Annotated in this window: 44 protein-coding genes and 1 pseudogene (2 of these 45 cut by a window edge); 17 read left to right on the top strand and 28 right to left on the bottom strand. The window is 59.0% G+C overall.

The genetic code is table 11. The features are described from left to right. Positions 1 to 1425: the 3' portion of a phosphoenolpyruvate carboxykinase (ATP) gene (gene pckA, locus ACLI4M_RS08120; RefSeq protein ID WP_133622546.1), read on the top strand. It extends 195 nt beyond the left edge of the window; 1425 of the gene's 1620 nt are visible here — the last part of the coding sequence; its start codon lies beyond the left edge, outside the window; its stop codon occupies positions 1423 to 1425. Between the two features lie 575 nt (positions 1426 to 2000). Continuing rightward, on the top strand, positions 2001 to 3176 hold the full coding sequence (gene kch / locus ACLI4M_RS08125) for a voltage-gated potassium channel protein (RefSeq protein WP_133622545.1): 1176 nt from the start codon (positions 2001 to 2003) through the stop codon (positions 3174 to 3176). Positions 3177 to 3213: 37 nt separating this feature from the next. On the opposite strand, the pseudogene envZ reads toward kch, so the two are convergent. Together envZ and ompR are read right to left on the bottom strand one after the other, a co-directional pair. Further along, positions 3214 to 4561 (bottom strand): annotated as a pseudogene (envZ, locus tag ACLI4M_RS08130) (two-component system sensor histidine kinase EnvZ). Continuing rightward, positions 4558 to 5277, bottom strand: coding sequence for an osmolarity response regulator transcription factor OmpR (gene ompR, locus ACLI4M_RS08135; RefSeq protein ID WP_001157751.1), 720 nt, complete (start codon positions 5275 to 5277; stop codon positions 4558 to 4560). Before ompR ends, envZ begins: the two are co-directional and overlap by 4 nt. Positions 5278 to 5567: 290 nt before the next feature. On the opposite strand from ompR, the gene greB reads away from it, so the two are divergent. The 5 genes from greB to ACLI4M_RS08160 all read left to right on the top strand — a co-directional run bounded on the left by greB (position 5568) and on the right by ACLI4M_RS08160 (position 13125). Beyond that, the gene (greB, locus tag ACLI4M_RS08140) at positions 5568 to 6047 is read left to right on the top strand and encodes a transcription elongation factor GreB (RefSeq protein ID WP_048917689.1); all 480 of its coding nucleotides are present in this window, start codon (positions 5568 to 5570) and stop codon (positions 6045 to 6047) included. 279 nt (positions 6048 to 6326) lie between these two features. After that, positions 6327 to 8660, top strand: coding sequence for a Tex family protein (locus ACLI4M_RS08145; RefSeq protein WP_133622544.1), 2334 nt, complete (start codon positions 6327 to 6329; stop codon positions 8658 to 8660). 152 nt (positions 8661 to 8812) lie between these two features. After that, on the top strand, positions 8813 to 9052 hold the full coding sequence (gene feoA, locus ACLI4M_RS08150; protein ID WP_048917691.1) for a ferrous iron transporter A: 240 nt from the start codon (positions 8813 to 8815) through the stop codon (positions 9050 to 9052). Continuing rightward, the gene (gene feoB, locus ACLI4M_RS08155) at positions 9052 to 11355 is read left to right on the top strand and encodes a Fe(2+) transporter permease subunit FeoB (RefSeq protein ID WP_133622543.1); all 2304 of its coding nucleotides are present in this window, start codon (positions 9052 to 9054) and stop codon (positions 11353 to 11355) included. The genes feoA and feoB overlap by 1 nt, the downstream gene beginning before the upstream one ends. An 81-nt stretch (positions 11356 to 11436) precedes the next feature. Next, positions 11437 to 13125, top strand: coding sequence for an alpha-amylase family glycosyl hydrolase (locus tag ACLI4M_RS08160; RefSeq protein ID WP_133622542.1), 1689 nt, complete (start codon positions 11437 to 11439; stop codon positions 13123 to 13125). Between the two features lie 33 nt (positions 13126 to 13158). On the opposite strand, the gene ACLI4M_RS08165 is transcribed toward ACLI4M_RS08160, so the two are convergent. Both ACLI4M_RS08165 and bioH read right to left on the bottom strand, forming a co-directional pair. Continuing rightward, positions 13159 to 13425 (bottom strand): DUF1471 domain-containing protein, encoded by a 267-nt coding sequence (locus ACLI4M_RS08165; protein WP_048917698.1) that lies wholly within the window; start codon positions 13423 to 13425, stop codon positions 13159 to 13161. Positions 13426 to 13558: 133 nt separating this feature from the next. Continuing rightward, positions 13559 to 14332: a pimeloyl-ACP methyl ester esterase BioH gene (gene bioH, locus ACLI4M_RS08170; protein ID WP_133622541.1), complete on the bottom strand. Its 774-nt coding sequence runs from the start codon at positions 14330 to 14332 to the stop codon at positions 13559 to 13561. Between the two features lie 34 nt (positions 14333 to 14366). Between bioH and gntX the strand changes: the two genes are divergently transcribed. The 3 genes from gntX (at position 14367) to fabF (ending at position 17133) form a co-directional block, all read left to right on the top strand. Then, the gene (gntX, locus tag ACLI4M_RS08175; protein WP_099753507.1) at positions 14367 to 15050 is read left to right on the top strand and encodes a DNA utilization protein GntX; all 684 of its coding nucleotides are present in this window, start codon (positions 14367 to 14369) and stop codon (positions 15048 to 15050) included. A 58-nt stretch (positions 15051 to 15108) separates the two neighbouring features. Further along, positions 15109 to 15684: a Fe-S biogenesis protein NfuA gene (gene nfuA, locus ACLI4M_RS08180; protein WP_133622540.1), complete on the top strand. Its 576-nt coding sequence runs from the start codon at positions 15109 to 15111 to the stop codon at positions 15682 to 15684. 165 nt (positions 15685 to 15849) lie between these two features. Continuing rightward, the gene (gene fabF / locus ACLI4M_RS08185) at positions 15850 to 17133 is read left to right on the top strand and encodes a beta-ketoacyl-ACP synthase II (RefSeq protein ID WP_133622539.1); all 1284 of its coding nucleotides are present in this window, start codon (positions 15850 to 15852) and stop codon (positions 17131 to 17133) included. A 65-nt stretch (positions 17134 to 17198) separates the two neighbouring features. Here the strand turns inward: fabF and malQ are convergent, their stop codons facing one another. After that, positions 17199 to 19268 carry a 4-alpha-glucanotransferase gene (gene malQ / locus ACLI4M_RS08190; RefSeq protein ID WP_133622538.1) on the bottom strand — a complete coding sequence of 690 codons (2070 nt, stop codon included), beginning with the start codon at positions 19266 to 19268 and terminating at the stop codon, positions 17199 to 17201. Between the two features lie 10 nt (positions 19269 to 19278). Further along, entirely contained in the window at positions 19279 to 21681 is a 2403-nt protein-coding gene (malP, locus tag ACLI4M_RS08195; RefSeq protein WP_133622537.1) for a maltodextrin phosphorylase, read from the bottom strand. Between the two features lie 514 nt (positions 21682 to 22195). Here malP and malT point away from each other — a divergent pair. Further along, positions 22196 to 24913 carry an HTH-type transcriptional regulator MalT gene (malT, locus tag ACLI4M_RS08200; RefSeq protein ID WP_133622536.1) on the top strand — a complete coding sequence of 906 codons (2718 nt, stop codon included), beginning with the start codon at positions 22196 to 22198 and terminating at the stop codon, positions 24911 to 24913. A 100-nt stretch (positions 24914 to 25013) separates the two neighbouring features. Here the strand turns inward: malT and ACLI4M_RS08205 are convergent, their stop codons facing one another. The 3 genes from ACLI4M_RS08205 to glpE all read right to left on the bottom strand — a co-directional run bounded on the left by ACLI4M_RS08205 (position 25014) and on the right by glpE (position 27022). Further along, positions 25014 to 25772, bottom strand: coding sequence for a DeoR/GlpR family transcriptional regulator (locus ACLI4M_RS08205; protein WP_133622535.1), 759 nt, complete (start codon positions 25770 to 25772; stop codon positions 25014 to 25016). Continuing rightward, positions 25769 to 26599, bottom strand: a complete 831-nt coding sequence (glpG, locus tag ACLI4M_RS08210) for a rhomboid family intramembrane serine protease GlpG (RefSeq protein ID WP_133622534.1) — start codon at positions 26597 to 26599, stop codon at positions 25769 to 25771. The genes ACLI4M_RS08205 and glpG overlap by 4 nt, the downstream gene beginning before the upstream one ends. A 99-nt stretch (positions 26600 to 26698) precedes the next feature. Then, positions 26699 to 27022: a thiosulfate sulfurtransferase GlpE gene (glpE, locus tag ACLI4M_RS08215; RefSeq protein WP_133622533.1), complete on the bottom strand. Its 324-nt coding sequence runs from the start codon at positions 27020 to 27022 to the stop codon at positions 26699 to 26701. 239 nt (positions 27023 to 27261) lie between these two features. On the opposite strand from glpE, the gene glpD reads away from it, so the two are divergent. Further along, a complete protein-coding gene (glpD, locus tag ACLI4M_RS08220; RefSeq protein WP_133622532.1) occupies positions 27262 to 28773 on the top strand; it encodes a glycerol-3-phosphate dehydrogenase in 1512 nt (503 codons plus the stop codon). Positions 28774 to 28860: 87 nt separating this feature from the next. On the opposite strand, the gene glgP is transcribed toward glpD, so the two are convergent. The 6 genes from glgP to asd all read right to left on the bottom strand — a co-directional run bounded on the left by glgP (position 28861) and on the right by asd (position 39833). Further along, entirely contained in the window at positions 28861 to 31308 is a 2448-nt protein-coding gene (glgP, locus tag ACLI4M_RS08225) for a glycogen phosphorylase (RefSeq protein WP_048917710.1), read from the bottom strand. A gap of 21 nt (positions 31309 to 31329) precedes the next feature. Next, on the bottom strand, positions 31330 to 32763 hold the full coding sequence (glgA, locus tag ACLI4M_RS08230) for a glycogen synthase GlgA (protein ID WP_133622531.1): 1434 nt from the start codon (positions 32761 to 32763) through the stop codon (positions 31330 to 31332). Between the two features lie 31 nt (positions 32764 to 32794). Continuing rightward, positions 32795 to 34081: a glucose-1-phosphate adenylyltransferase gene (gene glgC, locus ACLI4M_RS08235; protein WP_133622530.1), complete on the bottom strand. Its 1287-nt coding sequence runs from the start codon at positions 34079 to 34081 to the stop codon at positions 32795 to 32797. A gap of 13 nt (positions 34082 to 34094) precedes the next feature. After that, positions 34095 to 36080 (bottom strand): glycogen debranching protein GlgX, encoded by a 1986-nt coding sequence (gene glgX / locus ACLI4M_RS08240; RefSeq protein WP_133622529.1) that lies wholly within the window; start codon positions 36078 to 36080, stop codon positions 34095 to 34097. Beyond that, positions 36077 to 38263, bottom strand: a complete 2187-nt coding sequence (gene glgB, locus ACLI4M_RS08245) for a 1,4-alpha-glucan branching enzyme (protein ID WP_133622528.1) — start codon at positions 38261 to 38263, stop codon at positions 36077 to 36079. The genes glgX and glgB overlap by 4 nt, the downstream gene beginning before the upstream one ends. Positions 38264 to 38723: 460 nt before the next feature. Beyond that, entirely contained in the window at positions 38724 to 39833 is a 1110-nt protein-coding gene (gene asd / locus ACLI4M_RS08250; RefSeq protein WP_133624994.1) for an aspartate-semialdehyde dehydrogenase, read from the bottom strand. Positions 39834 to 40106: 273 nt separating this feature from the next. On the opposite strand from asd, the gene ACLI4M_RS08255 reads away from it, so the two are divergent. Further along, positions 40107 to 40700, top strand: coding sequence for a YhgN family NAAT transporter (locus tag ACLI4M_RS08255; protein ID WP_133622527.1), 594 nt, complete (start codon positions 40107 to 40109; stop codon positions 40698 to 40700). Between the two features lie 309 nt (positions 40701 to 41009). Here the strand turns inward: ACLI4M_RS08255 and gntU are convergent, their stop codons facing one another. The 4 genes from gntU to ACLI4M_RS08275 all read right to left on the bottom strand — a co-directional run bounded on the left by gntU (position 41010) and on the right by ACLI4M_RS08275 (position 44880). After that, complete coding sequence (gntU, locus tag ACLI4M_RS08260; protein ID WP_062818500.1) at positions 41010 to 42350, bottom strand: gluconate transporter; 1341 nt, start codon at positions 42348 to 42350, stop codon at positions 41010 to 41012. Between the two features lie 6 nt (positions 42351 to 42356). Then, a complete protein-coding gene (gntK, locus tag ACLI4M_RS08265; protein WP_062818501.1) occupies positions 42357 to 42896 on the bottom strand; it encodes a gluconokinase in 540 nt (179 codons plus the stop codon). 186 nt (positions 42897 to 43082) lie between these two features. Further along, positions 43083 to 44078, bottom strand: a complete 996-nt coding sequence (gntR, locus tag ACLI4M_RS08270; protein WP_048917721.1) for a gluconate operon transcriptional repressor GntR — start codon at positions 44076 to 44078, stop codon at positions 43083 to 43085. A 106-nt stretch (positions 44079 to 44184) separates the two neighbouring features. Then, positions 44185 to 44880: a pirin family protein gene (locus tag ACLI4M_RS08275; RefSeq protein ID WP_048917722.1), complete on the bottom strand. Its 696-nt coding sequence runs from the start codon at positions 44878 to 44880 to the stop codon at positions 44185 to 44187. Between the two features lie 367 nt (positions 44881 to 45247). On the opposite strand from ACLI4M_RS08275, the gene ACLI4M_RS08280 reads away from it, so the two are divergent. After that, the gene (locus ACLI4M_RS08280; protein WP_048917724.1) at positions 45248 to 45742 is read left to right on the top strand and encodes a GNAT family N-acetyltransferase; all 495 of its coding nucleotides are present in this window, start codon (positions 45248 to 45250) and stop codon (positions 45740 to 45742) included. 59 nt (positions 45743 to 45801) lie between these two features. Here ACLI4M_RS08280 and ACLI4M_RS08285 read toward each other — a convergent pair whose 3' ends face one another. Next, positions 45802 to 46983: an aspartyl protease family protein gene (locus ACLI4M_RS08285; protein WP_133622526.1), complete on the bottom strand. Its 1182-nt coding sequence runs from the start codon at positions 46981 to 46983 to the stop codon at positions 45802 to 45804. Positions 46984 to 47285: 302 nt separating this feature from the next. On the opposite strand from ACLI4M_RS08285, the gene ACLI4M_RS08290 reads away from it, so the two are divergent. Further along, positions 47286 to 48116, top strand: coding sequence for an SDR family oxidoreductase (locus tag ACLI4M_RS08290; protein ID WP_099754385.1), 831 nt, complete (start codon positions 47286 to 47288; stop codon positions 48114 to 48116). A gap of 10 nt (positions 48117 to 48126) precedes the next feature. Then, positions 48127 to 49269: a phytanoyl-CoA dioxygenase family protein gene (locus tag ACLI4M_RS08295; protein ID WP_048917727.1), complete on the top strand. Its 1143-nt coding sequence runs from the start codon at positions 48127 to 48129 to the stop codon at positions 49267 to 49269. 82 nt (positions 49270 to 49351) lie between these two features. On the opposite strand, the gene ggt is transcribed toward ACLI4M_RS08295, so the two are convergent. After that, positions 49352 to 51100: a gamma-glutamyltransferase gene (gene ggt / locus ACLI4M_RS08300; protein ID WP_048917728.1), complete on the bottom strand. Its 1749-nt coding sequence runs from the start codon at positions 51098 to 51100 to the stop codon at positions 49352 to 49354. A gap of 161 nt (positions 51101 to 51261) precedes the next feature. Here ggt and ACLI4M_RS08305 point away from each other — a divergent pair, with 161 nt between their 5' ends. Then, positions 51262 to 51558 carry a DUF2756 domain-containing protein gene (locus tag ACLI4M_RS08305; RefSeq protein WP_048917759.1) on the top strand — a complete coding sequence of 99 codons (297 nt, stop codon included), beginning with the start codon at positions 51262 to 51264 and terminating at the stop codon, positions 51556 to 51558. 102 nt (positions 51559 to 51660) lie between these two features. On the opposite strand, the gene ugpQ is transcribed toward ACLI4M_RS08305, so the two are convergent. The 7 genes from ugpQ to livG form a co-directional block, all read right to left on the bottom strand. Beyond that, positions 51661 to 52401 carry a glycerophosphodiester phosphodiesterase gene (ugpQ, locus tag ACLI4M_RS08310; protein WP_048917729.1) on the bottom strand — a complete coding sequence of 247 codons (741 nt, stop codon included), beginning with the start codon at positions 52399 to 52401 and terminating at the stop codon, positions 51661 to 51663. Continuing rightward, positions 52401 to 53471: a sn-glycerol-3-phosphate import ATP-binding protein UgpC gene (locus tag ACLI4M_RS08315; RefSeq protein ID WP_133622525.1), complete on the bottom strand. Its 1071-nt coding sequence runs from the start codon at positions 53469 to 53471 to the stop codon at positions 52401 to 52403. The genes ugpQ and ACLI4M_RS08315 overlap by 1 nt, the downstream gene beginning before the upstream one ends. A 2-nt stretch (positions 53472 to 53473) precedes the next feature. Continuing rightward, positions 53474 to 54319: a sn-glycerol-3-phosphate ABC transporter permease UgpE gene (gene ugpE / locus ACLI4M_RS08320; RefSeq protein ID WP_048917731.1), complete on the bottom strand. Its 846-nt coding sequence runs from the start codon at positions 54317 to 54319 to the stop codon at positions 53474 to 53476. After that, a complete protein-coding gene (ugpA, locus tag ACLI4M_RS08325; protein ID WP_133622524.1) occupies positions 54316 to 55203 on the bottom strand; it encodes a sn-glycerol-3-phosphate ABC transporter permease UgpA in 888 nt (295 codons plus the stop codon). The genes ugpE and ugpA overlap by 4 nt, the downstream gene beginning before the upstream one ends. Before the next feature lie 130 nt (positions 55204 to 55333). Further along, on the bottom strand, positions 55334 to 56650 hold the full coding sequence (gene ugpB, locus ACLI4M_RS08330; RefSeq protein ID WP_133622523.1) for a sn-glycerol-3-phosphate ABC transporter substrate-binding protein UgpB: 1317 nt from the start codon (positions 56648 to 56650) through the stop codon (positions 55334 to 55336). A 220-nt stretch (positions 56651 to 56870) separates the two neighbouring features. Further along, on the bottom strand, positions 56871 to 57584 hold the full coding sequence (gene livF, locus ACLI4M_RS08335) for a high-affinity branched-chain amino acid ABC transporter ATP-binding protein LivF (RefSeq protein WP_048917733.1): 714 nt from the start codon (positions 57582 to 57584) through the stop codon (positions 56871 to 56873). Between the two features lies 1 nt (position 57585). Further along, a protein-coding gene (livG, locus tag ACLI4M_RS08340; protein WP_048917734.1) for a high-affinity branched-chain amino acid ABC transporter ATP-binding protein LivG crosses the window boundary here: on the bottom strand, positions 57586 to 57671 show its 3' portion. 682 nt of this gene lie beyond the right edge of the window; 86 of the gene's 768 nt are visible here — the last part of the coding sequence; its start codon lies off the right edge, out of view; it ends in the stop codon at positions 57586 to 57588.

Here is a 57671-nt window from a genome sequence, read left to right on the forward strand (position 1 = left end):
CCAAAAGATAAATATATCGTGCGCGATGACGTCACGCGCGACACGCTGTGGTGGAATGACCAGGGTAAAGGCAAGAATGACAATCAGCCGCTGTCGCAGGAGAACTGGCAGTCGCTGAAAAACCTCGTCACCACCCAGCTCTCTGGTAAGCGCTTATTTGTGGTCGATACCTGGTGCGGCGCCAACCCGGACAGCCGCCTGAGCGTGCGCTTTATTACCGAAGTCGCCTGGCAGGCCCACTTCGTCAAAAACATGTTTATCCGCCCGGATGCGCAGGGTCTGGCTGACTTTAAGCCTGACTTTGTGGTGATGAACGGGGCGAAATGCACCAACCCGGACTGGCAGGCTCAGGGGCTGCATTCAGAGAACTTTGTGGCGTTTAACCTGACGGAGAAAATCCAGCTGATTGGCGGTACCTGGTACGGCGGCGAGATGAAAAAGGGGCTGTTCGCCATCATGAACTACCTGCTGCCGCTTAAGGGCATTGCCGCGATGCACTGTTCGGCCAACGTCGGTGAAAAAGGCGATGTGGCGGTGTTCTTTGGCCTGTCCGGCACTGGCAAAACCACCCTGTCGACCGACCCGCAGCGCCAGCTGATTGGTGATGACGAGCATGGCTGGGACGACGACGGCGTGTTTAACTTTGAAGGCGGCTGCTACGCCAAAACCATCAAACTGTCCGAGCAGGCTGAACCCGAGATCTATCACGCTATCCGCCGCGACGCGCTGCTGGAAAATGTGGTGGTGCGCGCCGATGGAACGGTGGATTACGACGACGGCAGCAAAACCGAAAACACCCGCGTTTCCTACCCGCTCTACCACATCGACAACATTGTTAAACCGGTATCAAAAGCAGGCCATGCGAAGAAAGTGATCTTCCTGACCGCCGATGCCTTTGGCGTGCTGCCGCCGGTGTCGCGCCTGACGCCAGAACAGACGCAGTATCACTTCCTGTCCGGCTTTACCGCCAAACTGGCGGGCACCGAGCGCGGCGTAACCGAGCCCACCCCAACCTTCTCCGCCTGCTTTGGCGCCGCGTTCCTGACGCTGCACCCTACCCGGTACGCTGAAGTGCTGGTGAAGCGCATGCAGGCCGCGGGAGCGGAAGCCTGGCTGGTGAATACCGGCTGGAACGGCAGCGGCAAGCGCATCTCGCTGAAGGATACCCGCGCCATCATCAACGCGATCCTCAGCGGTGAAATCGCCGATTCGGAGACGGCAACGTTGCCGATTTTCAACCTTGAGATACCGCTGGCGCTGCCGGGCGTCGACAGCCACCTGCTCGATCCGCGCAACACCTACGCCAGCACCGCCGACTGGGAAGTGAAAGCCCGCGACCTGGCGCAGCGCTTTATCACCAACTTCGATAAGTTCACCGACACGCATGCCGGTGAGGCGCTGGTGAAGGCCGGACCTGCTCTCTGAAAATAATCACGGGGCGACCGAAAAAGAGGTCTGCCCCTACAACTGCAAGAATGCCGTAGGGGTCGACCCCTGAGGTATTCCCAGAAATGACATCCCTCGCTAAACGTCCGCTAACCGGTCTGAGCTCAGTCTGAGCACGCCGGAACGGCAAAAGACGCTCCCTGCGGGCCTCGGCACGCGGCATCCCTGCCGCGTGACGTCCGGCTTACCTCAGGCCAAGCTCATCCCCCACTCGCATCGTGCTCGCTGTGGGTTTCAAACCGCGACGCTGCGGCTTTGGGTGCAAGGAGGGAGGGCTGATTGCAGCAGGCCCACGGCCAGGGATGGCCGTGAGCCAGGCTACAGGGATGTATTCATGCCGGTGCGGAAAGCAGCCCTCCCTCCTGAAACCTGTCACCTCTCATACCGCGATAAAATCCAGATCAATTTTTGTGGGGATCCCTCATGGGTCGACCCTTTTTTCCGGTCGACCCATTTTGGCTTAAACCCAGCAGCCTTCTATCGCACATTACTCATTGTCCGACCTGACAAACTGCTAAAATAGGATCCCGACTTGGCTCTGGAAACACAGTGACGTGAAACGCCTGCTGCACCACACGCTTTATCTGTTTAACCCCGTTCACCTGCTGGCCTGCCTGGTGACGATAAATGGCTATCTTTTTCTGCACCCTTCCCTGCACCACGCATGGCACTCCGTGCCCGGTGTGATTGACGGTTTTACCACCTGGAAAAATGCCCTGCTGGTGTTTGGCCTGCTGGAGATCCCGCGCTTTATGCTCGGCCTGAGCCTGATGATTATCGGCTGTGGTTTACTGCTGCGCGCGCGCATCGCCTGGGCTTTCTCACTGCTGCTGCTGCTGGCGATGATGCTGTTTGAACTTAACAACCCGCATACGCGGCACCTGCTGCTGTACGCCACGCTCGGCAACACCCTGCTGCTGCTGTGGTTCTGGCGGCGCTTTCATCATGCCAGCCTGGCCGCAGGCAGCCTGTTTGCCCTGCTCAGCATCACCTCGCTGCTGCTGTATGGCGTACTAGGCTCGCTGTACCTCGGCGAAGAGTTCCGGCCACACATCAGCGATCTCACCATGGCGTTCTACTATTCAATCGTCAGTATGTCGACGGCAGGCTTTGGCGATATCGTGCCGCTCACCCCCCATGCGCGCCTGTTTACCGTCTCCATTATTCTGCTGGGCATCACGGTGTTTGCCACGTCGGTCAGCGTAATTATCGGCCCGGTGCTGGGCGGCAATATGAAAAGAATTATCAAAGGGAGGTTTACCCGCGTGATGCGTAAAAATCATTTTATTATCGCCGGTGCTACGCCGCTGGCGCACAGCGTCTATCTCGGCCTGAAGCAGCGCGGGGAAGCGTTAACGGTGATTGTACCGGAAGGGCTGGCGCACCAGTATCCGCCGGATACTGACCTGGTCATCGGCGATCCTTCCAGCTCGGAAGTGTTAACGGAGGCGGGATCGGCACACGCGAAGTTTATCCTCGCTCTGCGCAACGATGATTCGGAGAATGCGTTTATCGTGCTGGCGGCAAAAGAGGCGGGCGGTAGCGCAACGCGCACCATCTGCCTGGTGAACGACAGTCAGCATCTGCAGAAGATTAAGCGCGTGCAGCCCGATATTGTGATCTCTTTGCAGCTGCTGGGCAGTGAGTTCCTGGTGCGGACGTTAAGCGGGGAGACGATCGACAATGCGAAGATTGCCGAGCTGTTTTTTGGTCACGTTAACACGGATTAACCGGGCGCGGCATGCCACGCCCCTACCCGGTCTCCGATTACGCCACCGGGCCGGGCAGGCTGGCCGGAGGCAGCGGCAGGTAAGCACGAATGCGCAGACCGCCTTTATCGCTCTTGCCGATCTCCAGCGTTCCCTGATGCGCATCGATAATGCGTTGCACAATCGCCAGGCCGAGGCCGGTGCCGCTGGTACTGCGCGCGCTATCGCCGCGCACAAACGGCTGGAACAGATGCTTCAGCTGGTCCGGCTCAATGCCCGGGCCGTCATCTTCCACCTGGAACCAACCGCGCTGCAACTCGCGTCCGGAGCTGACTTTAATCCAACCGTTACCGTAACGGGCAGCGTTAACCACCATATTCGCCACGGCACGTTTGATGGCCAGCGGGTTGATATCCAGCATCAGCTCGGCGGACATCACCGCATTTTCAATTTCACGCTCGTAGCCGCTCTCTGCGGCCACCACTTCGCCCAGCACGCTGTTGAGGTCGGCACGCTCAAACTGCATCTCCTGGCCGGTGCGCAGATAGTCGATAAACTGTTCGATAATCGCATTACACTCTTCGATATCTTTGTTAATCGACTCCGCAAGGTAGCCGTCCTGCTCCGACATCATCTCGGTCGCCAGAACGGATACGCGTCAGCGGCGTGCGCAGATCGTGACTGACCCCGGCCATCAGCAGGGTACGGTCATCGGCCAGCTGCTTAACGCCGGAAGCCATCTGGTTAAAAGCCCGGGTAACTGAACGCACCTCGGACGCGCCATACTCGCGCAGCGGCGGCGGAATAATCCCTTTACCCACCTGCAGCGCAGCATGCTCCAGCTCCACAAGGGGTCGGTTCTGGATGCGGATAAACAGCCACGCACCGCCAATCGCCAGCAGCATGATCGCCAGCGTGTAGCGGAACAGCGGCGAGAAATCGCCCTGATGGATTTCAGTCAGCGGCACGCGCACCCAGATATCGGGCGACAGCCAGGTTTTCAGCCAGACCACCGGTGAGTTTTTATTCACCTCGACGCGCACATCGGTCGGGCCACCGAGCTGCTGCGCCATCTGCTGGCTGAGGAATTCGTAGTGTTGCGCCCAGCGTAATCCGCTCTCTTCCGCCGCCGCATTGGTATACAGCGAAATGCCCAACTCGCGGTATATCTCACGGCGAAATGCCGGCGGCACTTCCAGCTGCGTGCCATCTTCCAGCTGCAGCCGGTCGGTCATCAACATGCGCACTTCATACGCCAGCACTTTGTTAAACTGCTGCAGGCTGGGCAGTATGGCAAAGTTAAGCACCACCAGATAGGTCGTTACCAGGCTGACAAACAGCAAGGTAACGATCAACAGTAGCGTGCGGGCAAATGAACTGCGGGGAGAGAAGCGGAGTCGCCTCATGCCTTACTGCCGTCCGGCACGAAGACATAACCCAGGCCCCAGACGGTCTGGATGTAGCGCGGATGGGCCGGATCTTCTTCCACCATGCGGCGCAGGCGGGAGATCTGCACGTCGATAGAACGCTCCATCGCACTGTACTCGCGGCCACGCGCCAGGTTCATCAGCTTGTCACGCGACAGCGGTTCACGCGGGTGGCTGACCAGCGCTTTCAGTACCGCAAACTCACCGCTGGTCAGTGGCATAGGCTCATCTTCACGGAACATCTCACGCGTGCCGAGGTTCAGCTTGAACTTACCAAAGGCAATCACCGCCTCTTCCTGCGAAGGGGCGCCCGGCAGCTCATTGGCCTGACGGCGCAGCACGGCACGGATACGCGCCAGCAGCTCACGCGGGTTGAAAGGCTTCGGAATGTAGTCATCCGCGCCGATTTCCAGCCCGACGATACGGTCCACTTCTTCACCTTTCGCGGTCACCATAATGATCGGCATCGGGTTACTCTGGCTGCGCAGACGGCGGCAGATCGACAGGCCATCTTCGCCCGGCAACATCAGGTCCAGCACCATCAGATGGAAGGATTCACGCGTCAGCAGACGGTCCATCTGCTCGGCATTTGCCACGCTACGCACCTGGAAACCCTGTTCGGTCAGATAGCGTTCCAGTAGCGCACGTAAACGCATGTCATCATCGACCACCAGGATTTTGTAATTTTCTTGCATTGAGTGACTCCCAAAGGCGCTATTGCCTGAGCTGGTATTTTCAAAAAAGATGCCTGAATGTAACAGTCAATAATGGTTTATATTGTAGCCGAAATTGTTACAAAGCATATTAAACAGCAGCTTATCTTGAAATTCTGGCAAAAAACCACGGCTGAAGCACAAAGTTCACGCGCGGTATTTGTCAGAACAAACAAGCAGTAACGTTCGGGGATAATTCGCAATGCGTGATTTGCATCCGCACGCCGGGCATCACAAAATAGCGGGCAAACCGCGACGATGATGGCTGAACGATGAAAACAAAACTGATTACCCGTGAAGGCTACAATCTGCTAAAGAAAGAGCTGGATTTTCTCTGGCGCGAAGAGCGCCCGGAAGTGACGAAGAAGGTGACCTGGGCGGCCAGCCTTGGCGACCGCAGTGAAAACGCCGACTATCAGTACAACAAGAAGCGCCTGCGGGAAATTGACCGCCGGGTGCGCTACCTGACCAAGTGCCTGGAGCAGCTGCGCATCGTCGATTACAGTCCGCAGCAGGATGGCAAAGTGTTCTTTGGCGCCTGGGTGGAAGTGGAGAATGACGACGGGGAGATCAAGCGTTTTCGCATCGTCGGCTATGACGAAATTTTTGGCCGTAACGATTACATCTCCATCGACTCACCGATGGCGCGCGCCCTGCTAAAGAAGGAGGTCGGCGATGCCGCCACCGTGCAAACGCCGGTCGGTGAAGCGCTGTGGTACGTCAACGACATCCGCTACGTTAAAGAATCCTAATCCGCACCGCGGCGGCCTGTTTTTACCCAAAATAATTCGAGGTGCAGGAAGGCGGCAAATGAGCGACAAATCGGTCGGGAACCGATTTGAGCAACGCTGGCCGGAGGCTGAGCCTCAGGGATGAGGCTCACTAATCCCGATGAGCTTACATAAGTAAGTGATTCGGGTGAACGAATGTAGCCAACGCGCCTGCGGCTTGAAGTATGAAGGGTAAAGTAGCATTCTGCCGCTGCAATCCGTATAACTGTTGCCAATTTCTTAAGCCATTAAAGTATCCCAATGATGAAAGATTCGCTGAGCCGCCTGATTGCAAGTGAACTGCAGGCCCGAGCTGAACAGGTTGAAGCCGCTGTTCGCCTGCTGGACGAAGGTAATACCGTGCCGTTTATCGCACGTTATCGTAAGGAAGTGACCGGCGGGCTGGACGACACCCAGCTGCGCCAGCTGGAAACCCGCCTTGGCTACCTGCGCGAACTCGCTGACCGCCGCCAGTCCATTCTGAAATCCATCGCCGATCAGGGCAAACTGACCGACGAGCTGGCCGCGGCGATTAACGCCACGCTGAGCAAAACCGAACTCGAAGATCTCTACCTGCCGTATAAACAGAAGCGCCGCACGCGCGGGCAGATCGCCATTGAAGCCGGTCTGGAACCGCTGGCCAACACGCTGTGGCAGGAGCCAAAACACGATCCTGAGCAGCTGGCTGTGGGCTATGTTGACGCCGATAAAGGCGTTGCCGACAGCAAAGCGGCGCTGGATGGCGCGCGCTATATCCTGATGGAGCGCTTTGCCGAAGACGCCAGCCTGCTGGCAAAAGTGCGTGAATACCTGTGGAAAAATGCTCACCTCGTCTCCCGCGTGGTTGACGGCAAGCAGGAAGAAGGCGCGAAATTCCGCGACTACTTTGACCATCACGAAGCCCTGTCCGGCGTGCCTTCCCACCGCGCACTGGCCATGTTCCGTGGCCGCAACGAAGGCATCCTGCAGCTGTCGCTGAATGCCGACCCGCAGTTTGACGAGCCGCCGCGTGAAAGCCACGGCGAACAGATTATTACCGAGCACCTCAACCTGCGTCTCAACAACGCTCCGGCCGATGCCTGGCGTAAAGCCGTGGTGAGCTGGACCTGGCGCATCAAAGTGCTGCTGCACCTCGAAACCGAGCTGATGGGCACGGTGCGCGAGCGGGCGGAAGACGAAGCGATTAACGTGTTTGCCCGCAACCTGCATGACCTGCTGATGGCGGCCCCGGCCGGGATGCGCGCCACTATGGGTCTCGATCCGGGCCTGCGTACCGGCGTGAAAGTAGCGGTAGTGGATGCGACCGGCAAGCTGGTTGCCACCGATACCATCTACCCGCACACCGGGCAGACCGCCAAAGCGGCGGCGACAGTGGCCGCGCTGTGCACCAAACATAACGTTGAGCTGGTGGCCATCGGTAACGGCACCGCCTCACGCGAAACCGAGCGTTTCTACATTGAGGTGCAGAAGCAGTTCCCGCAGGTGAAAGGCGAGAAAGTGATCGTCAGCGAGGCGGGCGCGTCAGTCTATTCCGCCTCTGAACTGGCGGCGCTGGAGTTCCCGGACCTGGACGTTTCGATTCGTGGTGCGGTATCCATTGCCCGCCGTCTGCAGGATCCGCTCTCCGAGCTGGTGAAGATCGACCCTAAATCCATCGGCGTGGGCCAGTACCAGCATGACGTGAGTCAGAGCCAGCTGGCGAAGAAGCTGGATGCGGTAGTGGAAGACTGCGTAAACGGCGTAGGCGTGGATCTGAACACCGCTTCAGTGCCGCTGCTGACCCGCGTGGCCGGCCTGAGCAAAATGATCGCGCAGAATATTGTCAGCTGGCGTGATGAGAACGGCCGCTTCCAGAACCGTCAGCAGCTGCTAAAAGTGGGCCGCCTTGGACCGAAAGCCTTTGAGCAGTGCGCGGGCTTCCTGCGCATCTCACAGGGCGATAACCCGCTGGATGCCTCCACGGTGCACCCGGAAGCGTACCCGGTGGTGGAGCGCATTCTCGCCGCCACCGAACAGGCGCTGAATGAGCTGATGGGGAACCCGTCCGTGCTGCGCGACCTGCGCGCGGTCGATTTCACCGACGAGCGTTTCGGCGTGCCAACCGTCAGCGATATCATCAAAGAGCTGGAAAAACCGGGGCGCGATCCGCGTCCAGAGTTCAAAACCGCCCAGTTTGCCGACGGCATTGATACCATGAACGATCTGCTGCCGGGCATGGTGCTGGAAGGCTCCGTCACCAACGTCACCAACTTCGGCGCGTTCGTCGATGTCGGCGTGCATCAGGACGGCCTGGTACATATCTCCTCCCTCTCCGACAAGTTTGTTGATGATCCGCATAAAGTGGTGAAAGCCGGGGATATCGTCAAAGTGAAGGTGATGGAAGTGGATCTGCAGCGCAAGCGTATCGCCCTGACCATGCGCCTGGACGAGCAGCCGGGTGAAACCAACGCGCGTCGTGGCGGCGGTAGCAGCGCGGCTAACGGCCGTGACAATGCGCGCCCGGCAAAAGGCAGCAAGCCACGCCCGGCCGCGCAGCCCGCCGGTAACAGCGCGATGGGCGATGCCCTCGCCGCCGCGTTTGGTAAAAAGAGCTAAACCTCAGGGCGGGCTGCCAGGCCCGCCCTTTTTTGCAAAAAACCGCTCCCGTTCTCCGCTATAACCTTGCTCAATATCAATGTGAGCAATAATCATTCTCATTAAAATTCATTGTTTCACTCTCCCGTCCAACATCTCAGCAGGCCAGGACAATGCAACTGATCCCCCAGCACAGCTACCGGATTACCGGTTTTTCTCCCACGCTCAGCGCGGCTTTTCGTCAGAAACTGATGGCGCAGGGCCTGCTGCCCGGCACCTGCTTTACCCTGGTGCGCGTAGCGCCGCTCGGCGACCCGCTGCATATCGAAACCCGCCGTACCAGCCTGATGCTGCGCCGCAAAGAGCTTTCCCTGCTGCTGCTTGAAGCCATTGAAGCCGGGGAGGGAGCTTAATGAAAAACACGACTCTCGCCCTGACCGGTAACCCAAACGTTGGCAAAACCACCCTGTTTAATCAGCTGACCGGGGCGCGCCAGCGCGTCGGCAACTGGGCGGGCGTCACGGTTGAGCGTAAAGAGGGACGCTTTACCACCGCCCGGCATCAGGTGAAGCTGGTCGATCTGCCCGGCTGTTACTCGCTGACCACTCTCTCGGAGCAGGCATCGCTGGATGAGCAGATCGCCTGTCAGTACCTGCTGAGCATGGAGGCTTCGCTGGTGATCAACGTGGTGGATGCCAGCAATCTGGAGCGCAATCTCTACCTTACGCTGCAGCTGCTGGAGATGGGCCTGCCCTGTATCATCGCGCTGAACATGCTGGACATGGCCGAAAGCCAGCAGATCACAATAGACATTGCGGCGCTGGAGCAGGCGCTGGGATGCCCGGTAGTGCCGCTGGTTTCCACTCGGGGCCGCGGGATTGATCGGCTGAAACAGGCGATTGACCATTACCCACCTCGCGGCGCGCAGATCGGTGTCGCCTACCCTGCTGCGGTGCAACAGGCGGTAGCACAGCTGGCTGCGGCCATGGCGGCCCCCCTCTCGCCGGCGCAAAAAAAGTGGCTGGCGCTGCAAATGCTGGAAGGGGATATCTGGAGCCAGCAGCAGGCCGTGGATGCCGCCCGGCTGCTGCCCGCCGTATCCCGGCAGGCAGGAGCAGACGTGGCGCAAAGCATCGTCAGCAGCCGCTATCAGACGATTGAAACCCTGTGCTGCCAGGCCATTCAGCAGCAGGGAACGCGCAAGGGGGTGTCACAGCATCTCGACCGCCTGACGATGAACCGCTGGCTTGGTCTGCCCTTCTTCCTGCTGGTGATGTACCTGATGTTTTTCCTCGCCATTAATCTCGGCGGTGCGCTACAGCCGCTGTTCGACCTCGGGTCGGCGGCGCTGTTTATTCAGGGTACGCAGTGGCTGGGCATCACGCTGCACCTGCCAGAATGGCTGACGCTGTTTCTGGCGCAGGGGATTGGCGGTGGTATCAATACGGTGATGCCGCTTATCCCCCAGATCGGCATGATGTACCTGTTTCTCTCACTGCTGGAAGATTCTGGCTATATGGCGCGTGCCGCCTTTGTGATGGACCGCTTGATGCAGGCGCTTGGCCTGCCGGGGAAATCTTTCGTGCCGCTGATTGTCGGCTTTGGCTGCAATGTCCCGTCAGTCATGGGTGCGCGTACGCTTGATGCCCCGCGTGAGCGCCTGATTACCGTGCTGATGGCGCCGTTTATCTCCTGCGGGGCACGCCTGGCTATCTTCGCGGTGTTTGCGGCAGCGTTCTTTGGTCAGCGCGGGGCGCTGGTGGTATTCAGCCTTTATCTGCTCGGCATGGGTGCCGCTATCGCGACCGGCCTGCTGCTCAAGCATACGCTGATGCGCGGCGCGGCCAGCCCGTTTGTGATGGAGCTGCCCACATGGCACGTTCCGCACCTTAAAAGTCTGCTGTTACAGACGTGGCAGCGTCTGCGCGGCTTTGCGCTGCGCGCGGGCAAAGTGATTGTGCTGGTCAGCGTCGTGATTGGCGGGCTGAACAGTTTTACCTTCAGCGGTCAGCCGGTCAGTAACCTCAACGACTCGGCCCTCGCCAGCGTCAGCCGCACGCTGACCCCGCTGCTGTCGCCGATTGGCGTGCAACGCGATAACTGGCAGGCGACCGTCGGGCTGCTGACCGGGGCAATGGCGAAGGAGGTGGTGGTCGGCACGCTCAACACGCTCTACACCGCAGAAGCGCTGCAGCGGCAGCCGTTTGACGCGGCGCAGTTTAGCCTGATCGATCAGCTCAAGGAGGCCGCCGTGCAAACCTGGCAAAGCGTGCGGGCGACGTTCAGCCTCAGCGTGCTGGCGAACCCGATTGAAGCCAGTAAAGGCGATGCCGAAATGGCCAGCGGTGCGATGGGTACCATGCACAGTAAATTTGCCAGCGATGCCGCCGCCTACAGCTACCTGATCTTTGTGCTGCTGTATGTCCCTTGCGTCTCGGTGATGGGAGCCATCGCGCGCGAAAGCAGCGCCCGCTGGATGCTCTTCTCTGTCGTGTGGGGCATCGATCTGGCGTACTCACTCTCTGCCCTGTTCTATCAACTTGCCCGTTTTGACCAGCACCCGCGTAGCAGCCTGCTGATCATCGCCAGCGTGATACTGATTAATGCGTTACTGCTGCTAGTCCTGCGACGCATCCGCATCCGGCCGGGGCTAATCCCGGTAAAAAATGGGGTGAGCGGCTGCTCTGGTTGCGCAAAAAGCGACAATTGCCACTGATGTAAGTTGCGATTTTGTGACCAGCGTCTACAGTGAAAAATAACGCCTGATTTTTCACCTGCGGTGGCAGCCGAAATAAAAATGGATATTATCAATAACTTAATAGATAAGATCTACGAATACGCATTTCCGCCATCGTACCTGCAGCGCCTGCATACGCTGATTGACGAGGCGCGGGCGCAGATTCATCAGCAGCGAAAAGCCCACTGGGATGAAAACGATGTGGTGCTGATCGCCTATGCCGACCAGTTTCATCAGGACGATACCCCTACCCTGACCACCTTCTCACGCTTCTATCAGCAGCATTTACAGTCCAGTTTTAACCTGGTTCACCTGCTGCCCTTTTTCCCGTATTCATCCGACGACGGCTTCTCGGTGATAGATTATCACCAGGTTAATCCCCGGTGCGGCAGCTGGCAGGAGATCGCCGAGCTGCACCAGCACACGCGCCTGATGTTCGATTTTGTCTGCAATCATATGTCCGCGCACAGCGCCTGGTTCGCGCACTATCTGGCGCAGGATCCCGGCTGGGATGACTTCTTTATCAGCATACCCCCCGCCACCGATTTAACAGCCGTGACCCGCCCACGCACCTCGCCGCTGCTGACGCCGTTTACCATGGCCGACGGCGAAACGCGTTATATCTGGACCACCTTTAGCGCGGACCAGATCGACCTGAACTTCGCCAATCCACAAGTGCTGATCGCTATGGTTAACGTGCTGCTCGACTACCTGAAAAAAGGTGCCGACTATGTGCGGCTGGATGCCGTGGGCTATATGTGGAAAACCCCCGGCACCTCCTGCATCCATCTGGAGAAAACCCACCAGCTGGTGAAACTGTTCCGCGCCATTGCCAACGAAGTCGCCCCAGGCACCGTGGTGGTAACGGAAACCAACGTGCCGCACAAAGACAATATCAGCTACTTCGGCAACGGCCGCGATGAAGCGCAGATGGTGTACCAGTTTTCCCTGCCGCCGCTGGTGCTGCACGCTATTCACTACGGTTCCGCGCGCGCACTGCGCCAGTGGGCGGCCTCGCTCGACAGCAGCGGTGGCAGCACCACCTTTTTCAACTTCCTCGCTTCGCACGACGGCATCGGCCTGAACCCGCTGCGCGGCATCCTGCCGGAAACCGAAATTGTCTCGCTGGTGCGCGATCTGGCGATGGAAGGCGCGCTGATCTCCTATAAAAATAATCCTGACGGCAGCACCAGCCCGTATGAAATCAACGTCACCTATATGGATGCGCTGAACCAACGGGATGACGATGACGATACCCGCCTGCAGCGCTTTCTGCTGGCGCATGCCCTGCTGCTGGCCTTCCCCGGCGTGCCGGCGATTTATATCCAGAGCATTCTCGGCTCGCGCAATGATATGGAGGGGGTAAAAGCAGCGGGGCATAACCGGGCGATTAACCGGCAGAAATACGCCGTCAGCGACATTGAGCAGGCGCTGAGCGAGACCGATTCCCTGCGCTACCGGGTGTGGTATGCGCTCAGCCAGCTGGTGCAGGTGCGTAAACGCCAGCCCGCGTTCCATCCGGATAACCCGATGCATATCGCCGACAGCGATAATTCACTGCTGGTGATGCAGCGCCAGGCGCGGGACGAAAAAGAGAGCCTGTGGTGTGTCTACAACCTGAGTGGCAAAACGGTAAGCTATACCCTGCCGGAAGCGCGCTGGTATCGCGATGTGGCGAATGATGAGCGGGTGGATGGGCATCAGGGGCTGGAACTGGCGCCGTGGAGCTTTCGCTGGCTGAAAATCTAAAATACTGCCCACCCGCGGTGGGCAGGAGATCGATTACTTGTACACTTCAGCCAGGGCGTGAGTATGGTCGCCTTCATCTGCGGCGATAATCACGAAATACTTGCCGCCCTTCTCATCGGCCTTTTTTGACAGGTGTTTTTTCGCATCCATCGGATCGAGCGTTGAGTTGGTGGTCACGGTGCCGACTTTTTCCAGCTTCATCTCAGCCGCTTTTTCGCGCGAAATCTCTTGCGCAGCGCTGGCGTTGAAGGTGAATGCGGCGGTGACGAGCAGAGTGGTAACAGCAATAATCTTTTTCATCCTGGATCCTCTCCTTAGGCCAAAACTTCGGTTTGTCTGACAGCGCCGTGCGCTGCCGTTAAACAGTATTGTTGCTGTCGCGAAGTGCGGCAACTGACAAAATTGTTGCAAGTAGTAACTATTGCAACGTTTATCAACGTATTGGCGACGCAAACTCCAGCACTTCACGACAAAAATCATCCGGATGGGAGATAAAGGGTGCATGAGCAGCTTTGGCGATAATGTGACTGCGGCTGTGCGGCCAGCGCTCATCCAGCAGCGCGGCAATCTTACGCGGCACCAGGCCATCGAGTGCGCCGTACAGCCTGAGCAGCGGCATTTGCAGCACGATCATCGCTGCGCGCAGATCGGCGGTACGCAGGATCTCCAGCCCGCCGTTTAACACCTGCGGCGTCGGCATCGGCTGTTCCAGCACCACGCCTTTCAGCAGGCGTGCATCCTGGCGCGCGCTCTCGGTGCCCAGGGTTTGCAGCGCCAGAAAACGCTCCACGGTGCGCTGGAAATCTTCGCTGAGCTGCTGCTGGAAGCCGCTCAGGGTTTCCGGCCTGATGCCCGGCCACTGCGGTTGTGCGCTGAAGCAGGGGGAGGAAGCCACGCTAATCAATCCGCTGACGCGCTCAGGGTGGCTCAGCGCCAGCTGGCTCGCCACCAGTCCACCCAGTGACCAGCCGAGCCACATAGCGCGTTCAGGTGCCTGCGGCAGAATCGTCGCGACCATCTCATCCAGCGTCATCGCCGGAAAATTCCGGCTGCGGCCATAGCCCGGCAGGTCAACGAGGTGCAGGCAAAAATGTGCGCTGAGCCGCTCGCTGATGCAATGCCACACGCCCGCATTCAGCCCCCATCCGTGCAGCAGCACAAGATGGCGATCTCCCTGTCCAATTGTCTCCCAGTGCAGTGCCGTCATGAGTTAGGGTCCTGTTTTTGCTTATGAGGTCGCTATGCTACCAATGCCGGCTGTCTGTTGGCTATGCCAGATGCCGCTCGCTGTGGCCGCCCACGGGATCTGCAGCATTTGTCTGCGGGGGTTACCGCTGCGCCGCCACTGCTGCCCGCGCTGCGGATTAGGCCACCATGGCGGCCTGCACGAGTGTGGCCGCTGCCTGCGCCGCCCGCCGCCCTGGGGAGCGCTGCTTGCGGTCACGCCCTGGCAACCGCCACTCAGCCAGCTGGTGAATCGCCTGAAGTTTTATCACGGCACCGCACAGGCGGTAATGCTGGCGCGGCTAATACTGCTAAGCTGGTTAATGCGGCGGCGGGACCACGGGCTGATGCGCCCCTCCCTGCTGCTGAGCGTGCCGCTGCATCATCACCGGGCATGGCGGCGTGGCTATAATCAGTTAGAGGATATCGCCCGCGCGCTGGCGCGCTGGACGCCGTGCCAATATCTGCCGCATGCGCTAACGCGGGTGCGCGCTGGAAAAGTGCAGCATCGCCTGGGGGCTCTCGCCCGGCGAAAAAACCTGCGCGGTGCGTTTCGGCTTGAAACGCAGGTGCGCGGTCACCATATCGCCTTACTGGACGATGTGGTCACCACCGGCAGTACCGTGGCTGAGATCAGCCGCATTTTGCTGGCCCAGGGCGCGGCCAGCATACAGATATGGTGCCTGTGCCGAACCTTGTAGAGCGTCGGTGATGGGCGTATTATAACCAACGAAATTAGTCAACTATTGAGCAATCGCCATGATCCTAATTACCGACTCTGCACAAGAGCACTTCTCAAAATTGCTGTCAAAGCAGGAAGATGGCACCCAAATTCGCGTATTCGTGATTAATCCGGGTACGCCGACCGCAGAGTGCGGCGTCTCCTACTGCCCGCCCGATGCAGTAGAAGCGACGGATACCGAACTAAAGTTCGAGAAGCTGTCCGCCTTCGTTGACGCGCTCAGCGCCCCTTATCTGGAAGACGCGGAAATCGACTTCGTCACCGATAACCTGGGTTCACAGCTGACGCTGAAAGCGCCAAACGCCAAAATGCGTAAAGTGAACGACGACGCGCCGTTGGTCGAGCGCGTTGAGTACCTGCTGCAGGCCCAGATTAACCCGCAGCTCGCCAGCCACGGCGGCAAAGTCTCGCTGATGGAAATCACCGATGAAGGCTTCGCCATCCTGCAGTTTGGCGGCGGCTGTAACGGCTGTTCCATGGTCGACGTGACCCTGAAAGAGGGCATCGAAAAAGAGATGCTGGCCGCCTTCCCTGAGCTGAAGGGCGTGCGTGACCTCACCGAGCACCAGCGCGGCGAGCACTCCTTCTACTGATTGACCTCGTTATCTAGCGGGATGGGCCTGCCCATCCCCTACACTCCATTCCCCTCATCCTGGCCCTTTTCCCGTCTCAGCGCGCCTACCCCCGCTGCGATTGAGTGTGGATCTTTCAGCTTACACGTGTACACTGAAATCAGTTTCCCTAACCTACAGGTCATCATGTTGAATACTACTGGCAGAAGAGTTGTTATCACCGGCATGGGTCTGATTGGCCCATTGGGCAACGGCGTGGCAGGCAGCTGGCAGCGGCTGATCGCCGGGCAGTCCGGCATTCGTCATCTCGATGAAGAGGCGCACGGTGACACCGCCATTCGCGTGGGCGGGCAGGTTCAGTCTGTCGCTCAGGACCCCGAGTACGGCTTTGATATCGATGCGTTAATTCCCCCAAAGGAGCAGCGTAAAGCTGACCGCTTTATCCATCTGGCGCTGGCCGCCGCTGAAGAAGCGATAAGCCAGGCGGGGCTGCACACTCTGACGGAAGCGGCAAAACTGCGCACCGCGACGATTATTGCCACCGGCATTGGTGGCTTTCACGCCATCAATAATGCGGTGAAAACCGTGGCGGAGAAAGGCAGTCGCAGGCTGTCACCGTTTACCATTCCCTCATTTATCGCCAACCTTGCCTCGTCGCATGTGGCGATCAAATACGGCTTTAAAGGCATCTTAGGCACGCCAGTTTCTGCCTGTGCGGCCAGCATTCAGAGCATCGGCGATGGTTTCCGCGCTATTCGCTATGATGAGGCGGATATCGCCGTGGTTGGCGGCAGTGAGTCCTGCATTAACCCGGTATCGCTCGGCGGCTTCCAGGCGGCACGCGCCCTCTCAACCGCCTTTAACCACCATCCAGAGCAGGCCTCACGACCGTTCGATCAGCGCCGCGACGGTTTTGTGATGGGTGAAGGCGCCGGGATGCTGGTGCTGGAAGAGCTGAGCAGCGCACAGCAGCGCGGCGCCACTATTCTGGCGGAAGTGGTCGGCTACGGCACCACGTCGGATGCATACCATATCACTGCCGGGCCGGAAGATGGTGAAGGCGCAGCCAGGGCAATGAGCATTGCGCTGCAGCAGGCGGGGATGACGGGCAGCGATATCGATTATATCAATGCGCACTCGACCTCCACCCCGGTCGGCGACCTCGCGGAGATGAATGCGTTACGCCGCGTGCTCGGTGACGGGGCGAAAACCGCAATCTCCTCCACCAAATCCGCCACAGGTCACCTGCTGGGTGCGGCGGGTGCAGTGGGCGCCATCTTCTCACTGCTGGCAATGCGCGACGGTATTGCCCCGCCATCGCTGAATATTTCCCAGCTCGACAGCGGTGCTGAAGGGTTAAACGTGGTGCAGAATGAGGCGCGCCGGATGCCGATCGGCAGCACGCTGGTGAACGGGTTTGGCTTCGGCGGGGTGAATGGCTCGGTGATATTTAAAGCCTTTACGCCTTAAACCAGGGCGGACCGAAACAGAAGGTCCGCTGTAGGGGACGACCTTCTGTTCCGGTCGTCCCGTGTTCAGCTTTTACGCCGCTTATCCAAATCCTTAATCAAGCGGTTGACTCTCGGGTCGGCAAACATCGCCTCCTGCGTCACGCTCAGCTTGCGCCGCCAGTTCGGGTATTGATCGGTGGTGCCCGGCACATTGACCGGTTTTTCCATATCCAGCCAGTCCTCCGGCTGTAACCCCAGTAAGGCGCTATTGCTGTCGGCGATAAAGCGCTGCATGCCGCGATTAAGCGTTGCCGTCATCGCCATTTTCGCCGCCTGGCTACCGCAGCTTTTCGGCACGCAGCCATAGCGGTGCAGCGCGTTTAACAACGCCTGCTTCTGCCGCGTACGGTCAGCGTACAGCTTGCTCAGCACCACCTTATCCGGATAGAGGCCCAGGGTTTCGCCGAGAGTGAGATCCCCGGCGCTCCAGAAGCCGCGCAGCGTCGGCAGGTCGTGCGTGGTCGCACTCGCCATCGACTGACGTGGCCACGCCGCTGGAGAACGGTAGCGGTCCATCCCCTCCTGCTCGAAATAGAGCACCTTCCACGAATAAACCCCGTTATCGCGCAGCTTGCTGACAATTTCCACCGGCACCGTGCCGAGATCTTCGCCGATCACCATGCACTGATGGCGCTCGCTTTCCAGCGCGAGGATCGCCATCAGATCGTCAACCGGGTAGTAGACGTAGGCGCCGAAGTTAGCGGTCTCGCCGTAGGGGATCCACCACAGGCGCAGCAGCGACATCACATGATCGATACGCAGCGCGCCGCAGCTTGCCATATTGGCGCGCAGCAGATCGATAAACGGCTGATAGCCGCGTGCCGTCATCACGTGCGGATCCATCGGCGGCAAGCCCCAGTTCTGACCCAGCGGACCGAGGATATCCGGCGGTGCACCGACCGAAGCCTTCAGGCGATAGAGCTCGCGATCGCTCCAGGTCTCCGCGCCCCCCTCCGCCACGCCGACCGCTAAATCGCGATACAGGCCAATCGGCATCTGCTGCTGCTGGCACTGCTGCCAGCACTCATCGAACTGGCGATTCGCCAGCCACTGCAGCCACAGCCAGAACTGCACCTCATCAGGGTTATCGCGGCTGAACTGCTGCACAGCCTCACTCTGGCCGTGCTGATAGTCGGCGGGCCACACCGGCCAGCCCCAGCGGCTGGCATCTTCCTTCAGCATCGCCGCGTGCAAAGCATCGTAGGTCGCCTGCGAAAACAGGCTCTCGCCGCCGTCGGCAACAAACTGCGCGAAGTGCTGGCGGGTGGCATCCTGCTCATCGCGCTGGCGGAAAGATTGCCAGGCGTGACGCAGCCCTTGCAGCTTCAGCTCGCCCACCGTGGCGTAATCCACCCACTCGGTGTCGCGCGCCTTTTTTAACGCCTGCTGGGTATTTTTCTGCTGCCACCAGCGCTGGGCGGCAGCGCTGTGCTGGAAATCAGGCACTGCCGCGACGTCGATATACATCACGTTAAGCCAGCGCCGTGATGAGGGGCTGTAAGGGCTGGCGTTTTCCGGCATCGCCGGATAGAGCGCATGCACCGGGTTGAGGCCGATAAATGCCCCCCCGCGCTGCGCAATATCTGTCACCATGCGTTTCAGATCGCTGAAATCCCCCATCCCCCAGTTGTGCTGCGAGCGCAGGGTGTAGAGCTGCACGGTGGCGCCCCACAGTTTCTGCCCGCGCTTGAGTTCTGCCGGCTCATAACAGCGCCTGGGTGCGATAATAATCCGGCACGGCCACTGTTTTTTGCCCTGACGCAGCAGCAGCTGATGGTAGCCGTTGGGCAGATTCTGCGGCAGGCGAATCTGCTCGCCGCCGTTCACCTCGCCGTAAAACTCGCGTCCTTTTTCACTGGTAAAACACCACTGAAAGCGCCCTTTGCCGCCAATCTCCATCCGCTGCTCGCGCTTTTTCAACAAAACTTTGCAGGGCGGCAGCGGCGCATCCTCACTCTTCAGCGGCTCACTCATCGCCGCCAGCAGCTTCTCACGCGTCTCCCGGCTGACCGCTTCCGGCTGGCCGAAGGCGTTAATATATTTGGCTGAAATACCGGCCGCCGCAGCGGCCTGCTCAAACTTCTTTGCATCCATAAGCCGCTCCTTAGCGTTTTGCCTGCCAGATACGCTGCTGGTAGTCGCGTACCGAACGGTCCGAGCTGAACATCCCGGTACGGGCTGTGTTAAGAATGGCCGCACGCGTCCAGGCTTCCTGGTCACGATACAGCGCTTCCACCTGCAGCTGCGCCGCACAGTATTCAGCAAAATCGGCCAGCACCAGCCAGGGATCGCCCCCCTTGCCGAGGCTGTGCAGCATCATATCGAAGGCGTGCTTGTCGCCATCGCTAAAGAAGCCTTTCTCCAGCTCTTTCAGCAGGCTGTCGAGGTGCTTATCTTTTTTACGCAGCTTGATCGGGTCATAGCCGCCCGCTTTCAGCGCCTTCACCTCATCGACGGTGTTGCCGAAGATAAAGATATTCTCTTCACCCACCTGCTCGGCGATCTCGACGTTGGCGCCGTCCAGCGTTCCCACGGTCAGCGCACCGTTCAGCGCCAGCTTCATATTGCCGGTACCGGAGGCTTCATAACCGGCGGTCGAGATCTGCTCCGACAGGTCCGCTGCCGGGATCATCAGCTCAGCGGCGGTGATGCGGTAATCGGGGATAAACACCACTTTCAGCTTGTCGCCGATCAGCGGATCCTGGTTAATCTTCTCCGCCACTTTGTTGATGGCGTAGATAATATTTTTCGCCAGGTAGTAGCCCGGCGCAGCTTTGGCACCGAACAGGAACACGCGCGGCACCACGTCGAGCTGGGGATTGTCGCGCAGCCGCTTATACAGCGAGAGGATATGCATCAGCCCGAGGTGCTGGCGTTTGTACTCATGCAGGCGCTTGATCTGCACATCAAACAGCGCGTTGGGATTGACTACAATGCCGGTACGCTGCTCGATGTAAGCCGCCAGCCGCAGTTTGTTATCGTGTTTAATCTGGCGATATTTTTTCCGAAATGCCTTATCGTCGGCAAACTTCTCCAGCCCCTGCAGGGCAGCAAGATCGTTGGCCCACTCTACCTTCAGCGTGTCGTCAATCAGCCCGGCCAGCGCCGGATTACACTGCTTCAGCCAGCGGCGCGGCGTAATGCCGTTGGTGACGTTGTGGAATTTTTGCGGCCACAGCTGGTGATATTCCGGGAACAGATCTTTCACCACCAGCTGCGAGTGCAGTGCCGCCACGCCGTTAACGGCAAAGCCGCTGACCACGCAGAGGTTGGCCATGCGCACCTGTTTGTGATGCACAATCGCCAGCTTCGCCCACACTTTCTCATCGCCCGGCCACTGCTTATCGACCAACTTTTTAAAGCGGCGGTCGATCTCTTTGATCAGCGTAAAGTGGCGCGGCAGCAGGCTGCGTACCAGCTTCTCATCCCAGCGCTCCAGCGCTTCCGGCATCAGCGTGTGGTTGGTGTAAGCAAAGGTGCGGCTGGTAATGGCCCAGGCGTCATCCCAGCTCAGCTGATGCTCATCGAGCAGCACGCGCAGCATTTCCGGGATGGCGATGGTCGGGTGAGTATCATTCAGCTGGATAACTTCAAAGTCGGGCAGCTGATGGATGCTGCGCCCGGCCAGGTGGTGACGGCGCAGAATATCCGCCACTGAGCAGGCGCACTGGAAATACTGCTGCATCAGGCGCAGGCGCTTGCCTTCCTGATGGTTGTCGTTGGGATACAGCACTTTAGTCAGCTTCGCCGCATCAATGCCCTGCTGCTCCGCCTTCAGGAATTTCCCCTCGTTAAACAGCGTCAGGTCGAAAGGATGAGCATGCACCGCCTGCCACAGGCGCAGCGGCTGCACCACGCCGTTGCGATAGCCGGTAACCGGCAGATCCCAGGCTTCACCGCGCAGGGTGAAGTCCGGCTCCCAGCGCAAGCCGCCATTGCCGGTTTTCACCACTTTACCGCCGATACCGACGTTCACATCCAGCGCCGCGTTATGGCGGAACCACGGATAGCTGGCACGATGCCAGTCATCGGGGGCTTCAATCTGCTTGCCGTCGTTGAACGACTGGCGGAACAGACCGTACTGATAGTTAAGACCGTAGCCGGTTGCCGACTGGCCGACGGTCGCCATCGAGTCGAGATAGCAGGCGGCAAGGCGCCCCAGACCGCCATTGCCCAGCGCCGGATCCACTTCCTCTTCCAGCAGTTCGCTCAGGTCGCGCTGATGCTCTGCCAGTGCCGCCTTCACTTCGTCATACCAGCCGAGGTTCAGCAGGTTATTACCGGTCAGACGGCCAATCAGAAACTCCATGGAGATGTAGTTCACATGGCGCTGTGTCCTGGCGCTTTTCACCACCGGCTGCGCGGCCAGCAGTTCCGCCAGCGCCCCGCTTATCGCCTGCCACCACTGGTGGGAGGTCATCTCACTGGCAGAGGAGTACCCTAAATGCTGCCATTGACGCGTCAAGGCAGCGTCGAAACGTGCCTTATTGAATTTCTGTTGCGACATACCGTCCCTCTTAAATTAGTTACTTATGCGCACATGCTAACGTTGCGGAATGACAGAACATCCTCCTCCGGCATTTTTTATCAGGGAGGAGTGACAGGGCGTAGCTGAAAATTTAGCCCCAGAATAGAGTTAAGACGGCAAAACGAAAAAAAGCTCACCGCATCATGCGATGAGCCAAAAATAAATCAAAAAAAGCAACTAGAGGGACTCAACCTGCCGGGCGGGCAGCCCGGAAAAGCGCACGGTCAGGGGGTGCAGGTGTGACTGCACGCCCGGATAGCAAGATGGGGGAGGAAGCGTGCTGCTGATGTAATTATGGGTGATTCAATTGATCGCGCCAGCGTCGCGCGCAGTAAAAATTACGTCAGGAAATGTGATGAGGTGCAACTTACCGAGCATCCGCGATCGCTCTGTCTTGCAATAACCGGGTTGATGGTCAATGGTGTCTTAATTACGCGCTGTAAAATAATTCCCATTATTTCACGATGTATCATCACACAATGAAGTGTAACTCATGTTGATACCAGCAAAACTAAGCAGACCCCTAAGGTTAGAGAACACGCTGCTGCGCGATCGCCTGATCGCCCGGCTGTCCAACAGCAACCTTTATCGGCTGGTACTGGTGACCAGCCCGGCTGGCTATGGCAAAACCACACTCATCGCCCAGTGGGCGGCAGAAAAGAGTGGCCTGGGCTGGTACTCCCTCGACGACAGCGACAACTATCCTGAGCGCTTCGCCAGCTATTTTATGGCTGCGGTGCAGCAGGCAACGGACGGCCACTGCGTGCGCAGCGAAGCGCTGGCGCAAAAACGTCAGTACGCCAGCCTCAACGGGCTGTTCGCTCAGCTGTTTATTGAGCTGTCCGAATGGCAGCGCCCGCTGTCGATCGTGATTGACGACTACCACCTGCTGACCAATGACGCCATTCACCAGGCGATGCGCTTCTTTATCCGTCATCAGCCCGAGAACCTGACGCTGGTGATCCTGTCGCGCAACCTGCCCTCGCTGGGTATTGCCAACCTGCGCGTGCGCGATCAGCTGCTGGAGATCAACAGCCAGTCGCTGGCGTTTACGCATCAGGAAACCGGCGCCTTTTTTGCCGCTCGCCTGCAGCAGCCCATTGCTGACGTTGATTCGCAGCGCCTGTGCGATGAAGTGGCTGGCTGGGCGACCGCCCTGCAGCTGATTGCGCTGTCGGCACGCCAGTCAAACACCCCGGCGCATCAGTCGGCACAGCGGCTGGCCGGGATTAACGCCAGCCACCTTTCCGACTATCTGGTCGACGAGGTGCTGGACTGCGTTGACGAAGGCACGCGTAATTTCCTGCTGCGCAGCTCGGTGCTGCGCTCAATGAACGATGCGCTGATCGCCCGCCTGACCGGCGAAGAGAACGGCCAGCGGCGGCTGGAAGAGACGGAGCGCCAGGGGCTATTTTTACAGCGCATGGATGAGAGCGGCGAGTGGTTTAACTTCCACCCGCTGTTTGCCTCCTTCCTGCGTCAGCGCTGCCAGTGGGAGTTGGGCAGCGAACTGCACACCATTCACCGCGCCGCCGCCGAGGGCTGGATGGCGCTGGGCTATGCCGGCGAAGCGATTCACCACGCGCTGGCGGCGGAAGATACCGCCCTGCTGCGCGATATCCTGCTGCGTCACGCCTGGACGCTGTTCAACCACAGCGAACTGACGCTGCTGGAAAAAGGGCTGAAGGCGCTGCCGTGGCGTCAGCTGGTCGACCATCCGCGCCTGATCCTGCTGCAGGCCTGGCTGGCGCAAAGCCAGCATCGCTACGATGAAGTTGACCTGCTGCTGGCGCGCGCCGAACAGGAGATGGCGCTGGAAAAGGTGACGGTCGATGCGCTACTCAGCGCCGAGTTCAATGCCCTGCGCGCCCAGGTGGCGATCAACGCCGGGCGCCCGGATGAGGCCGACCGCCTCGCCACGCTGGCGCTCGATACGCTGCCGCTCTCCTGCGACTTCAGCCGCATAGTGGCGACCTCGGTGCGCGGCGAAGTGCTGCACTGCCGCGGCGAGCTGGCGCAGGCGCTGGCGATGATGCAGCAGACCGCGCAGATGGCCCGTCAGCAGGGCGTCTGCCATTATGCTTTGTGGGCACTGCTGCAGCAGAGCGAAATCCTTATTGCTCAGGGCTATCTGCAAACCGCCTGGGATACCCAGGAGCAGGCTTTCCGGCTGATCGCCGAGGAAGGTCTGGAGCAGCTGCCGATGCACGAGTTTTTGCTGCGCATCCGCGCCCAGCTGCTGCTGTCGTGGGCCAATCTTGACGAGGCGGAGAAATCCGCGCGCGCCGGGCTGAAGGTGCTGGAAAACTTCCACCCGCAGCAGCAGCTGCAGTGCCTTTCGGTGCTGGCGAAATGCGCGCTGGCACGTGGCGATCTCGATAATGCCCGCCGCTACCTGACGCGCTGTGAAAATCTGCTCAGCAACGGCCACTATCACAGCGACTGGGTAACCAACGCCGATGAAGCGCGGGTGATTTACTGGCAGATGAACGAGGACCGCAGCGCCGCCGCCAACTGGCTGCGGCTGACGCAGAAACCGGCGGACGCCGATAACCATTTCCTGCAGGGGCAGTGGCGCAATATCGCCCGCGCCCAGATTATGCTGGGGCAGCTTGACGAGGCGGAAGTGGTGCTGGACGAGCTGAATGACAATGCGCGCCGCCTTCAGCTTACCAGCGACCTCAACCGCAACCTGCTGCTGGCCAATGCGCTTTACTGGCAGGCCGGGCGCAAAAGCGAGGCTCAGCAGGCGCTGATTGAGGCGCTGACGCTGGCGAACCGCACCGGCTTTATCAGCCATTTTGTGGTGGAGGGCGAAGCGATGGCGCAGCAGCTGCGCCAGCTTATCCAGCTGAACACGCTGCCGGAGATGGAGCAGCGCCGGGCGCAGCGCATCCTGCGCGACATCAACCAGCATCATCGCCACAAGTTTGCCCACTTTGACGAAACCTTTGTCACCCGACTGCTGACGCATCCGCAGGTGCCGGAGCTGATCCGTACCAGCCCGCTGACGCTGCGCGAGTGGCAGGTGCTGGGGCTGATTTATTCCGGCTACAGCAACGATCAGATCGCTGGCGAGCTGGACGTGGCGGCCACCACGATCAAAACGCATATTCGTAACCTGTATCAGAAGCTGGGCGTGGTTCACCGTCAGCAAGCGGTACAGCAGGCGCAGCAGCTGCTGCATTTGATGGGGATGGGTGTGAATTGAACGGTCGACCACATTTGTAGGGGTCGACCGCTTTTCTGGTCGACCCGTCGGGCTGACCAAAACAGAGGGTCAGCCCCTACGCGTAACGCATCATAACGGGTTAACACAGCTCCAGATGCACTTCGTGCTGCTCGATGGTTTTCATCACGCTCGGCGGCGGTGCTTCATCGGTAAACAGATAGTCGATCAAGCTCATATTTCCGAGGTTAACCATGGCATTGCGGCCAAACTTTGAATGGTCGGCGACCAGCATCACGCAGCGCGAGTTTTCGATAATGGCGCGCTTGGTGCGCACTTCATGATAGTCGAAGTCGAGTAGCGAGCCGTCAAGGTCGATGCCGCTGATGCCAAGAATGCCGTAGTCGAGGCGGAACTGAGAGATATAGTCGAGCGTCGCTTCCCCCATAATTCCCCCGTCGCGGGTGCGCACTTCTCCGCCCGCGAGGATCAGCCGGAAATCCGGCTTCGCCATCAGCAGTACCGCCACGTTGAGATTATTGGTCACAATGCGCAGATTGTTATGGTTCATCAGCGCGTGCGCCACGGCTTCCGGCGTGGTGCCGATATCAATGAACAGCGAGGCACCGTCCGGGATCTGGCTGGCAACGCGCTGAGCGATGCGCGCTTTTTCCGCTGACCACATCATCTTACGATCCTGCCACGCGCTGTTTTCCGAGCTGGAAGGCAGCGCCGCACCGCCGTGATGACGCTGGATCTTATTCTGCTCCGCCAGGTCGTTCAGGTCACGGCGAATAGTCTGCGGGCTGACTACAAAGTGCTCCACCAGCTCCTCGGTACTGACATAGCCCTGACGACGCACCAGTTCGATAATGGCGTCGTGTCGTTGTGTCTGCTTCACTCGCGTCCCCTATTTGTTAACTGTCGCGTATCGACAAACGCCATTGCCAGCCCGACCAGCAGGCCAGTCACATGTGCGGCATTGGCAATCGACAGGCCAAACCAACCGAAGTAGCCCACCAGCAGCCAGAGGACGGCAAACGCCATCAGTCCGCGCTGCAGCTCTATCCCACTTTGCGGGTCGCGCTCGCCGCGCAGCCAGCTGTAGCTCATGAGCGCATACACCACGCCGGAGAGGCCGCCAAACAACACGCCGCTGAACTTCGCCTGCATCCAGCCGCTCAGCAGCGCCGAAATCAGGGCGATCACCAACAGCTTACCGCTGCCGAGGCGTTTTTCCACCGCGCCGCCGAGATACCAGAACCACATCAGGTTAAACAGAATATGCAGCATAGAGAAGTGCAGCAGCGCGTGGCTGAACCAGCGCCACAGCTCCAGATGCTGATCGGCATCCGGCCAGGACAGCACCAGCATCACCGGCTGGTCGCCAAAAACCTGCATCAGGATAAACACCAGAATACAGGCGGCCATGATCAGCAGGGTTAACGGCCCGGCGCGGTCGCGCACGTTGGCCATCAGGGAGGTATGCTGATACTGAATGCCGCTGTCAGTGGTGCCGCTCTGCCAGCTCGCCGCCTGGTAGCGCACATGGTTAGGGTCGCGGATAAACAGGTTAAGTTCGTTTTCGACCACATTCAGCTGCGATTCGTCATCCAGCCACAGCGTATAACCGCTGTCGTGCTCGATGCGCAGCGTAACGCCGCGCGTGGCCATATAGTCAACGAACGCCTGTGCCGGGCGCAGATGCGTAAAGTGAGTAATGCGCATAGTTAGGACGGCTTCCTTTAATCCTGAGCAAACAAAGGCGGCAGTATAGCTTTTTCACCCGACAAGTTGCAGGGGTAACGCCGCGAGCAAAAATGCGCGTTATTGCGCGTCTACCTGGCTGGGGAAGGCGCTGCGCCAGGCATCGAAACCGCCGTCAATGCTGTAAGCCTCGGCAAAACCCTGGGTCAGCAGGTACTGCGCGGCCCCTTTGCTGCTGTTGCCGTGGTAGCACATCACCAGCACTGCCGGGGTAGATTCAGCCCGGGCAAGGAAGGCGGGAAGGGAGTCATTCGTCAGGTGAAATGCGCCGCTAGCATGCCCGGCTGCGTAACTTTGTGGGTCACGAATATCGACCAGCAGCGCGCTGCCGTCAGCCAGTTTCTGCTGTGCCTGCTGCACGCTGATGCACTCAAATTGTTCCATGGTGGGTTCTCGTAACAAGCTAAAAAAGGGAGCGAATAAGTTCCCATTGTAGCCCGAAGGCAGCGCACAATAACCCGGCAGTGATCGGGGAGAAAGCCTTTTTCTTGGGTTAATTATGTTACCTGCATCACGCATAAATGTTTTTATTAGGTTAACGCTGGCATCAATGTTGGTTTCCGACTAATATAATGCTCGAAAACGAACATTATTGAAAGATTCCGAACATCGGAGGAGATGACGTGGAAACCAAAGATCTGATCGTAATCGGCGGCGGCATTAACGGTGCCGGTATTGCGGCTGATGCTGCCGGGCGCGGACTGTCGGTGCTGATGCTGGAGGCGCATGACCTCGCCTGCGCCACCTCTTCCGCCAGTTCTAAACTGATCCACGGTGGCCTGCGCTATCTGGAACATTACGAATTCCGTCTGGTGAGCGAAGCGCTGGCCGAACGTGAAGTACTGCTGAAAATGGCGCCGCATATTGCTTTCCCGATGCGTTTCCGCCTGCCGCACCGCCCGCACCTGCGCCCGGCGTGGATGATCCGCGTGGGTCTGTTTATGTACGATCATCTGGGCAAACGCACCAGCCTGCCGGGCAGTAAAAGTTTGCGCTTTGGCTCAGATTCGGTATTAAAACCGGAAATCGTGCGCGGTTTCGAATATTCCGACTGCTGGGTGGATGATGCGCGCCTGGTGGTGCTCAACGCGCAGGAAATTGAAAAGCGCGGCGGCGAAGTGCGTACCCGCACCCGCGTGACGCGCGCATGGCGTGAAAACGGCCTGTGGAAGGTGGAAGCCGAAGACGTCGACAGCGGCAAAACCTTCACCTGGCAGGCAAAAGGCCTGGTGAATGCCGCCGGCCCGTGGGTGAAGCAGCTGTTTGATGACAGCCTGAAGCTGAAATCCCCTTACGGTATCCGCCTGATCAAAGGCAGCCACATTGTGGTGCCGCGCGTGCATACCCAGAAGCAGGCGTACATTCTGCAAAATGAAGATAACCGTATTGTGTTTGTTATCCCGTGGATGGACGAGTTCTCGATTATCGGCACCACCGACGTGGAGTATAAGGGCGATCCGCAGAGCGTGAAGATTGACGATAACGAGATCGACTATCTGCTCAAAGTGTTTAACGCGCACTTCAAACAGGACCTGGTGAAAGACGATATCGTCTGGACCTACTCCGGCGTGCGTCCGCTGTGTGATGATGAATCCGATTCTCCGCAGGCCATTACCCGTGACTACACGCTCGACGTGCACGACGATGCCGGTCAGGCGCCGCTGCTCTCGGTGTTTGGCGGCAAGCTGACCACCTATCGTAAGCTGGCCGAGCATGCGATGGAAAAACTCAGCAAGTATTATCCGAATATCGGAGCGGCCTGGACCAAAAGCTGCGTGCTGCCGGGCGGAAACTTCGCCGGTACGCGTGAAGATTACGCCGCCAGCCTGCGTCGCCGCTTCCCGTTCATTACGGAAGCGATGGCACGTCACTATGCGCGCACCTACGGCAGCAATAGCGAAGTGCTGCTGAAGGATACCACCAGCCTGGAAGATCTCGGCGAGCTGTTTGGTCACCACTTCTACGAGGCGGAGCTGCGTTACCTGGTGGATCATGAGTGGGTGCGTGCTACCGATGATGCTATCTGGCGCCGTACCAAAGAGGGGATGTGGCTGAACGATCAACAGCAGGCGCGCGTCACCGAATGGCTGGCGCAGCACGGAAAAAAACCCACGGTACTGTCGCTGGCGTCATAAAAGAGAGGGCGACCGAAAAAGGTCGCCCTCTACCTATATTCCGTGTAGGGGTCGACCTTTTTTTCCGGTCGACCCGTCAATCACGCTTTACAGCCGCACCGGCTTAATCGCCCAGATCTCATCCGCATACTCCTGGATGGTACGATCCGACGAGAAGTAGCCCATATTGGCGATGTTGTGCACCGCACGACGCGTCCACTCCTCCTGATTGCGATACAGCTTATCCACCTCATCCTGCATATCCACATAGCTACGGTAGTCGGCCAGCAGCTGATAGTGGTCGCCAAGACTGACCAGCGAATCAAAGATATTGTGGTAGCGCCCCGGCTCCTGCGGGCTGAATAGCCCGGTAGCGATCTGCGTCAGCGCCTGATGCAGCTCGGCATCTTTCTCATAAAAATCACGCCCGTTGTAGCCGCTGGCGCGCAGCGCCTCCACCTGCGGCGTGGTGTTACCGAAGATAAAGATATTCTCCTCACCGACGTGCTCCTGCATTTCGACATTAGCCCCGTCCAGCGTACCGATAGTGAGCGCGCCGTTAAGCGCAAACTTCATGTTACTGGTGCCGGAAGCCTCGGTGCCCGCCAGCGAAATCTGCTCGGAGAGATCGGCCGCCGGAATAATGATCTGCGCGATACTGACGCCGTAGTTGGGAATAAACACCACCTTCAGCTTGTTCTTCACCTGCGGATCGTTATTGATCACCTGCGCCACGTCGTTGATCAAATGAATAATATGCTTCGCCATAAAGTAAGCCGAGGCGGCTTTCCCGGCGAAGATGTTCACGCGCGGCACCCAGTCGGCGGTCGGGTCCGCTTTGATGCGGTTATAGCGGGTGATGACATGCAGCACGTTGAGCAACTGGCGCTTGTACTCGTGGATACGCTTGATCTGCACATCGAACATCGCGCGCGGATCGATAACGATATCCATCTTCTGACTCACCCAGGCGGCAAGGCGCTTTTTATTCGCCAGCTTGGCGGCGCTGACCTGCTGAATAAACTCCGGGTAGTCGATGTGCTGCTCCAGCTCGGCGAGCTGGCTCAGCTCGGTACGCCAGTTGCGGCCAATGGTGTCATCCAGCACGTCGGAGAGCGCCGGGTTGGCCAGCGCCAGCCAGCGGCGCGGCGTCACGCCGTTGGTTTTGTTGCAGAAGCGGCCGGGGAACAGGGTGGCGAAGTCGGCAAACAGTGACTGCACCATCAGGTTGGAGTGCAGCTCGGAGACGCCGTTGACCTTGTGGCTGACCACCACCGCCAGCCACGCCATGCGAATGCGGCGGCCGTTGTTCTCGTCGATGATCGAAATCCGCGACAGCAGCGCCCAGTCATCCGGGTAATACTCCTGAATGGTCTTCAGGAAGTAGTCGTTAATATCAAAGATGATTTGCAGATGGCGCGGCAGGATCTTGCCGATCATATCCACCGGCCAGGTTTCCAGCGCTTCCTGCATCAGCGTGTGGTTGGTGTAGGAGAACACCTGACAGGTGACTTCGAACGCATCGTCCCAGGTAAATTTGTTCTCGTCGATCAATAAGCGCATCAGCTCGGGGATCGCCAGCACCGGGTGAGTATCGTTGAGGTGCAGCGCGATTTTGTCCGCGAGGTTGTCAAAGGTCTGGTGCATCGCCCAGTGGCGGTGGAGGATATCCTGCACCGTGGCAGACACCAGGAAATACTCCTGGCGCAGGCGCAGCTCGCGGCCTGAGTAGGTGGAGTCATCCGGGTAGAGCACGCGCGACACGTTCTCAGAGTGGTTTTTATCTTCCACCGCCGCGAAGTAATCCCCCTGGTTAAACTTACCGAGGTTAATTTCATTACTCGCCTGCGCGCCCCACAGCCGCAGCGTGTTGGTAGCATCGGTGTCGTAGCCGGGGATAATCTGGTCATACGCGGTCGCCAGCACCTCTTCGGTTTCCACCCAGCGGGCGCGGCTGCCCTCCTGCTGGATACGCCCGCCGAAGCGCACTTTGTAGCGGGTGTTAAAGCGCTCGAACTCCCACGGATTACCGTACTCCAGCCAGTAGTCCGGCGACTCGGCCTGGCGGCCGTCGACGATATTCTGCTTAAACATGCCGTATTCGTAGCGGATGCCGTAGCCGCGCCCCGGCAGGCCGAGGGTTGCCAGCGAGTCGAGGAAGCAGGCCGCCAGGCGGCCCAAACCGCCGTTGCCCAGGCCGGGGTCGCTCTCTTCTTCAATCAGCTCTTCGAGGTCAAACCCCATCTCATCAAGCGCCGCTTTGGCATCGTCATAGATACCCATCGCCAGCAGCGCATTCGACAGCGTGCGCCCGACCAGAAACTCCATCGACAGGTAGTATACCTGGCGCACGTCCTGCGACAGCTGCGCACGGTTTGATCGCAGCCAGCGCTCCACCATGCGGTCTCGCACCGCCAGCAGCGTGGCGTTAAGCCACTCATGCTTGTTGGCGATTGAGGGATCTTTACCGATGGTGAACATCAGTTTATAGGCAATCGAGTGCTTAAGTGCATCTACGCTGAGCGTCGGGGAGGCGTAGGAGAAAGGTGCGTTCATATCAATTTTCCCATTTACTGGTTACAACAAACGTTGATAGAGATCGCGGTAGGCCACCGCAGCCACCTGCCAGCTAAAATCCATCCCCATCGCCTGACGCTGAACGTAGCGCCACAATGAAGGACGGGACCAGAGTACAAAAGCACGTCGGATAGCACGCAGTAATGACCAGGCGTTACTGTCTTCAAATACAAAGCCGCTGGCGATGCCATCGGCTAAATTTTCCAGCGAACTGTCATTGACCGTGTCGGCCAGCCCCCCGGTGCGCCGCACCAGCGGAAGCGTGCCGTATTTCAGGCCATAGAGCTGCGTTAGCCCGCACGGTTCAAAACGGCTCGGCACCATTATCACATCGGCACCGCCCATGATGCGGTGCGAGAACGCTTCGTGATAGCCAATCTGCACCCCCACCTGGCCGGGATACTCGGCGGCAGCGGCGAGGAATCCCTGCTGGATATCCGCATCCCCCGCCCCCAGCAGCACCAGTTGTCCACCCTGCTCCAGCAGTCCGGGCAGCGCTTCCAGCACCAGGTCGAGACCTTTCTGCTTGGTCAGGCGGCTGACCACGGCGAAGACCGGCACTTTATCGTCGGTCTTCAACCCCATCGTCACCTGCAGCTGGCGCTTATTCTCCTGCTTCGCTTCCAGTACGTCACGGTTATAACGTGCGCTTAACAATAAATCCTGCTGCGGGTCCCAGATTTCCGGGTCGACACCGTTCAGGATCCCCGTCAGCCTGCCCTCCAGCTGACGCTGTTTGAGCAGATCTTCCATGCCGTAACCGAACTCCGGCAGGGTTATCTCGCGCGCGTAGGTCGGGCTGACGGCGGTAATGTGATCGGCGTAAAACAGCCCGGCTTTCAGGTAGGAGATCTGACCAAAGAACTCCAGCCCGTGCATATTGAAGAACGACTGCGGCAGCTGAATTTCTTCCAGGTGGTGCGCTTTAAACAGCCCCTGATAGGCGAGGTTGTGCACGGTAAACACCGACTTCGCCGGGCGCCCGCGAGCGGCCAGATAGGCACAGGTCAGGCCAGCATGCCAGTCATGCGCGTGCACCACATCGGGCCGCCAGTGGCTATCCAGCCCGCAGCCCAGTTCACACCCCACCCACCCTAACAGCGCAAAGCGCAGGTAGTTATCGGTATAGGCAAACTGCGACTCATCGTGATACGGGCTGCCGGGCCGCTCGTACAGGCCCGGCGCATCGATCAGGTAGATCCCCACCCCATTGAAGTGCCCAAACAGCAGCTCAACTTCGCCCGCAAAAGTTTGCATCTTCGCCACCACCTCGGTGTTGGGGATGCCTTTTTTCAGCGCCGGAAACGCTGGAATTAATACCCGGGTATCGGTGCCTTCCGCAATTTGCGCCGCCGGTAATGCCCCAACAACATCAGCAAGCCCGCCGGTTTTCAGCAGCGGGAAAATTTCTGAACAGACATGTAACACCTGCATTATCGGCTCCTTTATTCAAGCACATACCTGACTAACGCCATCCGAGCTTCGCCAGCATCGTCCGGGTGACCAGCACTATTCCTTCTTCAGACCGGTGGAAACGTCGGGCATCATCGTCCGGGTTTTCGCCAATCACCGTCCCTTCTGGCAGCTCGCAGGCGCGGTCAATCACGCAGCGGCGCAGGCGGCAGGAGCGACCCACCACCACGTCCGGCAGTAATACCGACGACTCAATATTGCAGAAGGAGTTAATCCGAACCCGTGAGAACAGCACCGAGTTCACTACCACCGAACCGGAGATAATGCAGCCCCCCGATACCAGTGAATTCATCGTCATACCGTGACTGCCCGAGCGGTCCTGCACAAACTTGGCCGGCGGCAGCGGCTCCATATGGGTACGGATAGGCCAGCTGCTGTCGTACATGTCCAGCTCAGGCATTACCGAGGCAAGATCGAGGTTAGCTTTCCAGTAGGCCTCCAGCGTGCCGACGTCGCGCCAGTAAGGTTCTGCCGTCTCATCCTGCTGCACGCAGGAGAGGCTGAAGGAGTGTGCGAACGCCTCACCGCTGGCAACGATTTTCGGCAGCAGATCTTTGCCAAAATCGTGATTCGACTCCGGCAGCTCCATGTCATCTTCCAGCAGCCCGTAAAGGTAGTCGGCATCAAAGACGTAGATGCCCATGCTGGCTAAGGCTTTGCTGTCATCGCCGGGCATCGACGGCGGGCTGTCCGGTTTCTCAAGGAATTCGACCACTTTGTTGTCGTCATCCACCTTCATCACGCCAAAGGCGCTGGCCTCATGCAGCGGCACCGGCAGGCAGGCGATGGTGCAGCGCGCGCCGCTGTCGACGTGGTCGATCAGCATGCGCGAGTAGTCCATCTTGTAGATGTGGTCCCCGGCGAGGATCACGATGTACTTGGCGCGATAGCGGCGGATGATATCGAGGTTCTGCGTCACCGCATCCGCCGTGCCGCGATACCAGTGTTCCGTCGACAGGCGCTGCTGGGCGGGCAGCAGGTCGACAAACTCATTCATCTCTTCATTGAGGAAAGACCAGCCGCGCTGGATATGCTGCACCAGCGTATGCGACTGATATTGGGTGATCACCGCGATGCGCCGGATGCCGGAGTTCAGGCAGTTGGAGAGCGCAAAGTCGATGATGCGGAATTTACCGCCGAAGTGAACGGCGGGCTTAGCGCGTTTGGCAGTCAGGTCTCTTAAGCGCGTTCCGCGACCGCCAGCGAGGATCAGGGCGACAGTTTGGGTTGGCAATTGTCTTGCCAGCATGACAGGGTCGTTCTTATCTAATTTGCTCATGTCTGACTCCTATTTATGATTGTTTCTGGAACACGCACACACCGTGCGCGGCTCCATGCCAGACAGTTAACAGAATCGGGTTATCATCCCCGGCGAAGGGAGGAATGGCATGCCATTGCCCCTGAGGTAACACCAGGTCGCACACTTCTTCGGTGGCGTTGCAGGTTATCAACCAATGCTGTGAAAGCCGGATCTGCAAACGGTGCACACCCTGCTCCCACTCCGCAGCGCTGAGCGGCAGCCCCTGGCTGTTCAGCCACTCAACGTTGCCATCTCCCTCCTGCCACCAGCTATCCTGCTGCAGCGCCGGGATGCGGCGACGCAGATGGATCAAAGCGGCAGTGAAGGCAAATAAACCGCGGTCTTGCCGCTGCCAGTCCAGCCACGTCAGTGGGTTGTCCTGGCAATAGGCATTATTATTTCCGTGCTGGCTGTGGCCGTGTTCGTCCCCGGCCAGCAGCATCGGCGTTCCCTGCGCCAGCAGCAGGGTGGTCAGCAGCGCATGCACGCTGCGCCGCCGATGCTCGGTAACCAGCAACGGTGCATGCAAGCCTTCCACGCCGTGGTTGTGGCTGAAATTGCTGTTACTGCCGTCGCGGTTATCCTCGCCGTTGGCCTCGTTATGCTTTTGCCCGTAGCTGACCACATCACGCAGCGTAAAGCCGTCGTGCGCGGTGATCAGATTGATGCTGCTGGAGGGCTGGCGCTGGGCGCGCTGGAACACATCGCTGGACCCGGCAAAGCGGCGGGCGAAATCGCCGTTGGAGAGGTCGCCGTGCAGCCAGTAGCGCCGCGCCGCATCGCGAAAATGGTCGTTCCACTCGGCAAACGGTGGCGGGAAATTACCCACCTGGTAGCCGCCGGGGCCGATGTCCCACGGTTCGGCAATCAGCTTGCAGGCCGAGAGCAGCGGATCGGCGACGATCGCCTGGAACAGCGGCGCATCCGCCCGGTAGTCCGGCGTGCGCCCCAGCACGGTGGCGAGGTCGAACCGAAAACCGTCGATATGGCACTCCTCCACCCAATAGCGCAGGCAGTCGAGCGCCCACGCCATCACCGCAGGGTGGCTGAGGTTCTGCGTGTTGCCGCAGCCGGTCCAGTTGCGGTACTCGCCCTGCTCGTCCAGCCAGTAATAGCTCTGGTTATCGATGCCGCGCATTGACAGGGTCGGGCCGGTCTCTTCCAGCTCGGCGGTATGGTTGAACACCACGTCGAGGATCACTTCAATCCCCGCTTTGTGCAGCGCTTTCACCGCCTGCTGAAATTCACGCCTGGGGTGCAGCTCATTACGCCCGGAAGCGTAGCGCGCCTCCAGCGCATAGCAGGCCAGCGGGTTGTAGCCCCAGTAGTTGCTTAAGCCCTGGCGCAGCAGGCGCGGCTCGCTGGCGAAGCTGGCGACGGGCAGCAGTTCGAGGGTGGTAATGCCGAGGCGCTTGAAATAGTCAATCATCACCGGATGACCCAGCGCAGCGTAGGTGCCGCGGATCGCTTCCGGCAGCTCAGGATGGAGTTTAGTCAGCCCACGCACGTGCGCCTCATAAATCACCGTGCTGCCCCAGGGTATGCGTGGCGCGACATCATCTTCCCAGTCGAAATCATTCGCCAGCACCACGCTTTTCGGTGCCAGCGGCCCGCTGTCAGTCGGGTCTGGCTGCTGCACGCCACACTGGAAACACGGGTGGTCAGTCACCTCGCCCACCACTTCGCACGCTCGCGGATCGAGCAGCAGCTTAGCCGGGTTAAAGCGCTGGCCGATCTGCGGCTGCCAGGGGCCGTGTACCCGGTAGCCGTAGCGCTGACCGGGGCGCACGGCGGGCAGATAGCCGTGCCAGATATCCCCGCTGCGCGCCGGCAGATCAACGCGGGTTTCGCTACCGGCAGCATCAAACAGGCACAGCTCCACGCGCTCGGCGTGCTGCGAAAACAGGGTGAAGTTCACCCCTCTGCCATCATAGCTGGCCCCCTGCGGAAAGGGCTCACCGCTGCGGATGGGCGTCATTCAGCCTCCCGCACCAGCCACAGCGTAGCGAGCGGCGGCAGCGTTATGCTCAGCGAGTGGCTGCGGTTATGGCTGCCCCAGTCGTCGGTGATGAGGGTGCCTAGATTGCCATTGTTACTGCCGTGATAGTGGCCGGAATCGGTATTCAGCACTTCACGCCAGCGCCCGGCACCAGACACCCCGAAGCGGTAGTCGTAACGCGGCACGGGAGTAAAGTTGCTGGCGACGATCAGCTCATTGCCGTCGCGGTCGCGGCGCACAAAGACAAATACCGAGTTATCAAAATCATCCACCACCAGCCACTCAAAACCGGCCGGGTCGAAATCCAGCTGATAGAGCGGCGGGTTAGCCTGATAGGTGTGGTTGAGGTCGCGCACCAGCCGCTGCACGCCGTTGTGCCAGCCGTCCTCGCCCTCCAGCAGATGCCAGTCCAGGCTGGTGTCGTGGTTCCACTCTTTCCCCTGGGCGAACTCGTTGCCCATAAACAGCAGCTTTTTGCCGGGGAAGCCGAACATCCAGCCGTAATAGGCGCGCAGGTTAGCGAACTTCTGCCAGGCATCGCCCGGCATGCGGTCGAGGATCGAGCGCTTGCCGTGGACCACTTCATCGTGCGACAGCGGCAGCACAAAGTTTTCGGTGTAGTTGTAGAGCATGCCGAAGGTCATCAGGTCGTGATGATGGCGGCGATAAATCGGGTCGAGCGACATATAGTCGAGAGTGTCGTGCATCCAGCCGAGGTTCCACTTAAACCAGAAGCCCAGCCCACCCATCTCCTGCGGTCGCGACACGCCGCCAAAATCGGTCGACTCCTCCGCCACGGTAATTGAGCCGGGCGCGGCGTGGCCCAGCGTGCGGTTGGTGTAGCGCAGGAAAGAGATTGCTTCAAGATTCTCGCGCCCGCCAAGGTGGTTTGGCACCCACTCACCTTCGGCGCGGCTGTAGTCGCGATAGATCATCGATGCCACGGCATCCACGCGCAGCCCGTCGATGCCGAAACGCTCCACCCAGTAGAGTGCATTGCCCGCCAGATAGTTGCTGACCTCGCGGCGCCCAAAGTTATAGATCAGCGTGTTCCAGTCCTGGTGAAAGCCTTCACGCGGGTCGCCGTGCTCGTACAGCTCGGTGCCGTCAAACTTCGCCAGGCCAAAATCATCGGATGGAAAGTGGCCCGGCACCCAGTCGAGCAGCACGTTCAGCCCGGCCTGGTGCGCGGCGGTAATAAACTCACGGAACTCGTCGCGGGTGCCAAAGCGGCGCGTCGGCGCATACATTCCCAGCGGCTGGTAGCCCCAGCTGCCGTCGAACGGATGCTCATTGATCGGCAGTAGTTCAAGGTGGGTGAAGCCCATCTCTTTAACATAGGGCACCAGCTGCTCAGCCAGCTCTTTGTAGCTGAGCCAGAAGTGGTTATCGGTGTGACGACGCCAGGAGCCGAGGTGAACCTCGTATATCGAGATGGGTGCATCAAAGCCGTTGGCGCGCTGACGCTCCGGCGAGAGCGTGGTTTTTTCCGGAATACCGCAGATCATCGAGGCCGTTTGCGGGCGCATCTGCGCTTCAAAGGCATACGGGTCAGCCTTCAGCCGCAGCTGGCCGTCTTTGTCGATGATCTCAAATTTATACAGCTGCCCGGTGCGGGCGGCGGGGACAAACAGTTCCCAGACGCCAATTTCCCGCCGCAGGCGCATCGGATGGCGGCGGCCGTCCCAAAAGTTAAACTCGCCGACCACCGAGACGCGCTGCGCGTTCGGCGCCCACACCGCAAAGCGCGTGCCGATCACCCCATCAATGACGTCGGCATGTGCCCCCATGGTTTCGTAGGGACGCAGGTGCGTGCCTTCCGCCAGCAGCCAGCTGTCCATTTCCGGCAGCAGTGGGCCAAAGCGGTAGGCATCATCAATCAGGTTTTGCTCGCCGTGCCAGGTGACGGCAAGCTGATAGCGAAAGGGATTTTTCCGGCGCGGTACCACGCCATGAAAGAAACCGCGTGCGTCCTGGCACTCCAGCTGCACGCACTTTTGCCCGGTACGGGTATCGATCACCCAAACTTCAGTGGCATCCGGCAACAGGGCGCGCACTTCAAGACCGCTTGCGGTCTGGTGCATACCCAGCAGGGAAAAGGGGTCAGCAAAATGACCAGAAACTAATGCATTGATAACATTGCGATCTACAAGCTCTGACATGACTTTCTTCCCGTGATGGTCGGCAGGCGAAAATTAAGCCAGGGAAGGCATAACCCATGCACTGCTCTTCATTGAGCCTAAATCACGCTGGCAGGACCGGACCTTCCCTTGGAAAAAACCGCCGCCGCGCGCAACAAACTAACCGTTCATAAAGCAAAATTATTCTGGGAGAGTGACGTTTTAAGCATAGCCAGGGCACAACAATAACCCTGCCTGAAAGCGTAAATATATTTCTTTCAGATCCACGTTTGTTGTTGTAGAGGCGAGAAGCAGGAAGCTAAGTGCATTCTTAAAAAGGCCGGAGGGCAGCGCCCGTGGCACGGTTAAGATGCTGAAATCTGACGCAGAGGATCGTCAGAAAAGAGATTACGGGTGGATCTGGTTTTAGTGAAAACGCTGGAGCACTAAGATACAGGGTGACATCTTCCCCCGCGTCAAAACGGGGGAAGCGTCACAACTTTTAACCGACCAACAGGCGTAACATGCGGCGCAGCGGCTCGGCCGCGCCCCACAGCAGCTGATCGCCGACGGTGAAGGCAGAGAGATACTCCGGCCCCATGTTCAGCTTACGCAAGCGGCCAACCGGGGTGTTCAGCGTGCCGGTCACGGCGGCTGGGGTCAGTTCACGCATGGAGATCTCACGGTCGTTCGGCACCACTTTCACCCATTCGTTGTGCGAAGCCAGCATCTGCTCAATTTCGCCCAGCGGCACATCTTTTTTCAGCTTCAGCGTAAAGGCCTGGCTGTGGCAGCGCAGCGCACCGACGCGGACGCAAAGGCCATCCACTGGGATCACGCTGCTGGTACGCAGAATTTTGTTGGTTTCCGCCTGCCCTTTCCACTCTTCACGCGTCTGGCCGTTATCCAGCTGCTTGTCGATCCATGGGATCAGGCTGCCCGCCAGCGGCACGCCGAAGTTATCGGTTGGCAGCACGCCGGTGCGGCTCAGCTCGGTGACTTTGCGTTCAATATCGAGGATGGCAGAAGCCGGGTCCTGCAGCTCTTTCGCCACGTGATTGTGCAGCATGCCCATCTGGGTCAACAGCTCGCGCATATGGCGCGCGCCGCCGCCGGAAGCCGCCTGATAGGTCGCCACTGACGCCCACTCAATCAGATTGTTTTCAAACAGGCCGCCCAGCGACATCAGCATCAGGCTGACGGTGCAGTTGCCGCCGACGAAGGTTTTAATCCCTTTATCGAGGCCGTCGTGGATCACCTTATGGTTGACCGGGTCGAGGATGATAATGGCATCATCTTTCATGCGCAGAGTGGAAGCCGCATCAATCCAGTAGCCATTCCAGCCCGCCGCGCGCAGCTTAGGGTAGATGTCGCTGGTGTAATCGCCACCCTGGCAGGTGATGATGATATCCAGCGCCTTCAGCGCTTCAATATCAAACGCATCCTGCAGCGTGCCTGCCGGGCGCCCGCCAAACTCCGGCGCGGCCTGGCCGTGCTGAGAAGTAGAAAAGAATACCGGGCGGATCACATCAAAATCGCGCTCTTCACTCATGCGCTGCATCAGTACCGAGCCAACCATGCCACGCCAACCTACCAGTCCAACTGTCTTCATCATGCACCTGCTTCAGGCTACTTTACTTGCCATTTTGCCTCCCGGCAGTGCGCGCAATCCTCACGTACTACAGTACGCTGCGGTTGCTGTGCGCTGGCGGTAAGCAAACTGGCTGCGCCAGTAACGCCTGACCTGTTAGAGTTAATAAAAGAAATAGGGTTAAACCTTACAAGGTGCAGCAAAAGTGGCAAGTGAATTAAATCGATTAAGCCGGTTTTTTTAGCAGCTACGCTTATAACGCGTGAGCATTGATAATTAAAGAGAACAACGACGATGACCGAAATGATCTCGGCGACGATATTATTGTTGCTGATTATGGACCCGCTGGGCAATTTGCCGATTTTTATGTCGGTATTAAAGCATCTGGAGCCGAAACGTCGACGCATGGTGCTGATGCGCGAAATGCTGATTGCGCTGCTGATTATGCTGCTGTTCCTGTTCGCCGGGGAAAAAATACTTAGCTTCCTCAACCTGCGTACGGAAACGGTGTCGATCTCCGGGGGGATAATTCTGTTTCTGATTGCGATTAAGATGATCTTCCCCGGTCAGGAGAGCAGCAGCAGCGGATTATCCGCAGGTGAAGAGCCGTTCCTGGTACCGCTGGCGATCCCGCTGGTGGCCGGGCCGTCCCTGCTGGCGACGCTGATGCTGCTGTCGCACCAGTATCCGCATCAGATGGGTCATCTGGTGGGCGCGCTGCTGATAGCCTGGGGCGCTACGGTGGCGATCCTGCTGCTGTCGGGGCTGTTCCTGCGCCTGCTGGGGGATAAAGGCGTGAACGCGCTGGAGAGGCTGATGGGGTTGATTTTGATTATGCTGGCGACGCAGATGTTTATGGATGGGATACGCGCGTATTTGAAACTGTGACGATCGCGGGCGAGGCATGCCTCGCCCCTACGGTTTTGTCCGGGTCGGGCATGCCTCGCCCCTGCGGTTTTGTCCGGGTCGGGCATGCCTCGCCCCTGCGGTTTTGTCCGGGTCGGGCATGCCTCGCCCCTACGGTTTTGTCCGGGTCGGGCATGCCTCGCCCCAGCGGTTTTGTACGGGTCGGGTATGCCTCGCCCCTGCGGTTTTGTACGGGTCGGGCATGCCTCGCCCCAGCGGTTTTGTACGGGTCGGGTATGCCTCGCCCCTGCGGTTTTGTAGGGGGCGGGCATGCCCGACCCGCAACATCAATTACGACAACAGTTCAAAGGCAATCATGCCGATAATCGCGCCGACGGTACCGAGGATAGTTTCCATCAGCGTCCAGGTTTTCAACGTCTGTGCTTCGGTGGCGCCGGTAAAGCGGCCAAACAGCCAGAAACCGGCATCGTTGACGTGGCTACAGATAATCGAGCCCCCGGCAATACAGATCGACAGCGCGGCAAGCTGCGCGCCCGAGTAGTGCAGCGGTTCGATCACCGGCATAATCAGGCCCACGGCGGTCAGGCAGGCTACGGTCGCCGAGCCCTGAATAATGCGCACCGCACCGGACAGCACAAAGCACGCCAGCGCTACTGGCAGACCGGCTCCGGTCAGCGCATTCCCCAGCGCCGGACCCACGCCGGAATCCACCAGCACCTGCTTGAACACGCCACCCGCACCGATCACCAGCAGGATAATGCCCGCCGGCTGCAGCGCCGCGCCGCAAATCTGCATCACGCGCTCTTTATCCATACCCTGACGATAAGCCAGGCCATAAATCGCCACCAGGCAGGCCAGCAGGATCGCCGTAAACGGGTGGCCGATAAACTCCAGCCACTCGTACAGGCTGGTGCCCGGCGCGGTAAAGCGCGCACCGATGGTTTTCAGCCCGACCAGGATCAGCGGGAACAGGATCAGCGACAGGCTGAAGCCAAATGAGGGCAGCTTGCTCTCGTCAAACTCCGGGTGCTCGCCCTCTTCGGGCACGCCGAACTCAACGTGCTGGCTGATAAAGCGACCAAACAGCGGCCCGGCAATCAGCATCCCCGGAATAGCGGCGCACAGCCCCAGCAGGATCATCCAGCCAAAGTCCGCGTGCATCTGGGAAGCCAGCAGCATCGGCGCAGGCCCCGGCAGCAGAAATGCCGCGGCGGCAGCCACCCCGGCGAACAGCGGAATCACCAGCTTCACCAGGTTATCCCCGGTGCGGCGCGCCACGGCAAACGCGATGCTGATCAGCAGCACCACCGCTACTTCGAAGAACAGCGGCAGTGCGCAGATCAGACCGGCAATGCCCATGGCGTAGTGCGCCCGGCTTTCGCCAAAGGTTTTCAGCATGCGGATGGCGATCTGATCGACCGCGCCGGTTTCGTGCAGGATTTTACCGAACATCGCGCCCAGCGCGACGACAATAGCGAGGAATCCGAGCGTGCCGCCCATGCCTTTCTGCATGGTATCGGCGATTTTATCCAGCGGCATCCCGGAGAACAGCCCGGCGCCGATCGAGACCAGCATCAGCGCCACAAAGGCGTGCATTCGCGCCTTCATCACTAAAAACAGCAGCAGCAGGACCGATCCGGCTGCGGTTAACACCAGCGTTGCAGTACTCATGACACCCTACTTAGTTTTGGCGATCGCACCATCAATGGTTTTGAGCGTTGCCGCAACAACCTCATCCAGCGTCTGATTAATATCGACGACCAGCACGTCATGCTCATCACTGCCCGGCTCTTCCAGGGTGGCGAACTGCGTCACCAGCATCTGTGGCTTGAAGAAGTGGCCTTTGCGCGCGCGCAGGCGGGATTCAATGGTATCGAAATCGCCCTGCAGATAGACGAAGGAGAGGTTCTGATTCCCTTTGCGCAGGATGTCGCGATAACTTTTTTTCAACGCCGAGCAGACAATCAGCGACACGCTGTTGGTGCGCTGCATGGCAAAGGCCGCATCGTTGATCGACTGCAGCCACGGGCGGCGGTCATCATCATTCAGCGGATGGCCTTCGGACATTTTTTCGATATTGGCGCGCGGATGCAGGAAATCGCCATCGAGGAATGCCGCTTGCAGCTGGTGCGCGACCGCATTGGCAACGGCGGACTTGCCGCTGCCGGATACGCCCATCAGGACAAATACGTGATTTGGCGTTGAAGTTGTGTTCATTTTTATCGCTCCGGCAGAGAAGGTGCAGGTGTGTTCGTCCAGTTGTTATCGGTAACATTGTCTGGATGTGCATTGATTATGGCAACAGCTGGCCAGGAAAAAGCTGGTAAATGTGAGGGGGGTCATAAAAACGGAAGAATCAGAGTCGGGGTCGGACATATCCGCCCCGAATAGCTAAACAAGTTATTAAATGCTGCCCCCGGCTGAGATGGTAAAGCCGACATCCACCGGGCGCATATCAACATTCTCGCCACGAATGCGCGCCAGCAGCAGCGCCGCAGACTCGTGCCCCATGCGTTCACGCGGGGTCTGCACCGTCGCCAGCGTCGGGTTGACCACATCAGCAATATCGTGGCCGTGGAAACCGGCAATCGCCATCTGCTGCGGGATCTGCAGCCCCTGGCGCTGGCACTCAAACATCGCCCCGACCGCCAGGTCATCATTGGTACAGAACAGGCTGTCGGTCAGCGGATAGCGCTGTTGCGCCTCGCGCATCAGCATCGCCCCGGCGGAGAACGACGAGGCCGCCTCCATCATCACCGTTTGCGGCTCCAGCCCTGCTTCACGCATCGCCAGCGCGTAGCCCTGCTCTTTCTGCAAGGTACGCTCATCTAGCCGCGCCCCGAGGTAAACCGGGTGACGATGGCCTTTTTGCAGAATGGCGTGGGTCATCTGGCGCGCCGCCTCAACGTTGTCAAAACCGACCGCCATATCCAGGCATGGCGATACGCTGTCCATCATCTCAATCACCGGAATGCCTGCGGTTTCGATCATGCGCAAGCTGGCGGCGGTGTGGGTGCGCTCGGTGAGGATCAGGCCGTCGATATTCCAGCCAAGCAGGGAGCGCAGCTGCAACTCTTCCTTTTCGGCGCTGTAGCCAAAGTGCCCGAGCAGCGTCTGGTAGCCTGCGGCGTCGGTCACCGCTTCAATGCCGCGCAGCACGTCGGCAAACACCTGGTTGGTCAGTGAGGGCAGCAGTACGCCAATGGCGCGGCTGGTGGCGTTGGAAAGCATATCGGGGGCGCGATTGGGGATATAACCCAGCTCATCCAGCGCGGCGGCGATCTTGCCCTGCAGCGCGGCAGAAACCTGATCGGGGTTACGCAGATAGCGGCTAACGGTCATTTTGGTGATGCCTACGCGATCGGCAACGTCCTGTAGTACCGGTCTTTTTTTCTTCATTGGGCTTCAGCTATGCGGACAGAATTATGCTGAGTGTAACAAAAGCGTGGGCAAAAACGACAAAGGGGCGAGGGTCTCGCCCCTTAAAGTGTGACACAGGTTGTAGTTAAACCGGCGGCAGGTCGAACAGCAGGATCTCTGCATCGCTGCTGGCGTTAATCGCCAGGGATTTTTCATCCCAGATAGCGAACGCGTCAGAGGTGGTTGCCGCTTCGCCGTTGACGGTCACATCGCCTTTCACCACCTGGATCCAGATGCGGCGGCCCTCTTCGACCTCAACCACGCCCTCTTCCGCCGCTTTCAGCGCCCAGCGCGACAGGGTCATATCCTGGAACACCTTAAGTGAACCGTCACGCGCATCCGGCGACAGCACCAGCTGGCGGCCCTGCACATCGTCAAAACGGCGCTGTGCATAGCGCGGTTCAATACCGGTGCTTTCCGGGATAATCCAGATCTGGTACAGGTGCAGCGGCACCTCTTTGCTGGCGTTGTACTCAGAGTGACGTACGCCGGTCCCGGCGCTCATAATCTGGAACTCACCCGCCGGGATCTGCTCCTTGTTGCCCATGCTGTCCTGGTGCTCAACGGTCCCGGACAGGACATAGGTGAGGATCTCCATATCTTTATGCGGATGGGTACCAAAACCCTGGCCGCCGTCGATCACATCTTCATTAATCACCCGCAGCGCGGAGAAGCCCATAAAGTTGGCATCGTAGTAATCAGCGAAAGAGAAGGTGTGGTAGCTGTCCAGCCAGCCATGGTTAGCATGACCGCGATCTTGTGCTTTGCGTAAGTAAATCATATTCAATTCTCCTCAACGTTTTGACACAGTCTGAACCTGAAAGGAGGGGGATGATAGCGGAGAAAATTGTCTTCTCTGTTCAAAATATTCGATGGGGTAGGAGGGAGAACTTCAAAGAAACTACCGGAGCAGATGGCAAATCGCAGGCAAAAAAAAGCCAGCACCCGAGCTGGCTAAATAATACTTGGAAGCAATGTGAGCAATGTCGTGCCTTCCCAGCGAGCACCGTAGGCTCTCCTGAAAACGCATGACAATAATAATCATTATCATTCGCACTTGTAAAGCGCTTTGCCGATTATTTTTTACTTGATCTTGCTGGTAAAAACCCTGAATTTAAAGGGGATTCCCGCAAACAAGGAGAGGTAAGATGAGTGAGATTGTCGTCCGTCATGTGGTTGCCGAAGATGCTGTTGCCATCCATCAGCTGTACAGCCAGCCTGAAACCTATGCCGATACGCTACAGCTCCCCCATCCCTCTCTCAAAAAGTGGCAGGAGCGGATTGCGTCGGTGCCTGACGGCGTGCAGATGCTGGTGGCCTGTATCGATAATGAGATTGCAGGCCAGCTGACGCTGGAGGTCAACGGGCGTGCCCGCCGCCGTCATACGGCAACCTTTGGCATCGCGGTGGATGCTCACCAGCGCGGAAAAGGCGTGGGCAAAGCGATGATGCGCACGCTGATCGACCTGTGTGACAACTGGCTCAGCGTCGAACGTATTGAGCTGACGGTGTTTGCCGATAATCAGCATGCCATCGCACTGTATGAACAGTTTGGCTTTGAAACCGAGGGACGCGCCCGCCGCTTTGCGCTGCGCAACGGTCAGCTGGTGGATGCGCTCTACATGGCGCGCTTTCGCGCGTAAACCGTTTTCGTAACGGTATTCGGGCCATTGAAAGGGGAGCGCAGCCGCCCTCCCCTTACTCACAGCGTGACGTTCCTGACCTTTCCCCGCCGCTCAATGCGCAGATTTAGTTCCCCGAGCGGCGTATCAGCCAGCGTGCCACGGATCCACTCCATCTTTTCAGGCAACACTTTGCTGCCGTTAATCTGCAGCAGGACGTCGCCGTTGTGCAGCACGGACGAGGAGAGTGCCCCGGGGGAGTTGGCATAAATTTCCACTCGCCTGGCAAAGTACCGAACGGCCAGGGTGCGCAGCGGGGCCGCCTCATCACGGGTAAAGTGCTGCTGGTTATAGCACAACAGCATTTTGTCCGGGGCCAACAGATAGTCATCAAAGCGCTGCAGAAAGTTCATGCCCAGCCCGTAGTTGCCCCGTTTATCTTCAATCGCCAGCAGCTTCCCCAGCGGCAGCCGATCAAACTGAATCCCGCCCAGCAGATAAGCATCGCTGCGTTCTATTCCGTTCAGCGTGATAACCGGCTGGGTAATGCCGGTCAGGATCGCGCTGCCGAAATGGCCGCGGCTGGCGTGGACGATCTCCTCACCAATCGTGCTCCAGGCCGCCCCGGTGTTCAACGCCATATACAGCGGGCGATCGTGATAGTCCAGCATCAGTTCGGGGCCAAAATCCCAGGCATTGCGATAGGGTACGCAGGCCTGGTAATTGCGGACAGTGAGCGGGTGCTTCCAGACCGTCAGCTGATGATTGCGGTTATCCACTGCCCAGTTGAACTGGCGGTAGAGGTCCTGCCCAATGATGCCATCAATCTGCATCCCGCTGTTCTGGGTGAACGCGCTGAGATCGGCACCCACCCAGGGATCGCTGGCGGGCACCACCTCATTGCCAATCGCCAGCGCCAGCGGCTGCCAGAAACGTATTGACTCGCCTCTCAGCATGCCGCCTGAAGTATTGATGCCGGTGCTCAGGATTTTTTTAGCCAGCTCCGGCAGGAGGTCGTCCGGCGTTTTGCTGGTGATATCGCTGGCGAGACGGTTATCAATCACCATCATCGCGGCGCCGGTATCCAGTAAAAAAGAGTACTGCTTGCCAGCAATAGTCACGGGCACGATCAGCGCATCAGATCGAACTCTCACCGTCAGCAGAGGAACGGGCGACGGTGCATAAATGCTGTCAGCCGATACGGATGAAGCCTGCAACAGCAGCGCGGCTGCAATGCCCCAGAAGTGTGAGAGATATTTCATTACGATCCTTGTCGCGATAAGTCTCTCTGCACATCCATCGTGCAGGATCAGAAGGGTTTCTGAATGCTGTAATTTACGTGAAAAAGGGGAAGTTACGAAATTCAATCGTGCTAATGGCGGTGATATGTCGGGAAAATCGCAAAGGGGCACAGGACGTTGGCCAAACGTCTGAACGGCTCTTTTTGAGGTCTTTTTGAGGTCACCTGCGCATATTGTTAACAAAATGTTGGTGCTAAGGTGGGGATGAGTCAAGGCAATTCACACATACCCTACACCCTTAAACAGACCAGCAAGGCATCATCATGAGCATAAAATTCAACGAGCAGTTTCGTGACAAGGTTTTCGTGGTCACCGGCGGTAATCAGGGGCTGGGCGCAGCCGTCTCTTTATTACTGGCCGAGCGCGGCGCACGCGGTCTGGTGATCTGCGGGCGCAACCAGCAGGCCGGTGCCGCGCAGGTCGATAAGCTGCGCGCTGCGGGCTGTGAAGCCTGGTTTGTCGCCGCCGATTTTAGCGACCCGGCCTCCTGTGAACGGGTGATCGCCGAAGCGGAGAGCCGTTTTGGCACGCTGCACGGGCTGGTTAACTGCGCGGGGATGTCCGACCGCGGCACCATACTCGACACCACGCCGCAGCTTTTTGACGCCATCTTTGCCGTTAACGTCCGCGCGCCGTTCTTTCTGATGCAGGCGGCCATCAGGTTGATGATTGCCAACCACGTTGCAGGCAGCATCGTCAATATCATCACTATGAGCTCCCACGGTGGGCAGAGCTTCCTCACGCCTTATGCGGCCTCCAAAGGTGCGCTGGTTACCCTGACGAAAAACGTCGCCTTCAGCGCGATGCGCAACCGCATTCGCGTCAACGGCCTGAACATCGGCTGGATGGATACGCCGCACGAAGATCAGATCCAGAAGCAGTATCACAACGCCAGCGAGGACTGGCTGGAGAAAGCCGAGCGTGAACAGCCGTTTGGTCGCCTTCTCAAACCGCAGGAGGTGGCGCGCAGCGTGGCATTCCTGCTGTCCGAAGAGTCGGGAATGATGACCGGTGCGATCGTCGACTTCGATCAAAACGTCGTTGGCTGTAGCGATGACGGCGCGGCAAAACCCCAGAATAAACTGGCCCTGTGAGGAACCTGTGATGAACAGTCTCTATCTGACTAAAGAACAGTTATCGGTTGATGATTTTGCCATTGTCTGCGAGCAGACCACCCCGCTGAAAGATTTCCCGCTGGCGCGGAAGGCCGAGCTGGATGTGCTGATCTACCAGCGCGAGGATTTGACCAAAGCCGCCGCCGAGCACCGGCAAACGGTGCTGAGCGAACTGCACCGCGCCCTGTCCTCTGGGCCGGGCGTCTTCGTGGTTAAAGGTCTGTTCAGCGATCTCCCGACGGTGGATCGCAACAGCGCGCTGTTCGAGCAGATCCTGCTCAGTGAGTCTGAAAGCGGCAGCGGCGGGGACCATTTTGCGGCGGCAGGCAATAACGGGCGCATCTGGAATGCTCTGCAGAAAGTCGCCGAGCGCGATGCCGATGCGTTTATTGACTACTACTGTAACCCGCTGCTGGCGCTGATCTGCGAAAGCTGGGTCGGCCCGGGTTATGAGATGACCGCGCAGGTCAATCAGGTGCGCCCCGGCGGCAAAGCCCAGCAGCCGCACCGTGATTATCATCTCGGCTTTCAAAGCAATGAGGTGGTGGAACGCTTCCCGCTGCCGCTGCAGATCCTCTCGCAGTACCTGACGCTTCAGGGCGCGGTGGCACACAGCGATATGCCGGTGGAGTCCGGCCCGACGCAGCTGCTGCCGTGGTCGCATCAGTATCAGGCGGGCTATCTGGCCTGGCGCGATGAGAAGTTTATCGACTATTTCCAGCGCAATGCCATCCAGCTGCCGCTGGAGAAGGGGGACGGGCTGTTCTTCAATCCGGCGCTGTTCCATGCGGCGGGCAGTAACCATACCCACGACCATATCCGCACCGCAAACCTGCTGCAGGTCTCTTCATCCTTTGGCAAAACGATGGAGAAAGTGAACCATATTAAGGTGCTACAGCATATTTACCCGGCGCTGCGCCTGCGCAGAATGTCTGAGGAGCGGATCAATGCGGTGATTGCCGCGGCGGCGGAGGGCTATTCGTTCCCAACCAATCTGGATACCGACCCGCCGGTGGGGGGGCTGGTACCTCAGACTCAGCAGTCGCTGCTGCTGCAGGCACTGCGCGAGAGTTGGGCTCCGAAGCTGTTTAATCAACGGCTGCAAGAGCACCAGCAGAAACGGGAAGCGTAATGCCCTTGTGGGAAATCACCGGCACGGGGCGACTGGAAAAAAGGGTCGCCCCCTACCTCAGATCGGCCTCGCCCGCATCGCATCAATACCCGGCGGTTAAATCATCGATGGTGCGCGGATCGGACGCACCGTAACGCATACCGTCCGGCCCCAGCATAATGCTCTGGGTGCTACCCATCGCAGGCATCACCTTCACATTCTGCCCCTTCTCACCCAGCAGCTTCAGCGTATCCGGGCTGAAGCCCTTCTCGACGCGCAGCTGGTCGGGCAGCCACTGATGGTGGAAGCGCGGCGCGTTAGTGGCTTCAGCCACGTTCATCCCGAAATCAACACTGTTCACCACCATTTGCAGTACGGTAGTGATAATACGGCTGCCGCCCGGGCTACCCGTCACCAGCCAGGTTTTACCGTCTTTCGCAACGATAGTCGGCGACATTGACGACAGTGGGCGCTTATACGGCTGCACCGCATTCGCTTCCCCGCCGACCAGACCGTAAACGTTGGGCGTGCCCGGCTTGGCGGAGAAGTCATCCATCTCGTTATTCATCAGAATGCCGCTGTTGCCGGCCACAATACCGCTGCCAAAGGTGGTGTTCAGCGTGTAGGTCACCGCGACCGCATTGCCGTCTTTATCCACCACCGAGAAATGCGTGGTTTGATTACTTTCATAGGGCGCCAGCTTGCCCGGTTTGATCTCGGATGACGGCCGCGCTTTGGCCACATCGATCTGTTCGGCCAGTGATTTGGCGTAGGCTTTGCTGGTCAGCGCCTGCCACGGCACCTTAACGAAATCTGGATCGCCGAGATATTCCGAGCGGTCGGCATAGGCATATTTCTCCGCCTCGGCCATCACCTGCATGGCATCAGCGCTGCCAAAGCCCATTTTTGCCAGATCGAAGTTTTCCAGGATATTGAGGATCTGCACGATATGAATACCGCCGGAGGATGGCGGTGGCATGGAGAAGACCTCATAGCCGCGGTAGCTGCCGCTCACCGGCTTACGCTCAATCGCCCGATAGTTGGCGAGGTCGCGCTTGTCGATCAACCCGCCGTGCTGCGCCATCTCAGAGGCGATCTCATCGGCAATCTGCCCTTTGTAGAACGCATCCGGCCCCTGCTTCGCAATCAGCTCCAGGCTGTGCGCCAGGTTGCGCTGCACCAGCTTATCGCCCTGCTGGTACGGCTTACCGTCGGCTTTATAGAAGATCGCTTTACTGTTCGGGTGGGCTGGCAAAACCTCACTGCCGTAGATCTTCAGGTCATCGGCCAGCGCTTCGTTAACCACAATGCCCTTGCGCGCCAGCTCCAGCGCCGGTTGGATCAGCGTGCTGAGCGGCAGCGTGCCGTACTTTTTATTCGCCAGCGCAAAGCCCGCCACGGTTCCGGGAACGCCGGACGCCAGGTGGGAGATCAGCGATTTTTTGCTGTCGGCATTACCTGCAGCGTCGAGGAACATATCGCGGCTGGCGCGCACCGGGGCCATTTCGCGAAAATCAATCGAGGTAGTCTGGCCGGAGGCGGTGCGCAACAGCATAAAGCCGCCGCCGCCGAGATTACCGGCCTGTGGATGCGTCACCGCCAGCGCGTAACCCACGGCGACCGCGGCATCCACCGCGTTACCGCCCTGCTGAAGAATTTTCACCCCCACTTCCGTTGCGGTGGCATCCACCGAGGCGACCATGCCGTGCTGAGCCGTGACCGGATGGAAAGTATCAGCGCCTACGCCATAGGAGACCGGCGGTGCGGCTGGAGCGGCACCCGCCCCCTGCCACACCAGTAAAGCGGCTAACAGCGACCACGACAGGCGCTGCACAGTACCTTTTGTTATCATTGTTACATCCTTTAAGTTTATTTACGTTGTGTTTGCCATTGATAAATATGCACAAAATTGCGCAAAAGGCGAACGATAGCGCAAATCAGGAGCACTCCTGGGGTACAGGCCTGGCAGATAACATAGACTTATGGCAGGAACACGGAGGACGTAACATGAAAATGAAAACCAAATGGCTGGTTGTTTTTGCTGCCCTGCTGCCGCTGAGCGGCATGGCAAACATGTTGAATAACAGCAACAACAATAATCCGAATAACCCGCAGTCTTCAAACTACAATCCGAGCACGCAGCGCTTACAGCAAAACATGCAGAATCAGCAGTCGCAGCAGAAGCTGAAGCTGCAACAGGATCAGCAGCGTCAGCAGCAGGATTTGCAGCGAAAAATTCAGGAGCAGCGCGACAGTGCCACGCAGCGCACCAATAACAACGGTCAGCTGCAGCAGACCCAGCAGAATTAATCCGGCCAACCTAGGGGCCAACCGGGAAAAAAGGTCGGCCCCTACAGTAGGGGCGGACCGCAGTTTGGGTCCGCCCGTTATCACCAGGCGATCGCGGTTTAATTAACGAAAGTCCGGCCCGATAATATCAATGCGGTCGGTGCAGATCGCATCCACGCCCCACTGTAGTAACTCCCGCGCCCGCTCCGGCTTATTCACCGTATACACCAGAATACGCAGCCCGGCCTGCTTCAGCAGCGCCACGCGCTCCGGGTCGAGCACTTTGTGATTCAGATGGATCGACACGCAGCCTAACGCGCGCGTCATAGCCTGCCAGTTCTCATCCCAGCTGTCGAGCAGCAGCCCGCGCGGCAGCTCCGGGGCCGCCTGCTGTGCCGCTTCCAGCGCAGAGTACGAGAACGACGACAGCAGCGGCGCGACCTGGCCCTGCCACATCACGCGGGCGGCCAGCGCGATAGCGCGCCCGGTTGCCACCTCCGCTCCGTGAGTCGGCTTAATTTCGATATTGGCCATCAGGCGATGCTGGCGACAGCGGGCGGCGACTTCCGCCAGCAGCGGCAGGCGTTCATCGCTGAAGGCGCTGCCAAACCAGCCGCCGGCATCCAGCGTGACCAGCTTGTCCCACGGCTGATCGCCCGCCACGCCCCAGCCGTTGCTGGTGCGGTCCAGGGTGTCATCGTGCAGCAGGAAGATGGCGCCGTCCTGCGACAGTTTGGCGTCAAACTCAATCATGCGATGCCCGTGCTGCGCGCCAACATCAATGGCGGCAAGGGTATTTTCCGGTGCCAGTTTCCCGCCGCCGCGATGGGCGACGATCGGCGGATATGGCCAGCTGTGGGTCATTATTCGGTCCGTTGTCCGTTATGGTCAAAAAAGTGTAGCGCGGCAGCGGGAAGCTGCAACCACAGCGTGCTGCCCATCTGCGGGCGCACCGAGTGCGGCAGGCGCACCACCAGCTTATTTTTTCCCCAGTGCCCGTGGGCGAGATTGTCGGCCCCCAGCATCTCCAGTGTCTCCACCACCAGCGGAATGCCGCCGTCCTGCTGAGAGGAGAGCTCAATATGCTCCGGACGGATGCCCAGCGTCAACGTGCGCGCGGCCCATTTTGCCTTCGGCGCCCTCAGCGGCAGCGGCAGGGTATCCGCGAGGATAAAGCGCGAGCCGTCATCATTGAGCTGGCCGTCCAGCAGGTTCATCGCCGGGGCGCCAATAAAGCTGGCGACGAAACGCGTGGCCGGGCGCTGGTAAATCTCCTCCGGGGTGCCGAGCTGCTCCAGCACGCCTTTGTTCATCACCATCACGCGCTGCGCCAGCGTCATCGCCTCGACCTGATCGTGCGTTACGTACAGGCTGGTGGTGTTCAGGCGGCGGTGTAACTGCTGCAGCTCAAGGCGCATCTGCACGCGCAGGCGGGCATCAAGGTTCGACAGTGGCTCATCGAACAGGAACAGCGCGGGCTCACGCACAATGGCGCGCCCCATCGCCACGCGCTGACGCTGGCCGCCGGACAGTTCACGCGGGCGGCGCTTAAGCAGCGCTTCCAGTTCCAGGCTGCGCGCCGCCTCCAGCACCCGCTGGCGGATCTGCTCTTTGCCCATGCCGCGAATTTTCAGGCCCCACGCCATGTTCTCCTCCACGCTCATATGCGGGTAGAGGGCATAGTTCTGGAACACCATGGCAATGCCGCGATCCTTCGGCTCCTCTTCGGTCACGCGCCGCGTATCAATCCAGATATCGCCGCTGGTGACCCGCTCCAGCCCGGCCACCATGCGCAGCAGCGTGGATTTTCCACAGCCGGATGGCCCGACCATTACCATAAACTCACCATCGCGGATCGACACGTCCAGCGGCTGAATAATCTGGTTTTTACCGTCGTAGGATTTGGTTACTGCCTGAAGTCGTACACCTGCCATCACTATTTCTCGCTCTCAACCAGACCGCGCACAAAGGCGCGCTGCATCACTAAAACAATCACCACCGGCGGGATCAGCGTCAGCAGCATCGCCGCCATCACTTCATTCCACTGGGTGGGGGATCCGCTGGTGGAGATCATGCTTTTGATCCCCGCGACCGCCGTACCGAGCGAAGCATCATTGATGATGAGCAGCGGCCACAGGTACTGGTTCCAGCCATAGATAAAGGTAATCACGAACAGCGCCGCCAGATTGGTCTTCGACAGCGGCAGCACGATATCGCGGAAGAAGCGCATTGGGCTGGCACCGTCAATGCGCGCCGCCTCCATCAGCTCATCCGGCAGCGACATAAAGAACTGGCGAAACAGGAAGGTGGCGGTGGCGGAAGCCATCAGCGGCAGGGTTAACCCGCTGTAGCTGTCGAGCAGGTTCAGGTCGGCAATCACCTGCACCGTGGGGAAAATACGCACCTCAACCGGCAGCATCAGGGTGATAAAGATCATCCAGAAGAACAGATTGCGCAGCGGGAAGCGGTACCACACCAGCGCGAACGCCGACAGCATCGACACGCTGATTTTCCCCACCGTAATGCACAGCGCCATAATCAGGCTGTTAAGCATCATCAGGCTGAAGGCCGGGCCGCTGCCGTTCACTCCGTTGAGCCAGATATTGCGCACGTTCTCCCACAGATGGCTGCCGGGGATTAGCGTCATCGGCACCTGATACACCGCCTTGTTATCCAGCGTCGCGGCGACAAACGCCACGTACAGCGGGAACAGAATGGTCAGGATGCCGAGGATCAGTAGCGTATGGCTGAAGATATCCAGCCCGCGTCGGTTTTCAATCATTGGTAGCGCACCTTGCGTTCGACGAAGCGGAACTGGATCACGGTCAGGCCAATCACCAGCAGCATCAGTACCACCGACTGTGCAGCCGAGGAGGAGAGATCCAGACCGGCAAAGCCTTCGCGATAGATTTTATAGATAAGCGTTGTGGTGGCCTGCACTGGGCCGCCGCCGGTGGCAGCGTCGATCACCGGGAAGGTATCGAAGAAGGCATACACCAGGTTCACCACCAGCAGGAAGAAGCTGACCGGGGTGATCAGCGGCAGCGCCAGGCTGAAGAAGCGGCGCACCGGACCGGCCCCGTCAATGGCGGCGGCTTCCACCAGCGATTTCGGGATCGACTGTAGCGCGGCAAAGAAGAACAGGAAGTTGTAGCTCATCTGCTGCCAGATTGAGGCCAGTACGATGAGAAACATCGCCTGGCCGCTGTTCTGCGCGTAGTTCCAGCTGTAGCCCCACTGGTTCAGCAGGTGGCTGAACAGGCCAAGGCCCGGGTTAAACAGGAACATCCACAGCACGGCAGCCACCACCGGGGCGACTGCGTAGGGCAGCAGCAGCAGCGTCTGATAGAGCTTTTTCAGGCGGACAACATAGTCCACCAGCGCCGCCAGCAGCAGCGAGAACGTCATGCCAAAAACGGTGACCAGACCGCTGAACTGCAGCGTGGTCCAGAAAGAGTCGAGGTAGTAGCTATCGGCAAACAGCCGTTTAAAGTTATCCAGCCCGACGAAAGTGCTGGAGATGCCAAACGGGTCGATACTCTGCAACGAGTACCAGAGCGCTTCGCCAGCGGGCCAGATAAAGAAGATTGCGGTGATCAGCAGCTGCGGCAGCATGAGCAGATAGGGCAGCGCGCTGGTGCGGAATACGGGGCGGGGTTGGGACATGGCAACCATCTCATCTCAATGCGTAGCGGCCGACCGTGGTTCTGGTCGGCCCGGGCGGGCGCATCGTCGATCCGCCCCTCCTCACTTTTCTCATGGCGGGCGGATTGTTAATCCGCCCCTACGGCATACCCTAACGGGTTTGCTGTTCGAAACGGCGCAGCAGTTCGTTACCGCGCTTCACGGCGCTATCCAGTGCCGCCTGCGGTGACTGCTTCCCGGTCCATACGCCTTCCAGCTCTTCGTCGACGATGGTACGGATCTGCGGCATATTGCCGAGGCGCATTCCTTTGGTAAACGGCAGCGGATCTTTGTTCAGCATCTGGCGGGTGGCGATATCCGCGCCCGGGTTTTTGTCGTAGAAGCCCTGCTGTTTGGTCAGCTCATAAGCGGCAGTGGTGATAGGCAGGTAACCGGTTTTCTGGTGCCATTCGGCGGCAATGTCTGGTTTTGCCAGGAACTGCATAAACTCAGCCACGCCCTTGTAGGTATCGGCATCTTTGCCTTTCATCACCCACAGGCTGGCACCGCCGATGATGGCGTTCTGCGGCGCGTTCGGCACGGTCTCGTCATACGGCATCATGCCAACGCCGAAGTTGAATTTGGCGTATTTGCGAATGTCGGCCAGCGAGCCGGAAGAGGCGGTGGTGATGCCGCAGTCGCCGTTATAGAACTTGGCGGTTGGCTCATCTTTACGCCCGAAGTAGGTGAAATCGCCCTTTTTGTTGAGATCTTCCAGCATCTGGATGTGGCGCACCTGCACCGGCTTATTGAACTCCAGTACCGCGTCGGTGCCGTCGAAGCCGTTATTTTTGCTGGCGACCGGCAGGCCGTGCCAGGCGCTGAAGTTCTCAATCTGGATCCAGCCCTGCCAGCCGCTGGCATAGCCGCAGCTCATGCCCGCTTTACGCAGGGCGGCGGTATCTTTCGCCAGCTCCTGCCAGGTTTTTGGCGGCTGCTCCGGGTCCAGTCCGGCTTTTTTAAACGCATCTTTGTTGTAGTACAGCACCGGGGTGGAGCTGTTAAACGGCTGGGAGATCAGCTGACCTTTTGCGTCGCTGTAGTAACCTGCCACTGCCGGAACGAACTGCTGCGCATCCATCGCGATCCCGGCCGTTTTAAACACTTCATTCACCGGCACGATCGCCTTTGACGCCATCATGGTTGCCGTACCGACTTCATACACCTGCAAAATCGCCGGCGCTTTACCGGTGCGCACCGCAGCAATCCCGGCGGCCAGGCTCTGCTCGTAGTTGCCTTTATAGGTCGGCACGATTTTGTAATCGGGGTGTTCAGCGTTGAAGCGCGTCGCCAGCGAGTTCACTTCCACCCCCAGCTCGCCTTCCATGGAGTGCCAGAAAGGGATTTCGGTGACGGCCAGCGCATTGGCGCTCAGAGTCAGTCCCAGTACCACGCTTACTGCGTTACGGCGAAATACGAATGATGACATGTCGATTACCTGTGCCCGGTGTTGTAAAGCGCGCTATCGCGCATTGTTGTAGTCGGGAGGTAACATGACACGCAAAAATGACAGAAAAATAACGGCGTTATGACGAAGGGGTGACAGAATCGTGACGACCCGATCATTGTAGGGGCGGACCCTCTGTTTCGGTCCGCCCGTTATATCCTACGCGGGCCGACCGAAAAAAATGGTCGGCCCCTACGTGACATCATCCGCCCAGATAGGCGCTTCTTACCGCTTCATTCGCCAGCAGCGCAGCACCGCTATCTTCCAGCACCACGTGACCGTTTTCGAGCACATAGCCACGGTCGGCCAGCTTGAGCGCCTGGTTGGCATTCTGCTCGACGAGGAAAATCGTCATGCCTTCCTGACGCAGCTGCTCAATGGTGTCGAAGATCTGCTGGATGATAATCGGGGCCAGGCCGAGCGACGGCTCATCCAGCAGCAGCAGGCGCGGCTGGCTCATCAGCGCACGGCCAATCGCCAGCATCTGCTGCTCGCCACCGGACATGGTGCCGGCGCGCTGCACGCGGCGCTCATACAGGCGCGGGAACAGCTCGTACACGCGCTTGATACGCTGCTGATACTGCTGGCGCTCGGCAAAGAAGCCGCCCATCGCCAGGTTCTCCTCTACCGACATGCGCGAGAAGACGCGGCGGCCCTCCGGCACGATGGCAATCGCTTCACGCATAATACGCGCCGTCTGCCAGTCGGTGATCGCCTTGCCGTCGAAGACAATCGAGCCTTCGCTGGCGCGAGGTTCACCGCACAGCGTGCCGAGGATGGTGGTTTTACCCGCGCCGTTGGCACCAATCAGCGTAACGATTTCGCCCTGATTGATGTGCAGACTGACGTTGTGCAGCGCCTGGATTTTACCGTAGTGCGCACTGACGTTATTCAGGGATAGCATAGCCTGAGTCATGTTACGCCTCCCCCAGGTAAGCGCGGATCACATCCGGGTTGTTGCGGATCTCGTCTGGCGTGCCGTTTGCCAACGGCGTACCCTGAT

The sequence above is a fragment of the Erwinia sp. LJJL01 genome, from assembly GCF_047300805.2.
In the GTDB taxonomy this organism is placed as follows: domain Bacteria; phylum Pseudomonadota; class Gammaproteobacteria; order Enterobacterales; family Enterobacteriaceae; genus Erwinia; species Erwinia aphidicola.

What these genes read in the sequence shown, in the direction of transcription:
- ompR (WP_001157751.1), bottom strand. Translation starts at nt 5,277, where the DNA reads ATGCAAGAAAATTACAAAATCCTGGTGGTCGATGATGACATGCGTTTA.
- greB (WP_048917689.1), top strand. Translation starts at nt 5,568, where the DNA reads ATGAAAACAAAACTGATTACCCGTGAAGGCTACAATCTGCTAAAGAAA.
- ACLI4M_RS08145 (WP_133622544.1), top strand. Translation starts at nt 6,327, where the DNA reads ATGATGAAAGATTCGCTGAGCCGCCTGATTGCAAGTGAACTGCAGGCC.
- feoA (WP_048917691.1), top strand. Translation starts at nt 8,813, where the DNA reads ATGCAACTGATCCCCCAGCACAGCTACCGGATTACCGGTTTTTCTCCC.
- feoB (WP_133622543.1), top strand. Translation starts at nt 9,052, where the DNA reads ATGAAAAACACGACTCTCGCCCTGACCGGTAACCCAAACGTTGGCAAA.
- ACLI4M_RS08160 (WP_133622542.1), top strand. Translation starts at nt 11,437, where the DNA reads ATGGATATTATCAATAACTTAATAGATAAGATCTACGAATACGCATTT.
- ACLI4M_RS08165 (WP_048917698.1), bottom strand. Translation starts at nt 13,425, where the DNA reads ATGAAAAAGATTATTGCTGTTACCACTCTGCTCGTCACCGCCGCATTC.
- bioH (WP_133622541.1), bottom strand. Translation starts at nt 14,332, where the DNA reads ATGACGGCACTGCACTGGGAGACAATTGGACAGGGAGATCGCCATCTT.
- gntX (WP_099753507.1), top strand. Translation starts at nt 14,367, where the DNA reads ATGCTACCAATGCCGGCTGTCTGTTGGCTATGCCAGATGCCGCTCGCT.
- nfuA (WP_133622540.1), top strand. Translation starts at nt 15,109, where the DNA reads ATGATCCTAATTACCGACTCTGCACAAGAGCACTTCTCAAAATTGCTG.
- fabF (WP_133622539.1), top strand. Translation starts at nt 15,850, where the DNA reads ATGTTGAATACTACTGGCAGAAGAGTTGTTATCACCGGCATGGGTCTG.
- malQ (WP_133622538.1), bottom strand. Translation starts at nt 19,268, where the DNA reads ATGGATGCAAAGAAGTTTGAGCAGGCCGCTGCGGCGGCCGGTATTTCA.
- malP (WP_133622537.1), bottom strand. Translation starts at nt 21,681, where the DNA reads ATGTCGCAACAGAAATTCAATAAGGCACGTTTCGACGCTGCCTTGACG.
- malT (WP_133622536.1), top strand. Translation starts at nt 22,196, where the DNA reads ATGTTGATACCAGCAAAACTAAGCAGACCCCTAAGGTTAGAGAACACG.
- glpG (WP_133622534.1), bottom strand. Translation starts at nt 26,599, where the DNA reads ATGCGCATTACTCACTTTACGCATCTGCGCCCGGCACAGGCGTTCGTT.
- glpE (WP_133622533.1), bottom strand. Translation starts at nt 27,022, where the DNA reads ATGGAACAATTTGAGTGCATCAGCGTGCAGCAGGCACAGCAGAAACTG.
- glgP (WP_048917710.1), bottom strand. Translation starts at nt 31,308, where the DNA reads ATGAACGCACCTTTCTCCTACGCCTCCCCGACGCTCAGCGTAGATGCA.
- glgA (WP_133622531.1), bottom strand. Translation starts at nt 32,763, where the DNA reads ATGCAGGTGTTACATGTCTGTTCAGAAATTTTCCCGCTGCTGAAAACC.
- glgC (WP_133622530.1), bottom strand. Translation starts at nt 34,081, where the DNA reads ATGAGCAAATTAGATAAGAACGACCCTGTCATGCTGGCAAGACAATTG.
- glgX (WP_133622529.1), bottom strand. Translation starts at nt 36,080, where the DNA reads ATGACGCCCATCCGCAGCGGTGAGCCCTTTCCGCAGGGGGCCAGCTAT.
- glgB (WP_133622528.1), bottom strand. Translation starts at nt 38,263, where the DNA reads ATGTCAGAGCTTGTAGATCGCAATGTTATCAATGCATTAGTTTCTGGT.
- asd (WP_133624994.1), bottom strand. Translation starts at nt 39,833, where the DNA reads ATGAAGACAGTTGGACTGGTAGGTTGGCGTGGCATGGTTGGCTCGGTA.
- ACLI4M_RS08255 (WP_133622527.1), top strand. Translation starts at nt 40,107, where the DNA reads ATGACCGAAATGATCTCGGCGACGATATTATTGTTGCTGATTATGGAC.
- gntU (WP_062818500.1), bottom strand. Translation starts at nt 42,350, where the DNA reads ATGAGTACTGCAACGCTGGTGTTAACCGCAGCCGGATCGGTCCTGCTG.
- gntK (WP_062818501.1), bottom strand. Translation starts at nt 42,896, where the DNA reads ATGAACACAACTTCAACGCCAAATCACGTATTTGTCCTGATGGGCGTA.
- gntR (WP_048917721.1), bottom strand. Translation starts at nt 44,078, where the DNA reads ATGAAGAAAAAAAGACCGGTACTACAGGACGTTGCCGATCGCGTAGGC.
- ACLI4M_RS08275 (WP_048917722.1), bottom strand. Translation starts at nt 44,880, where the DNA reads ATGATTTACTTACGCAAAGCACAAGATCGCGGTCATGCTAACCATGGC.
- ACLI4M_RS08280 (WP_048917724.1), top strand. Translation starts at nt 45,248, where the DNA reads ATGAGTGAGATTGTCGTCCGTCATGTGGTTGCCGAAGATGCTGTTGCC.
- ACLI4M_RS08285 (WP_133622526.1), bottom strand. Translation starts at nt 46,983, where the DNA reads ATGAAATATCTCTCACACTTCTGGGGCATTGCAGCCGCGCTGCTGTTG.
- ACLI4M_RS08290 (WP_099754385.1), top strand. Translation starts at nt 47,286, where the DNA reads ATGAGCATAAAATTCAACGAGCAGTTTCGTGACAAGGTTTTCGTGGTC.
- ACLI4M_RS08295 (WP_048917727.1), top strand. Translation starts at nt 48,127, where the DNA reads ATGAACAGTCTCTATCTGACTAAAGAACAGTTATCGGTTGATGATTTT.
- ggt (WP_048917728.1), bottom strand. Translation starts at nt 51,100, where the DNA reads ATGATAACAAAAGGTACTGTGCAGCGCCTGTCGTGGTCGCTGTTAGCC.
- ACLI4M_RS08305 (WP_048917759.1), top strand. Translation starts at nt 51,262, where the DNA reads ATGAAAACCAAATGGCTGGTTGTTTTTGCTGCCCTGCTGCCGCTGAGC.
- ugpQ (WP_048917729.1), bottom strand. Translation starts at nt 52,401, where the DNA reads ATGACCCACAGCTGGCCATATCCGCCGATCGTCGCCCATCGCGGCGGC.
- ACLI4M_RS08315 (WP_133622525.1), bottom strand. Translation starts at nt 53,471, where the DNA reads ATGGCAGGTGTACGACTTCAGGCAGTAACCAAATCCTACGACGGTAAA.
- ugpE (WP_048917731.1), bottom strand. Translation starts at nt 54,319, where the DNA reads ATGATTGAAAACCGACGCGGGCTGGATATCTTCAGCCATACGCTACTG.
- ugpA (WP_133622524.1), bottom strand. Translation starts at nt 55,203, where the DNA reads ATGTCCCAACCCCGCCCCGTATTCCGCACCAGCGCGCTGCCCTATCTG.
- ugpB (WP_133622523.1), bottom strand. Translation starts at nt 56,650, where the DNA reads ATGTCATCATTCGTATTTCGCCGTAACGCAGTAAGCGTGGTACTGGGA.
- livF (WP_048917733.1), bottom strand. Translation starts at nt 57,584, where the DNA reads ATGACTCAGGCTATGCTATCCCTGAATAACGTCAGTGCGCACTACGGT.